The organism is Anaeromyxobacter sp. SG64 (genome assembly GCF_022690745.1).
GTDB lineage: Bacteria > Myxococcota > Myxococcia > Myxococcales > Anaeromyxobacteraceae > Anaeromyxobacter > Anaeromyxobacter soli.
Genome location: NZ_JALCZB010000015.1, coordinates 1 through 54043, shown reverse-complemented (window position 1 = coordinate 54043; position 54043 = coordinate 1). Strand labels below are relative to the sequence as shown.

Annotated in this window: 57 protein-coding genes (1 of these 57 cut by a window edge); 24 read left to right on the top strand and 33 right to left on the bottom strand. The window is 73.4% G+C overall.

Annotation, left to right across the window (positions count from 1 at the left end; all coding sequences use genetic code 11):
- On the top strand, positions 1–160 hold the 3' portion of the coding sequence (locus tag MNZ29_RS07055) for a M20 family metallopeptidase (protein WP_242354123.1). It extends 1103 nt beyond the left edge of the window; 160 of the gene's 1263 nt are visible here — the last part of the coding sequence; its start codon lies off the left edge, out of view; the stop codon is at positions 158–160.
- 49 nt (positions 161–209) lie between these two features.
- Here MNZ29_RS07055 and tesB read toward each other — a convergent pair whose 3' ends face one another.
- From tesB to MNZ29_RS07030, 5 genes are all read right to left on the bottom strand, one after another.
- Positions 210–1091, bottom strand: a complete 882-nt coding sequence (gene tesB / locus MNZ29_RS07050; RefSeq protein ID WP_242354109.1) for an acyl-CoA thioesterase II — start codon at positions 1089–1091, stop codon at positions 210–212.
- A 62-nt stretch (positions 1092–1153) separates the two neighbouring features.
- A complete protein-coding gene (locus tag MNZ29_RS07045; RefSeq protein WP_242354107.1) occupies positions 1154–1582 on the bottom strand; it encodes a GFA family protein in 429 nt (142 codons plus the stop codon).
- Positions 1583–1612: 30 nt separating this feature from the next.
- Complete coding sequence (locus tag MNZ29_RS07040; protein WP_242336702.1) at positions 1613–1807, bottom strand: hypothetical protein; 195 nt, start codon at positions 1805–1807, stop codon at positions 1613–1615.
- A gap of 151 nt (positions 1808–1958) precedes the next feature.
- On the bottom strand, positions 1959–3071 hold the full coding sequence (locus tag MNZ29_RS07035) for an acyl-CoA desaturase (protein WP_242336704.1): 1113 nt from the start codon (positions 3069–3071) through the stop codon (positions 1959–1961).
- 202 nt (positions 3072–3273) lie between these two features.
- The gene (locus MNZ29_RS07030) at positions 3274–3573 is read right to left on the bottom strand and encodes an AtpZ/AtpI family protein (RefSeq protein ID WP_242336707.1); all 300 of its coding nucleotides are present in this window, start codon (positions 3571–3573) and stop codon (positions 3274–3276) included.
- Between the two features lie 272 nt (positions 3574–3845).
- Here MNZ29_RS07030 and MNZ29_RS07025 point away from each other — a divergent pair, with 272 nt between their 5' ends.
- From MNZ29_RS07025 to MNZ29_RS07015, 3 genes are all read left to right on the top strand, one after another.
- A complete protein-coding gene (locus MNZ29_RS07025) occupies positions 3846–7580 on the top strand; it encodes a chemotaxis protein CheB (protein ID WP_242354084.1) in 3735 nt (1244 codons plus the stop codon).
- 102 nt (positions 7581–7682) lie between these two features.
- On the top strand, positions 7683–8399 hold the full coding sequence (locus MNZ29_RS07020; protein ID WP_242336713.1) for an RNA polymerase sigma factor: 717 nt from the start codon (positions 7683–7685) through the stop codon (positions 8397–8399).
- A 131-nt stretch (positions 8400–8530) separates the two neighbouring features.
- On the top strand, positions 8531–10093 hold the full coding sequence (locus MNZ29_RS07015; RefSeq protein ID WP_242336715.1) for a B12-binding domain-containing radical SAM protein: 1563 nt from the start codon (positions 8531–8533) through the stop codon (positions 10091–10093).
- 25 nt (positions 10094–10118) lie between these two features.
- Here MNZ29_RS07015 and MNZ29_RS07010 read toward each other — a convergent pair whose 3' ends face one another.
- Both MNZ29_RS07010 and MNZ29_RS07005 read right to left on the bottom strand, forming a co-directional pair.
- A complete protein-coding gene (locus MNZ29_RS07010; RefSeq protein ID WP_242336718.1) occupies positions 10119–11255 on the bottom strand; it encodes an acyl-CoA desaturase in 1137 nt (378 codons plus the stop codon).
- 119 nt (positions 11256–11374) lie between these two features.
- Complete coding sequence (locus MNZ29_RS07005; RefSeq protein WP_242336721.1) at positions 11375–11581, bottom strand: cold-shock protein; 207 nt, start codon at positions 11579–11581, stop codon at positions 11375–11377.
- 343 nt (positions 11582–11924) lie between these two features.
- On the opposite strand from MNZ29_RS07005, the gene MNZ29_RS07000 reads away from it, so the two are divergent.
- The 4 genes from MNZ29_RS07000 to MNZ29_RS06985 all read left to right on the top strand — a co-directional run bounded on the left by MNZ29_RS07000 (position 11925) and on the right by MNZ29_RS06985 (position 14496).
- Positions 11925–12875 (top strand): hypothetical protein, encoded by a 951-nt coding sequence (locus MNZ29_RS07000; protein ID WP_242336724.1) that lies wholly within the window; start codon positions 11925–11927, stop codon positions 12873–12875.
- A gap of 37 nt (positions 12876–12912) precedes the next feature.
- Positions 12913–13152: a hypothetical protein gene (locus MNZ29_RS06995; protein WP_242336727.1), complete on the top strand. Its 240-nt coding sequence runs from the start codon at positions 12913–12915 to the stop codon at positions 13150–13152.
- 56 nt (positions 13153–13208) lie between these two features.
- Complete coding sequence (locus MNZ29_RS06990; protein WP_242336729.1) at positions 13209–13445, top strand: TIGR04563 family protein; 237 nt, start codon at positions 13209–13211, stop codon at positions 13443–13445.
- 175 nt (positions 13446–13620) lie between these two features.
- Complete coding sequence (locus tag MNZ29_RS06985) at positions 13621–14496, top strand: lysophospholipid acyltransferase family protein (protein ID WP_242336732.1); 876 nt, start codon at positions 13621–13623, stop codon at positions 14494–14496.
- Positions 14497–14509: 13 nt separating this feature from the next.
- On the opposite strand, the gene MNZ29_RS06980 is transcribed toward MNZ29_RS06985, so the two are convergent.
- The 6 genes from MNZ29_RS06980 to MNZ29_RS06955 all read right to left on the bottom strand — a co-directional run bounded on the left by MNZ29_RS06980 (position 14510) and on the right by MNZ29_RS06955 (position 19703).
- Positions 14510–14812, bottom strand: coding sequence for a hypothetical protein (locus tag MNZ29_RS06980; protein WP_242336736.1), 303 nt, complete (start codon positions 14810–14812; stop codon positions 14510–14512).
- A 103-nt stretch (positions 14813–14915) separates the two neighbouring features.
- On the bottom strand, positions 14916–16376 hold the full coding sequence (locus MNZ29_RS06975; RefSeq protein ID WP_242336739.1) for a DegQ family serine endoprotease: 1461 nt from the start codon (positions 16374–16376) through the stop codon (positions 14916–14918).
- A gap of 73 nt (positions 16377–16449) precedes the next feature.
- Positions 16450–17796, bottom strand: coding sequence for an ATP-binding protein (locus MNZ29_RS06970; protein WP_242336742.1), 1347 nt, complete (start codon positions 17794–17796; stop codon positions 16450–16452).
- Positions 17797–17819: 23 nt separating this feature from the next.
- The gene (locus tag MNZ29_RS24875) at positions 17820–18482 is read right to left on the bottom strand and encodes a response regulator (RefSeq protein WP_242336745.1); all 663 of its coding nucleotides are present in this window, start codon (positions 18480–18482) and stop codon (positions 17820–17822) included.
- 45 nt (positions 18483–18527) lie between these two features.
- Positions 18528–19154 (bottom strand): class I SAM-dependent methyltransferase, encoded by a 627-nt coding sequence (locus MNZ29_RS06960; protein WP_242336748.1) that lies wholly within the window; start codon positions 19152–19154, stop codon positions 18528–18530.
- Positions 19155–19376: 222 nt separating this feature from the next.
- On the bottom strand, positions 19377–19703 hold the full coding sequence (locus tag MNZ29_RS06955; protein WP_242336752.1) for a DUF2917 domain-containing protein: 327 nt from the start codon (positions 19701–19703) through the stop codon (positions 19377–19379).
- Positions 19704–19864: 161 nt separating this feature from the next.
- Between MNZ29_RS06955 and MNZ29_RS06950 the strand changes: the two genes are divergently transcribed.
- Together MNZ29_RS06950 and MNZ29_RS06945 are read left to right on the top strand one after the other, a co-directional pair.
- Positions 19865–20341, top strand: a complete 477-nt coding sequence (locus tag MNZ29_RS06950; RefSeq protein ID WP_242336755.1) for an Lrp/AsnC family transcriptional regulator — start codon at positions 19865–19867, stop codon at positions 20339–20341.
- 145 nt (positions 20342–20486) lie between these two features.
- Entirely contained in the window at positions 20487–22160 is a 1674-nt protein-coding gene (locus MNZ29_RS06945) for an ATP-binding protein (RefSeq protein WP_242336758.1), read from the top strand.
- Here MNZ29_RS06945 and MNZ29_RS06940 read toward each other — a convergent pair.
- The 10 genes from MNZ29_RS06940 to MNZ29_RS06895 form a co-directional block, all read right to left on the bottom strand.
- Positions 22118–23386 (bottom strand): MFS transporter, encoded by a 1269-nt coding sequence (locus MNZ29_RS06940; RefSeq protein WP_242336761.1) that lies wholly within the window; start codon positions 23384–23386, stop codon positions 22118–22120. The two genes, MNZ29_RS06945 and MNZ29_RS06940, sit on opposite strands and share 43 nt — an antisense overlap.
- A gap of 135 nt (positions 23387–23521) precedes the next feature.
- Positions 23522–24325 carry a polyphosphate kinase 2 family protein gene (locus tag MNZ29_RS06935; RefSeq protein WP_242336764.1) on the bottom strand — a complete coding sequence of 268 codons (804 nt, stop codon included), beginning with the start codon at positions 24323–24325 and terminating at the stop codon, positions 23522–23524.
- 56 nt (positions 24326–24381) lie between these two features.
- On the bottom strand, positions 24382–25374 hold the full coding sequence (locus tag MNZ29_RS06930) for a HAMP domain-containing sensor histidine kinase (protein ID WP_242336767.1): 993 nt from the start codon (positions 25372–25374) through the stop codon (positions 24382–24384).
- Positions 25375–25492: 118 nt separating this feature from the next.
- On the bottom strand, positions 25493–28681 hold the full coding sequence (locus MNZ29_RS06925) for an efflux RND transporter permease subunit (protein WP_242354052.1): 3189 nt from the start codon (positions 28679–28681) through the stop codon (positions 25493–25495).
- A 15-nt stretch (positions 28682–28696) separates the two neighbouring features.
- A complete protein-coding gene (locus tag MNZ29_RS06920) occupies positions 28697–29830 on the bottom strand; it encodes an efflux RND transporter periplasmic adaptor subunit (protein WP_242336773.1) in 1134 nt (377 codons plus the stop codon).
- Between the two features lie 167 nt (positions 29831–29997).
- Positions 29998–31302, bottom strand: coding sequence for a TolC family protein (locus tag MNZ29_RS06915; RefSeq protein ID WP_242336776.1), 1305 nt, complete (start codon positions 31300–31302; stop codon positions 29998–30000).
- Positions 31303–31517: 215 nt separating this feature from the next.
- Positions 31518–32138: a hypothetical protein gene (locus tag MNZ29_RS06910; RefSeq protein WP_242336779.1), complete on the bottom strand. Its 621-nt coding sequence runs from the start codon at positions 32136–32138 to the stop codon at positions 31518–31520.
- A 378-nt stretch (positions 32139–32516) separates the two neighbouring features.
- A complete protein-coding gene (locus MNZ29_RS06905) occupies positions 32517–33083 on the bottom strand; it encodes a hypothetical protein (RefSeq protein ID WP_242336782.1) in 567 nt (188 codons plus the stop codon).
- A gap of 195 nt (positions 33084–33278) precedes the next feature.
- A complete protein-coding gene (locus MNZ29_RS06900; RefSeq protein ID WP_242336786.1) occupies positions 33279–34679 on the bottom strand; it encodes a sigma-54 dependent transcriptional regulator in 1401 nt (466 codons plus the stop codon).
- Positions 34654–35973, bottom strand: a complete 1320-nt coding sequence (locus tag MNZ29_RS06895) for a nitrogen regulation protein NR(II) (RefSeq protein WP_242336789.1) — start codon at positions 35971–35973, stop codon at positions 34654–34656. Before MNZ29_RS06895 ends, MNZ29_RS06900 begins: the two co-directional genes overlap by 26 nt.
- A gap of 261 nt (positions 35974–36234) precedes the next feature.
- On the opposite strand from MNZ29_RS06895, the gene MNZ29_RS06890 reads away from it, so the two are divergent.
- Both MNZ29_RS06890 and can read left to right on the top strand, forming a co-directional pair.
- Positions 36235–36585, top strand: coding sequence for an HPF/RaiA family ribosome-associated protein (locus tag MNZ29_RS06890; RefSeq protein ID WP_242354050.1), 351 nt, complete (start codon positions 36235–36237; stop codon positions 36583–36585).
- A gap of 65 nt (positions 36586–36650) precedes the next feature.
- Complete coding sequence (gene can, locus MNZ29_RS06885; protein WP_242336795.1) at positions 36651–37280, top strand: carbonate dehydratase; 630 nt, start codon at positions 36651–36653, stop codon at positions 37278–37280.
- Positions 37281–37317: 37 nt separating this feature from the next.
- On the opposite strand, the gene MNZ29_RS06880 is transcribed toward can, so the two are convergent.
- Both MNZ29_RS06880 and MNZ29_RS06875 read right to left on the bottom strand, forming a co-directional pair.
- Positions 37318–37812, bottom strand: coding sequence for a CcdC family protein (locus MNZ29_RS06880; RefSeq protein ID WP_242336798.1), 495 nt, complete (start codon positions 37810–37812; stop codon positions 37318–37320).
- Positions 37813–37924: 112 nt separating this feature from the next.
- Entirely contained in the window at positions 37925–38266 is a 342-nt protein-coding gene (locus MNZ29_RS06875) for a cupin domain-containing protein (protein ID WP_242336800.1), read from the bottom strand.
- Between the two features lie 417 nt (positions 38267–38683).
- Here MNZ29_RS06875 and MNZ29_RS06870 point away from each other — a divergent pair, with 417 nt between their 5' ends.
- The gene (locus MNZ29_RS06870; protein ID WP_242354048.1) at positions 38684–40084 is read left to right on the top strand and encodes a phosphoribosyltransferase family protein; all 1401 of its coding nucleotides are present in this window, start codon (positions 38684–38686) and stop codon (positions 40082–40084) included.
- A gap of 19 nt (positions 40085–40103) precedes the next feature.
- Positions 40104–40664, top strand: a complete 561-nt coding sequence (locus tag MNZ29_RS06865) for an HPP family protein (RefSeq protein WP_242336806.1) — start codon at positions 40104–40106, stop codon at positions 40662–40664.
- A 196-nt stretch (positions 40665–40860) separates the two neighbouring features.
- Here MNZ29_RS06865 and MNZ29_RS06860 read toward each other — a convergent pair whose 3' ends face one another.
- On the bottom strand, positions 40861–41619 hold the full coding sequence (locus tag MNZ29_RS06860) for an SIMPL domain-containing protein (protein ID WP_242336809.1): 759 nt from the start codon (positions 41617–41619) through the stop codon (positions 40861–40863).
- 133 nt (positions 41620–41752) lie between these two features.
- Between MNZ29_RS06860 and MNZ29_RS06855 the strand changes: the two genes are divergently transcribed.
- The 4 genes from MNZ29_RS06855 to MNZ29_RS06840 all read left to right on the top strand — a co-directional run bounded on the left by MNZ29_RS06855 (position 41753) and on the right by MNZ29_RS06840 (position 44877).
- Positions 41753–42121, top strand: coding sequence for a response regulator (locus tag MNZ29_RS06855; protein ID WP_242336812.1), 369 nt, complete (start codon positions 41753–41755; stop codon positions 42119–42121).
- Between the two features lie 95 nt (positions 42122–42216).
- On the top strand, positions 42217–42987 hold the full coding sequence (locus MNZ29_RS06850) for a TSUP family transporter (RefSeq protein WP_242354046.1): 771 nt from the start codon (positions 42217–42219) through the stop codon (positions 42985–42987).
- 82 nt (positions 42988–43069) lie between these two features.
- Positions 43070–44344 (top strand): acetyl-CoA hydrolase/transferase family protein, encoded by a 1275-nt coding sequence (locus tag MNZ29_RS06845; RefSeq protein ID WP_242336818.1) that lies wholly within the window; start codon positions 43070–43072, stop codon positions 44342–44344.
- A gap of 263 nt (positions 44345–44607) precedes the next feature.
- A complete protein-coding gene (locus MNZ29_RS06840; RefSeq protein WP_242336821.1) occupies positions 44608–44877 on the top strand; it encodes an STAS domain-containing protein in 270 nt (89 codons plus the stop codon).
- Between the two features lie 71 nt (positions 44878–44948).
- Here MNZ29_RS06840 and MNZ29_RS06835 read toward each other — a convergent pair whose 3' ends face one another.
- The gene (locus MNZ29_RS06835) at positions 44949–45155 is read right to left on the bottom strand and encodes a hypothetical protein (RefSeq protein ID WP_242336823.1); all 207 of its coding nucleotides are present in this window, start codon (positions 45153–45155) and stop codon (positions 44949–44951) included.
- A gap of 128 nt (positions 45156–45283) precedes the next feature.
- On the opposite strand from MNZ29_RS06835, the gene MNZ29_RS06830 reads away from it, so the two are divergent.
- The 4 genes from MNZ29_RS06830 (at position 45284) to MNZ29_RS06815 (ending at position 48312) form a co-directional block, all read left to right on the top strand.
- Positions 45284–46165 carry a Ku protein gene (locus tag MNZ29_RS06830; RefSeq protein WP_242354037.1) on the top strand — a complete coding sequence of 294 codons (882 nt, stop codon included), beginning with the start codon at positions 45284–45286 and terminating at the stop codon, positions 46163–46165.
- Complete coding sequence (ligD, locus tag MNZ29_RS06825; RefSeq protein WP_242341273.1) at positions 46162–47187, top strand: non-homologous end-joining DNA ligase; 1026 nt, start codon at positions 46162–46164, stop codon at positions 47185–47187. Before MNZ29_RS06830 ends, ligD begins: the two co-directional genes overlap by 4 nt.
- Positions 47188–47407: 220 nt before the next feature.
- Complete coding sequence (locus tag MNZ29_RS06820; RefSeq protein ID WP_242372769.1) at positions 47408–47854, top strand: phage holin family protein; 447 nt, start codon at positions 47408–47410, stop codon at positions 47852–47854.
- Positions 47851–48312 carry a hypothetical protein gene (locus tag MNZ29_RS06815; protein ID WP_242341274.1) on the top strand — a complete coding sequence of 154 codons (462 nt, stop codon included), beginning with the start codon at positions 47851–47853 and terminating at the stop codon, positions 48310–48312. Before MNZ29_RS06820 ends, MNZ29_RS06815 begins: the two co-directional genes overlap by 4 nt.
- 60 nt (positions 48313–48372) lie before the next feature.
- Here the strand turns inward: MNZ29_RS06815 and MNZ29_RS06810 are convergent, their stop codons facing one another.
- Positions 48373–48612 carry a hypothetical protein gene (locus MNZ29_RS06810; protein ID WP_242341275.1) on the bottom strand — a complete coding sequence of 80 codons (240 nt, stop codon included), beginning with the start codon at positions 48610–48612 and terminating at the stop codon, positions 48373–48375.
- 201 nt (positions 48613–48813) lie between these two features.
- On the opposite strand from MNZ29_RS06810, the gene MNZ29_RS06805 reads away from it, so the two are divergent.
- Positions 48814–49284 (top strand): SRPBCC family protein, encoded by a 471-nt coding sequence (locus tag MNZ29_RS06805; RefSeq protein WP_242354035.1) that lies wholly within the window; start codon positions 48814–48816, stop codon positions 49282–49284.
- Here the strand turns inward: MNZ29_RS06805 and MNZ29_RS06800 are convergent.
- Together MNZ29_RS06800 and lpxC are read right to left on the bottom strand one after the other, a co-directional pair.
- Positions 49281–49514, bottom strand: a complete 234-nt coding sequence (locus MNZ29_RS06800) for a hypothetical protein (RefSeq protein ID WP_242354033.1) — start codon at positions 49512–49514, stop codon at positions 49281–49283. The two genes, MNZ29_RS06805 and MNZ29_RS06800, sit on opposite strands and share 4 nt — an antisense overlap.
- Positions 49515–49520: 6 nt before the next feature.
- Positions 49521–50435, bottom strand: coding sequence for a UDP-3-O-acyl-N-acetylglucosamine deacetylase (gene lpxC / locus MNZ29_RS06795; RefSeq protein ID WP_243337325.1), 915 nt, complete (start codon positions 50433–50435; stop codon positions 49521–49523).
- A 291-nt stretch (positions 50436–50726) separates the two neighbouring features.
- Here lpxC and MNZ29_RS06790 point away from each other — a divergent pair, with 291 nt between their 5' ends.
- Complete coding sequence (locus MNZ29_RS06790) at positions 50727–51470, top strand: rhomboid family intramembrane serine protease (RefSeq protein WP_242341279.1); 744 nt, start codon at positions 50727–50729, stop codon at positions 51468–51470.
- 53 nt (positions 51471–51523) lie between these two features.
- Here MNZ29_RS06790 and ruvB read toward each other — a convergent pair whose 3' ends face one another.
- From ruvB to ruvC, 3 genes are all read right to left on the bottom strand, one after another.
- A complete protein-coding gene (gene ruvB, locus MNZ29_RS06785; protein ID WP_242354028.1) occupies positions 51524–52552 on the bottom strand; it encodes a Holliday junction branch migration DNA helicase RuvB in 1029 nt (342 codons plus the stop codon).
- Between the two features lie 88 nt (positions 52553–52640).
- Positions 52641–53234 carry a Holliday junction branch migration protein RuvA gene (ruvA, locus tag MNZ29_RS06780; RefSeq protein ID WP_242341281.1) on the bottom strand — a complete coding sequence of 198 codons (594 nt, stop codon included), beginning with the start codon at positions 53232–53234 and terminating at the stop codon, positions 52641–52643.
- Positions 53231–53854 (bottom strand): crossover junction endodeoxyribonuclease RuvC, encoded by a 624-nt coding sequence (ruvC, locus tag MNZ29_RS06775; RefSeq protein WP_242354013.1) that lies wholly within the window; start codon positions 53852–53854, stop codon positions 53231–53233. Before ruvC ends, ruvA begins: the two co-directional genes overlap by 4 nt.
- Positions 53855–54043 lie beyond the last annotated feature (189 nt).

Sequence of the window (54043 nt, the reverse complement as noted above, 5' to 3'; positions counted from 1 at the left end):
CGGCACCGATCCCGAGGCGTACCGGCGGGCCCGGGACGCGGGCCGAATGGGCGACCTTCCGACCAACCACAACCCGCGCTTCGCGCCGGTCCTGCACCCGACCCTGCGCACGGGCGTGGAGGCGGCAGTCGCCGCCGCGATGGCCTGGCTCTCGCCATGAACACCGCGCTCGCGGCAGGGTTCCGGCTCGGGCGTCGATCCCGGCGCCGTCAGGCGGACCGTGCCGGGCCCGTGTCGCGCATCAGGATCTCCTGCGCCACGCTCGCCACGAGCAGCCCGCTGCGGTCGAACACGAGCCCGCGCGCGAGCCCCCGCGCGGACTGCGCGGACGGAGAGTCCATTGTGTAGAGGAGCCACTCGTCGACGCGCGCCTGGCGATGAAACCAGAGCGCGTGGTCGAGCGAGGCGACGATCATCGACGGCTGCCACCAGCTCCTGCCATGCGGCCGCAGCGGCGCGCCCGCCAGCGTCGAGTCCGACGCGTACGCGAGGATGCACCGGTGCAGGTGGGGATCGTCTGGAAGGCGATCGACGGCGCGGAACCAGGCGGCCTGGCGCGGCTCACCGTGGACGCGGCGGAGCGGGTTCTGCGGCTCGACGGGCCGGAACTCGATCGCCCCGGGAGTGCGCATCGCCTCGGCGGTCTGCGGCGGCACGGAGCCCGCGTCGGCGAGCCAGCGCTCGACCAACTCGGGGTAGCTCGCGAGCGCCTCCGGCGGCGGCACCTCCGGCATGGACGCGGCGTGCTCGAGGCCGGGCTCCGGCTTCTGGAACGACGCGATCATGGAGAGGATGGGCCGCCCGTGCTGGATGGCCTGGACGCGTCGCGCGGAGAAGCTCCGCCCGTCGCGGATCCGATCCACCTGGTAGACGATGGGCGCGGTCACGTCGCCGGGCAGCAGGAAGTAGGCATGGAGCGAGTGCGGCAGGCGACCGTCCACGGTGCGCTCCGCCGCCACCAGCGCCTGGCTGATCACCTGTCCCCCGAAGACCCGGGGCGAGCCGAGGTGTCTCGACTCGCCCCGGAAGAGGTTCACCTCCAGCTGCTCCAGATCGAGCTGCCGGATGAGCGCGCTCAGCGACGGGTCCATTCGTCCTCTCCTTCCCCGGCGCCAAGCTTACTCGACACCGCGTGGATCGCGCCCGGAGAGGATCAGCGAGGCCTGCCTCGCACGACCGCGGGGGTCCACGCGCGCCGGCGGCGCCCGAGCCGCTCCTCCGCGGCCTCGCCGTCGTAGGCCACCGGCACGGGGCGCTGCGTGAACGCCTCCCGCGCGTCGAGCACGTTCGCGTTGAGGGTCGCGTAGGTGGCCCCCTCGATCGTGCTCACCGCCGCGACGTACACGCCGCACGTACGGCAGACGAGGAAGTCCGCGGTGCGCAGACCGAAGCGGTAGCGAGAGACCTCCCCGGCGTCGCGGATCCGCACCTCGAGCGAGCCCGCCGGGTCCGACACCGCGATCGAACCGTGCCGGCGGCAGAACGTACATCCGCACTCGCGCGGCGCGAGCGCCTCGGGCCGCTGCGACGTCTCGAACGTGACCTCGAGGTTGCCGCAGTGACATCGTCCTTCGAATCGCATGAGAAGCTCAGCGCGCGTGAAGCGCCCCCGTCACGCCGTCTTCTTCCGCGTCGACGTCCGCACCCTGCGCAGCGCCTCGTCCGTGAGCGCGGTCATCGCTCCCGCGGCGGCGGTCAACGTCGTGGTCGCCGCGTTGAGCAGCGCGCGCGCCAGCTCCAGGAGCGCACCCCTGACGGCCTTGAGCTCGTCGAGCGCCGTGGACTCTCGTTTCGTCCGGGTTGCCATGGATCGCCCTCCCCTCTGCCTGCATATAAGCGGACGCCGCACCGGCAGACCGAGGCGTTCAGGGCTGACACGAAGGTGCCTGCCTCCCGGGCGCACGCGCGCCAGCGCGCGCCTGGGGAGCTGGAGCCGGAGCTGCGCGCCCCCTCGCGCGTCACGCCGCGCTCGCGGCCGCCACGGCTCCGCCGCCACGCTCCTCGCGCGGCGGGACGGCGAACCGGACGAGCCGGCGCATCGCGCTCGCGAACTGCGAGGCCAGCGAGCCCGTCGTGTACGGGACCCCGTGGCGCTCGCAGATGGCGCGCACGCGAGGGGCCATCTCCGGATAGCGCCAGGCGGGGACGTTCGGGAAGAGGTGGTGCTCGATCTGGAACCCGAGGTGACCGCTGAGCACGTGGCCGAGCCGCCCGGTCTCGAAGTTGCTGCTGCCCGCGATCTGCCGGAAGTACCATCCGGCCCGATCCTCGCCCGCGAGCTCCTCCTCGCGGAAGGTCGCCGTCCGCTCCGTGAGGTGGCCGCAGTAGATGACGGCGTACGCCCAGCCGTTTCGGAGCGCGTTCGCGAGCACGTTCCCGGCGAGGACCTTCACCGCGAGCGGACCCGCGAGGGCGGGGTAGAAGACGTACTCGACGAACCCCTTCCGCGCGGCCTTTCGCGCGAAGGCCCAGAGATCGCGGGCCACCTCGCGACGAGGACGCCGCCGTCTGGCCGCTTCGCTCGACGGCGGGCCGAGCCCATCGAGGAGGCCGAGGTCGTAGGCGCCGATGGAGTACTCGAAGAAGAGCCCGCTGAGCGGGCTCACCAGCGGCTGGAGCAGGTGGATGGGCTTCCACGGCACCTCCGCGGAGAAGCGGAAGGCGTTGTAGCCGAAGTCGCGATCTCGACCGATGACGTTCGTGAAGACGTGGTGCCTGGCGTTGTGGGCCCGCTTCCAGCTCTTCGCCGTGCCGACCATGTCCCACTCGTAGGTCGCCGAGCTGAGCGATGGGTCGCGCATGAAGTCGTACTGACCGTGCAGCACGTTGTGGCCGATCTCCATGTTCTCGAGCACCTTGTAGGTGCCGAGCGCGCAGACGCCGGCTGCCCAGCTGATCGGCTCCAGGCTGAAGTGGATGAGGAGGCGCCCCGCCACGCGGGAGATCCGCGCGACCGCCCTGACGGTCCGGATGTAGTCGGCGTCGCGCGCGCCGATCTTCGCCACGTACTCCTGCCGGAGCGCATCGAGCTCCGCCCGCAGGGACTGCGACTGCTTTGCTGACAAGGTCACCCGTTCCCCCGTTCCCGCGGCGTTGCCGCGGAGCCTCGTGACGGTCCTACCTGTGCGCTCGTTGTCATGAGCGGGTCACGATGCTCCGGGCGAGGGCGGCGGCGAGCGCGGCGCGCGGGCGCCCGCGCCGTCATGCCCTCGTCGAGGAGGCGGCCGTTCCGGTCGATGACTTGGAGACAGTCGGGCTCTCGCCAGCGGACTCTCACGTCCGATGGTCGGCGCGCGTCGCTGCCGCGATCTTCGTGAAGAAGGCGGTGAACCCCACCCCGATGCCGATCACCGCCCCCACGACGAGCATCCACTGCACGGAGTGCCCCAGCCAGCGGTCGAGCCCATAGCCGAGGAGCGTGAAGACCGCGACGGAGGCGAGCAGCGTGCTCGACGCGGCCATGTACGGCTCGGCCTTCCGGTACCCTGCTGCGAGGCTCGAGAGCCCGCGCTCGGGGTCCGCCGCACCACCACCGCCCGGCCCGCCGGTCGGGGCTCGCGCTCGCTGTGCCATTCGGTCTCTCCTCGACCCTCTCGACGTGGAGGTCAGCGGAGCGGTCCAGAGGCGGGAGTCGGACGCGGCTCGGCGCGGGGGCCGGATCGCCGAGCAGGACGTCAACGCTCGGTCGAGGAGAACGTAACGCCAGCGCGATCCCCGCGCGCGCTCGTCGCGCCCCATCGCTCCCCGAGGCAGACGTCCGCACGGCCCATCTGACGCCCCTCGGGTCCATTACCGGGCTGGGGGCACCCGAACCTGCTACACAGCCGGTAGAGGACGGCGACCCCATGCCCGACCGCAGCTCCGTACCGCCCCATCCGAGCGACGAGCATGAAGCCGACTGGCGCGCCCGGGAAGGCGAGCGTCTCCTCATCGTGGGCGTCGGCGCCTCTGCGGGCGGCCTCGAGGCGTTCGAGCGTTTCCTCGGCCAGCTCCCGTCGGACAGCGGGCTGGCGTACGTCCTCGTCCAGCACCTCTCTCCCGAGCACGAGAGCAGCCTCGTCGAGATCCTGTCCCGCGCCACGAAGCTCCCGGTGGAGACCGTGCGCGAAGGGCAGCGCGTCGAGCGCGACCACGTGTACGTCATTCCACCGGGGACGGGCCTCGTCGTCGAGGGCGGCGCCCTGCGCCTCGTCCCGGCGGAGCCGAAGGGCTCTCGCCTGGTGGTGAATGCGTTCCTGACCTCGCTCGCGGAGGACCAGCGCGAGAACGCCGTCGGCGTCGTGCTCTCCGGGACCGGCTCCGACGGCGCGCTCGGCATCGCCGCCGTGAGGCGTCACGGGGGCAGGACGTTCGCGCAGCTCCCCGGCGACGCGCGGTACGAGAGCATGCCTGCCGCCGCGATCGCGACGGGGATGGTGGAGCAGGTCCTCCCCGCGAGCGAGATCCCTGCGGCGCTCGGCGAGCTCGCTGCCGAGCGCCGGCGCCACCCGCCCGAGAGCGCGCGGGGCGAGGCGGAGGGGCTCCACCGGGCGCTCGAGGTGATCGGGCGGACGACGGGCCACGACTTCAGCCGGTACAAGCGCAGCACCATCCTCCGCCGGTTCCACCGGCGCATGGGCGCGACCGGCACCGCCACCGTCCGTGACTACGCGACCCTGCTCGAGGGCGACGCCGACGAGGCCCGCCGCCTCGCCGAGGACCTGACCATCAACGTGACGAGCTTCTTCCGCGACGAGGCGCCGTTCCGGATCCTCGAGCAGATCGTCGTCCCCGACCTCCTGAAGCGGCGCGGCGCCGACGGGATCCGCGTCTGGGTGCCGGCCTGCTCCTCCGGAGAGGAGGCCTACTCGCTCGCGATGCTGCTCTGCGAGGGCGACGGCCTCCAGCGCCCGCCGCAGCTCCAGGTCTTCGCGACGGACATCGACGCGTCTGCCCTCGCGGAGGCGCGGCGAGGCCAGTACACGAGCGTCGTCGAGCGCCAGGTGAGCCCCGAGCGGCTGGAGCGGTTCTTCACGAGGCGCGGGGACACGTACACGGTCACGAAGCCCCTCCGCGACCTCTGCATCTTCACGGAGCACGATCTCGTCAAGGATCCGCCGTTCTCCCGGATGGACCTCGTGTCCTGCCGCAACCTGCTCATCTACCTGGAGCCCGACCTCCAGAAGCGAATCATCGGGCTCCTCCACTACGCGCTCCGGCCGGGCGGCTACCTCCTCCTCGGCAAGGCCGAGATGATCGACGCGCGCGAGCTGGAGCTGTTCGAGGTCGTGGACAAGACCGAGCGCGTGTTCCGGCGGCGCGAGGTGGATCGGCGTCCGGCGATCCTGCCTCCGGGGCGGCGGGCGCCTCCCCTCGAGCTGGCGCCGCCCAGCCGGCGAGGCGATCCCGAGGTGAAGAGCGCCGCCGATCGCTCGCGAAGGATCGTGCTCGAGGAGTACGCGCCGCCTTCGGTGGTGGTCGATGCGCGCGGGGAGATCCGGTACTACTGGGGGACGAAGCTGTCCGACTTCCTGCCGCCCCGCGCCGGCGCACCCGCCACCAACCTGATGCACCTCGCCCGGCGCGAGCTCCGCGTCGAGCTCTCCGCCGCCCTCCACAACGCGGCGCGCCAGGGGAAGCCGGTCACGTACAAGGACGTGGTGGTCGAGGCGGAGGGCGTCCAGCGTCGCCTGAACCTCGTCGTCCGGCCGCTCCCGCCCACGGAGCAGGATCCGGACGCGCTGTTCCTCGTCGTCTTCGAGGAGCTGCAGGCCTCTCCCATCGCGCACGGCACGCCGCTCGACGCCCCGACCCTGGAGCGCCACCGGCTGCTGCAGCGCGATCTCGAGAGCACCCAGGAGCGGCTCCAGGTCACCATCGAGGAGCTCGAGAACGCGAACGAGGCGCTCCGCACGTCCAACGAGCAGCTACAGTCCATGAACGAGGAGATGCACTCGTCCAACGAGGAGCTGCAGACCTCGCAGGAGGAGCTGCAGTCGGTGAACGAGGAGCTCAACACGCTCAACACCGAGCTCAGCAAGAAGGTGGACGAGCTCGAGCTGCTCTACGGCGACCTCCAGAACCTGTTCCAGAGCACGCAGATCGCGACCATCTTCCTCGATCGCGAGTCCCGGATCGCGCGCTTCACGCCGGCGGCGACGGCGATCTTCCGGCTCGCCGACGGCGACGTGGGGAGGCCGCTCTCGGACTTCGCCGCGCTGTTCGACGCGCAGGACGTGCCCCAGGAGGTGAAGCGAGTCCTCGCGACGCTCCAGCCCGTCGAGCGCACGGTGGGCCTCGCGCAGGGAGGGCGCTGGTTCCTCATGCGCATGAACCCGTACCGCACGCCGTCCAACGTCGTCGCGGGCGTCGTGGTCTCCTTCATCGACGTCACGAGGCTGAAGGAGGCGGAGGCGGCCCTGCGGCAGGCCGTGGGGGAGCGGGAGCGCGCCGAGGCGGCCCTGCGGGACGCGGACCGGCGGAAGGACGAGTTCCTCGCCGTCCTGTCCCACGAGCTGCGAAACCCGCTCGCGCCCATCCGGAGCAGCCTCCACGTCCTCGAGCGCGCGCCCGCGGACGCGGACGCGGCGGCGCGAGCGCACCAGATCATCGCCCGCCAGGTGGGGCACCTCGCTCGCCTCGTCGACGACCTGCTCGACGTGACGCGCATCGCGAACGGGAAGCTCCAGGTCGAGCGTCGGCCCGTGGACCTCCGGTCCCTCTCGCAGCGCACCGCCGACGACCACCGGAGCCTCTTCACGACGCGCGAGGTCGCGCTGGAGGTCGCGCTCCCGGACGAGCCCCTGTGGGTCGAAGGCGACGCGACGCGCCTCGCGCAGGTGATCGGGAACCTGCTCCAGAACTCGGCCAAGTTCACCTCCGGAGGCGACTCGGTCCGCCTGTCACTCGACGCGGTCGAGGGGTTCGCGGTGCTGCGCGTGCGGGACAACGGCATCGGCATCGAGCCTGCGATGGTCCCGCGCCTCTTCCACCCGTTCGCGCAGGCCGACGCGACCCTCAATCGCAGCCTCGGCGGGCTCGGGCTCGGTCTCGCGCTCGTGAAGGGCCTCGTCGAGACGCACGGCGGCACGGTCGAGGCGAGGAGCGGCGGCAAGGGCGCAGGCACCGAGTTCATCGTGCGGTTGCCGCTCTCGGTGGCGCCCGCGGGGATCGAGGTCGCGCCGGCGTCACCTCCGCGCCCCCGCCGTGTGCTCGTCATCGAGGACAACCTCGACGCCGCCGAGAGCCTGCAGCTCGCGCTCGAGATGGAGGGCCACGAGGTCTTCCTGGCGCACGACGGTCCGAAGGGGATCGAGCGAGCCCGGGAGCTCATGCCAGAGGTGGTGGTCTGCGACGTCGGGCTCCCGCGCATGGACGGCTACGCGGTGGCGAAGGCGATGCGGAGCGAACCCGGCCTGCGGGACACGTTCCTCATCGCGCTCACGGGATACGCCCGTCCGGAGGATCAGCGGCGCGCCGCGGAGGCGGGGTTCGACGCGCACCTGACCAAGCCGGCGACGGTCGAGGAGCTCCAGGAGGCGATGGACCGTGCGCCGCGCCGGACGCCGCCGCGCGGCGGCGGTCCAGTCGCGGCCCGGTGACAACCGGGGGGTGCTCTGACGGGGCGTGCTTCCAACCCGGGCGGCTACCCGTGTAACCCGCGCGCCGCCGGCGCATCGTATGGAGAGCAAGGAGGCAGGTCCATGGCTCTCAGCGCTGACGCACGACCGAAGGCCTTCGAGGCGAGCGGCGCCTCGGATGCGGACGTGGTCCACCGTGTCCTCGCCGGTGACACCGCGTCGTTCGAGCTCCTGATGCGCCGTCACAACCAGCGCGTGTACCGCACGATCCGCGCGGTGCTGCGCCGCGACTCGGCCGAGGTCGAGGACGCGATGCAGCTCACCTACCTGCAGGCGTTCCGTGCGCTCGCCACGTTCGAGGGCGCCTCGTCGTTCGGCACGTGGCTCACCCGGATCGCGCTGAACGTCGCGTACGGCCTCGCGAGACGGCAGCGCATCGCTGCCGTCGAGCTCTCGGCGGAGGTGGACGAGATGACCCGGGGCGCGCGCGACGAGGGGCCGGAGGACGGAGCCACGCGGAGGGAGAGCGCCGAGCTGCTGGAGCGAGCCGTCGCCCGGCTGGGAGACGATCACCGCGTCGTGTTCATGCTGCGGGAGGTCGAGCAGCTCTCCACCGCGGAGACCGCCGAGGCGCTCGACCTGTCGGAGGAGAACGTGAAGGTGCGGCTGCATCGCGCCCGGCTCGCCCTGCGCGAGATGCTCGCCGAGGAGGTCGGTCAGTCGGCCCCGCAGGCGTTCACGTTCCTCGCCCCGCGCTGTGACCGCGTGGTGAACGCGGTGCTCTCCGCCATCGGCGACTCTTTCGGGACGGGTCCGTCCGGAAGCCCGGGCCGCGAGTGAGCCGAGGCTGCTGCTTTCGGGCTCCGGCGCGCGGCTGACAGCCGAGCACCGCGCGCGACCCCATCGAGGCACCCTGCCGCGCCCCACGCGCGATGACGACGCCGTGACCGGGAGCGGCGCAGGATCGCGGCATGCGCGCACTCCTCGTGCAGGCCCGCTCGCCGCGCAGCTACTGGAGCTTCGAGCGAAGCCTCCCCTTCATCCGCAAGGCGGCGACGATGCCGCCGCTCGGGCTCGCCACGCTCGCGGCGCACCTGCCGCAGCACTGGGAGCTCCGGCTGCGCGACCTCGAGGTCGCCCCGCTCGACGACGCCGACCTGCGCTGGGCGGACGCCGTCCTCGTGTCCGGGATGCTCGTGCAGGCGGAGTCGATGCGCGCGGTGCTCCGCCGGGCTCGCGCCCTCGGCCGGCGCACGGTCGCCGGCGGCGCGGGGCCGAGCCTCGTGCCCGAGCGCTTCCCGGAGGCCGATCACGTCTTTCGCGGCGAGGCCGAGGGGCGCCTGGAGCTCCTCGTGCGCGTCCTCGAAGGACGGGAGACAAAGGCGCCCCGACTCCTCTCGCCCGAGGGCGACGACCGGCCCGACCTCGCGCTCGCGCGCGTGCCCCGCTTCGACCTCCTCGACCTCCCACGCTACGCCAATCACGCCCTGCAGTACTCGCGCGGCTGTCCGTTCCGCTGCGAGTTCTGCGACATCATCGAGCTGTTCGGGCGCGTGCCGCGGGTGAAGTCGCCGGAGCAGGTCGTGGCGGAGCTCGACGCGCTGCACGCGCGCGGGGCGCGCGGGGCGCTCTTCTTCGTGGACGACAACTTCGTCGGCAACCGGCGCGAGGTGGCCCGCCTGCTCCCGGTGCTCCGCGCCTGGCAGGAGCGGCACGGGTTCCCGTTCCAGCTCTGCACGGAGGCGAGCCTCGACCTCGCGAGCGCGCCGGAGCTCGTGGCCGAGATGGTCGCGGCGGGCTTCCAGGAGGTGTTCCTCGGGATCGAGACGCCCTCCGCCGCGGCGCTCGCGGAGACCGGCAAGAGCCAGAACCTCCGCATGCCCCCGGGCCGCGCCGTCGAGACGCTCACGCGCGCAGGGCTCGAGGTGTTCTCCGGCTTCATCGTGGGCTTCGACAGCGAGGGGCCGGACATCTTCGATCGACAGCTCGAGCTCATCTCCGGGCTCCCGGTCCCCCGGGCGATGGTCGGGCTGCTCGTCGCGATGCCGGGCACGCGCCTCTGGCGGCGCCTCGAGCAGGAGGGCCGGCTGCGCGGCGACGGGAGCGGCGACGCCTTCGAGCGGCCGAACTTCGTGCCTGCCCAGGACGAGCGGGTCCTGCTCGCGGGATACCGCCGCCTCGTGGCGGCGCTCTACGCGCCCGAGCGCTACTACGCGCGGTGCACCCTCGCCATCGACCAGCTGCCGCTCCGCCCCCGCGCCGCCTCGGACGCCGGCGCCGCCGAGGGCTCGCTCGCTGCGGTCGCACGGATCGCGTGGGGCATCGGCGTCGTGAGCCCGCGGCGCCTCCACTTCTGGCGCCTCGTCGGACATGCGCTGCGCCGGGGCGCCGGCGCCCTCCCGCGGGCGCTGGCGCTCGCGGTGATCGGCGAGAGCCTCATCCCGTACACCCACGACGTGGTCCTGCCGCGCCTCGACCGGTCGCTCGCCGAGCTCGCGGCGAGCGACGCGCAGCGCCCCTCCGCATCTGCTTAGGGACTCCGGTCGCCCTCTCCTCGCCTCACGACGAGGAGGGCGCGGCGAGGACGGCCACGCGCGGACCCGAGGCCGCCTCGGCGCCGCGCCGGCCGAGCGCGCGCAGGTACCGGTAGTGAGCCGCGATCGCGGCGCGGAGCGTCGGGTGCGTGTGGTGCGGCACGCCGTGCGCGCGGCACGCCGCCTCCACGCTCGCGGCGAGCGCCGGGTAGTGCACGTGGCACACGTCCGGGAGGAGGTGATGCTCGATCTGGAAGTTGAGCCCGCCGACGTACCAGCCCAGGAGCCGGTTCGAGGGCGCGAAGTCCACCGTGGCGCGCACCTGGTGCTCCGCCCAGCCGGTCGGCATCCGCTGATCTCCGGCCCGGGCGGCGTGGAACTCCGCCTCCGGCACCGCGTGCGCGAGCTGGAACACCGTCGCCAGCACCACGCCCAGCGTGAGCGCGCCGAGCAGGAAGAGGGGCGCGACCCAGCCGCTGCGGAACACGAGCACCGGGACGACCACCGCCCAGGCGAGGAACACCGCCTTGCCGGCGAGGAACGCGGCGAGCTCGCCGCCCCGCGGGCGCGGGAACGGGAGCTGCCCGATGCGGCCACGCGCGAGGTCGCGCACGTCGTCCACGAACCACCACTTCACGGCCAGCACGCCGTAGAGCAGCCAGCCATAGACGTGCTGGTAGCGGTGGAACGGGCGGAGCCGCTGCGACGGCGCGAGCCGGAGGAACGGCTCGGCGTCGATGTCCGCGTCCATCCCGTCCACGTTCGCGTAGGTGTGGTGGTGCACGTTGTGCTTGAAGCGCCAGAGGTACGAGCTCGCCCCGACGAAATCGAGCGCCAGGCCCCACGCACGGTTCACGCGCGCGGAGCGCGCGTAGGCGCCGTGGTTGGCGTCGTGCATGACCGAGAAGCCGATCCCCGCCGTCGCGAGCGCCAGAGACAAAGTCAGCGCCACCGCCAGCACGGGAGAGGTGCCGCCGAGGAGGAGGAGCAGCGCGTAGGAGGCCGCGAACCAGCCCAGGATTGCGCCCGTCTTCGCGTGCATCGCGCCGCCGCCCCAGCGTGCCCGGCCGGTGCCCTCGAGGTACGCGCCGGCGCGGCGCTTCACCTCGGCGTGAAAGCCGTCGTCGCGTGGGAACCGGACCCGGGGAGGCGTGGAGCTCATGCCCGGGATCTAGGCACCCCGAATCACGAAGATGTCACCGCGGCGCCCGCCTCCGGAACGAGAAAAGCCCGGCCTCGAAAGGCCGGGCTCTCATTGCCTGAAGGGTCGCGATGACGCGACTAGGCGACCGGGCGGACGTTCGCCGCCTGCAGGCCCTTGGGGCCCTTCGTCACTTCGAACTCCACCTTCTGGCCCTCGGCGAGGGAGCGGAACCCATCCGTCTGGATCGCGGTGTGGTGGCAGAAGACATCCTCGCCCCCGTCCGCCTGGGTGATGAAGCCGAAGCCCTTCGCGTCATTGAACCACTTCACGGTACCGGCTGCCATTTGCTGTAGGTGCTCTTTTCTCTCTGTGAACGCGCGGCAGTGAGTGCCGCGCGAACCTTCTTCCCTCCCGGAGCGGGAGAGAAGGGACGTTGGTAGTCGAATCGCGCGAAGAAGTCGAGCCCGGGGCCCAGAATGCCGCGGCAGCGTGACGAGCGCCCGGGGGCGCGCGGTGATATACGACATCCACCCGGCGAACGCGGCCGGCCCTCCACGCCGCCGTGAGCGACACGGCGGGATCTCACCCGCGCCACCCTTTCGTCCCCCGACGTGCCCCCCTGCGCGCCCCTCGTGCGCGTGTCGAGAGGCGTGCGCGAGCGCGTGGACCGACCGGAAAGAGCCGAACATGAGCAGCCTCGAGAACGGAATGCTGGTGCAGCACACCTCGCTGGGGATCGGCAAGATCGTCGCGCTCGACCAGAAGGCCGTGCACGTCTTCTTCGCCACGAGCGACGCGCGCTTCGCGACGAAGCTGCGGCTGCCGATGGCACTGCCGCTCCTCTCCCCCGCCACGAGCCCGAACGCCTGGCTCTCCGCGCTGACCGGCTTCGCGCTCGACGCGAAGACCGGCCGCTACGGCCGCGCCGGCGCGTGGCTCTCGCACGCCGACGCCGTGGCGCGCTTCGTCGAGTCCTTCCCGCAGGGGTTCACGGACCCGAAGTACGTCGGGGAAGGCAAGGAGCGGGGCGAGCAGCGTGCGAGCAAGTGGCGCCGTGCCCACGAGATGTTCGTCGAGACGCTCGGGAACGGCGAGGGTGAGCGGCTCCTCGAGGCGGGCGACGTCGGCGGCCTCGTCGAGCGGACGCTCCGGATCGAGCGGCACGTGCGCACGCTGCACCGGGACGCGGAGCGGACCTCGCTCGAGGACGGCCTGAAGGATCCGGCCGCGGCGAAGGCGTTCTTCGCGGCGCTGTTCGAGCTCCTGGCGACGGCCACGCCCGAGCAGCCCCGGTTCGAGGCGCTCGCCGCCGCGGTCGCGACGCTCTTCCCGAGCGCGGCGCGGGAGTCCCTCTGGCCGATCGTGACGCTCCTGCCGTTCGTCGCGAGGCCGGAGCTCCACATGCTGCTCCGCCCCCGCTTCGCCTGCGACGTGGCGCAGCGGCTCGGGCTCGAGCTCGCCTACGACGCCGAGCCCAACTGGTCCACCTACTCCGCCCTCCTCGGCTCGGCCGACCAGCTCCTCGAGAAGCTCCGGCCGCTCGGCGCGCGCGACCACGTCGACGTCGAGGCGTTCATGCACGTGAGCACGGCGAAGCGGCCGCGCCCGCGCCCCCAGCAGCCGGAGCTCGTGACGTGAGCGGCCGAACGGACCCGCGACGAAGGGAGTCGAGACCATGACGGTGACGGCGTTTCTCGCGGCGATGCAGAGACAGCTCGTCGATGCCCTCCGGACGGGCGGGCCCTGGTCGCGATCGGCGTGGTGCCGCACTCAGCGGCGCCACCTGAGCGTCCCCGGCGGCGCGGTGGTGTGGGTCCGCGGCGAGGCGCTGCCGTGGGCGCAGTGGGGAGCCCGCCGCGGCTACTTCGAGGTCCAGTACATGGACGGGCTGCCCTACCTCCGCGCGCGGGCGTGAGCGCGCGATCGTTCCGCGACCCTTCCCCTGCCCGCTCTCGCGGCGTACAAGGGGCGATGTCCGACGCGCGGAAGCAGTCGCTGTACTTTCCCGAGGAGATGCTCCAGCAGATGCAGGAGGAGGCGATCCGGCAGGACCGGTCGCTCTCCTGGATCGTCCAGCACGCCTGGCGGCTCGCGCGCGAGCGGATCTCGAGGCTGCCCAGCAGCGGCGTGGCCCTCGCACCTGCTTCACGCACGGTAGGCCCCGCGAACGAGCTCGCGACCGCCTCCGCCGACGAGGCGAAGGGCTAGGCCGCGTGGCGGTCACGGGCTGGAAGCGCGCGCGGCGGGGCGCCCGCGCGACCGTGGTCCACGCGGTCGTCCGGACCCCGGCGGGGCTGGCGCGCGCGCCGGGGGCCGGGGCGCGGGCGCGCGGGGGGGCGGCCCCCGCCCCCGCCCGCGCCCCCCCCCCCCCCCCCCCGCGACGGTGATCCTCGCGTTCGTCCGGACCCTGGCGGTGCTGCCGCTCGGCTTCGGCCTCGCGCTCGGCGGCGCGCTCGGCCGGCTCGCCTGGCACCTCTCCTCGCGGATGCGCCGCGAGATGCGGGCGAGCCTCGCCGCGGCCTTCCCGGCGCTGGACGTCGCCGAGCGCGACGCGATCGCGCGCGCCAGCCTCGTGCACCTGGGCTGGCTCGGCGGCGAGGTGATCACGCTGCGGAGCTGGGCGCCGCGCATGGACGAGTACGTCGAGGCCACCGCCGAGGCGGTGTCGGCCCTGAAGCGTGCGCAGGCGCGGGGCACGGGGGTGATCCTCGTGCTCGGGCACATCGGGAACTGGGAGCTCACCTGCCGGCTGTCCCGCTACGTGCAGCCGAACGCGGTCATCGCCAAGCGGAGCTGGCACGCGAGCATCGACGCGACGGTCGCGCGCGCCCGGGCCGAGAACCACGTGGAGACGTTCTGGCGGGACGACCCGGCGACGGGGCGCGCCATGCTGAGGCTGCTCAAGCAGTCCGGCACGCTCGGCATCCTCATCGATCAGGACATCCGCGGCGTGCAGAGCGTCCACGTGCCCTTCTTCGGGCGCCCCGCCGCGACCCCGCGCGCCGCCGCCGACTTCGCGCTGCGCTTCGGCGCTGCCGTCCTGGTCGTGACCTGCCACCGGCGGGGACCGCGCCCCGGCGACGGTCACCGCCTCGAGGTGACCGAGGTCCCGTACGACCGCGAGCCGCTGGACCGCGAGGCGGAGGTGATCCGGCTCACGGCCGCGTGCGTCGCGCTGCAGGAGCAGGCGATCCGCCGGCATCCCGCCGAGTGGGTGTGGATGCACCAGCGGTGGAAGTCGGCGCCGCCGGCGGCGTAGCCCGTCACGCCCGTCACGCCCTCTCGCCCGCCCCGCTCCCCGCTCCTCCGCGGGGATCGGTTGCGTGGGCGTGGCGCTGATGGCGCATCAGCGCGTCCGCCAGGGAGAGGGGCCCGGAGGCGATCTCGTCCTCGTCGAGGACGATGACGTCGGGCGACGCGGGCGGGGGCAGGTTGGCCGCCGCGACGACGAGCAGCGCGGCCGGCACGAGCTGCCTGAGCCAGCTCAGGATCGGGCGCGTCCGCCCGCCAGGGTGGAGCACGATCACGAGCTGCGAGGATCCCGATCCCGTCGAGTGCTCTCGGAGTGCGTTCATGCGGGGACTGCCTCCTGCTCGCGGCCTTCGCGTCATCGGCACTCGCGCGTCCCGCGCACCTCTCGCGCCGCTTCGGCGTGCGGTGCGCGGGACGCGTACCGGCTCAACCCAGGTCGATCGGGACGAAGATGCGCGCCTCCCCCCGCTCGACGAGCAGCGCCACGTGCTTGTCGGCCTTCGCGGCGAGCCCCCGGAGCTGCTCCACGCTCGTCACCGGGGTGCCGTTCAGCGCCAGCACCACGTCGCCGGGCTGGATGCCGGCGCTGGCGGCGGGGCCCTGGACGTCCTCCACGAGCGCCCCGCCCGCCACCCCGACCTGCTGCTGCTCCTCGGGCGTCAGCGGGCGGACCGTGAGCCCGAGCCGCCCGTGGTCGTCGCGCTCGGGCGCGGCGGCCGCGGTGGCGTCCTTCGCCTCGCCCACCTGGATCTCGAGCTCGCGCTTGCGGCGGTCACGCCAGACCTCCAGCTTCGCGCTCGTCCCGGGGCGGAGATCGGCGACGCGCGGAGGCAGGTCGGACGAGCTGGAGACCTCCTTCCCGTCGAGCGCGAGGATGACGTCGCCGGGCAGGAGGCCCGCCTTCGCCGCCGGGCTCCCCTTCTCCACGGCGCTCACCAGGGCACCGCCGGTCTTCGGCAGCCCGAAGGACTCGCCCAGCGACTGGTTCACGTCCTGGACCGTCACGCCGAGCCGGCCGCGGACGACCTTGCCGTGGGCGAGGAGCTGCTGCTCGACCTTCATCGCGACGTCGATCGGGATCGCGAAGGACAGGCCCATGTAGCCGCCCGACTGTGAGTAGATCTGGGAGTTGATCCCGATGACCTCGCCCGCGGTGTCGAACAGCGGACCGCCGGAGTTGCCGGGATTCACCGCCACGTCGGTCTGGAGGAACTGCACGTACCCCTCGCCCGGGAGCGAACGGGACCGCCCCGACACGATGCCGGCGGTCGCGCTGTTCTCGAACCCGAAGGGCGAGCCGATGGCGAGGACCCACTGGCCGACCCGGGTCGGCGCGGGATCGCCGGTCTTCACGACGGGCAGATCCTTCGCCTCGATCTTCAGCACCGCGACGTCCGTGCTCTTGTCGACGCCGATGACCTTGGCCGGAAACTCGCGCTTGTCGGTGAGCTTCACCTTCACCTCGCTGGCCCCGGCGACGACGTGGGCGTTGGTGAGGATGACGCCGTCGTCCCTGACGATGAACCCGGAGCCGAGGCCGCGCGTGAGCTGGTGGTCGTTGCCTTCCGGCACCCGGAAGCGCCTGAAGAACGGGTAGAGGGGATCGTTCGGATCCAGCTGCCCGAACGGCGAGCCGGCCTGGGCCGTCTTCACCATGCCGGTCGTGCTGACGTTCACGACCGCCGGCCCGTACCGCTGCACGATGCCGCTGAAGTCCGGCAGCGCCGCGGCTGCGGTGGGCGCGGCGACGGGGACTGCCGGTGCGGGCTGCTCCACGCCGGCCGTGGGGGCCGAGGCCATCGCGCGGCCCCGGTAGAGGTAGCCGCCGGCGAGCGCCGCGACGAGCGCGGCGGTCACGGCGGAGCCCTGGATGAATCTGCGTGGCATGTCTGCTCCTTCCATTCGTGCCCTTCTGTCGAGGGCTCGGAACGAACGGTAAGGGGCGAGGCTTAAGGGGTGCTTAAGGCCGGCCGTCCTCGCCGGGTACCCGCGCCGGCGGCGTGGCCCCGGCGTCGGATGGCGCCTGCGCCGCGAAGCGGGCCGGGAAGTCGACGCGGGCGGTGAGTCCACCTCCGGGCGTGTCGCGAAGCACGACGCGCGCTGCGTGTCGCTCCGCGATGGCCTTCACGATCGCGAGCCCGAGGCCGCTGCCCGTGTCGGAGCCGGCGCGGCGGTAGAACCGGTCGAAGACCCGCTCGCGCTCCGCCTCGGGGATGCCGGTCCCGTGGTCCGACACCTCGAGGTAGGGACGATCGGCCTCGATCCCGGCGTCGACGTCCACGCGCGCGCCGGGGGGCGAGTGCCGGATCGCGTTGTCCACGAGGTTCGCGAGCAGCGTCCGCAGCGTCGCCGGATCTCCCGCCACGACGGCGTCCTCGGCGGCCTGCCCCGCGCCGAGGTCGATCCGCCTCGCCTCCGCCAGGAGCGCGTGGTCCGCGACGGCCTGCGCCACGAGCTCGGACAGGCTCACCGGCTCTCCCGCCAGGGCCGCGCCGGCGTCGGGCCCCGCGCGCGCCAGCGTCAGGAGCTGCTGCACGACGTGGGTCATCCGGCCGAGCCCCGCGCGCAGATCGGCGAGCGCCGCGGCGTGCCCCGCCGTGTCGGGGGCGCGCTCCACGAGCTGCACCTGCAGGTCCAGGGCGGCGAGCGGCGTGCGCAGCTCGTGCGCGGCGTCGGCGACGAAGGCGCGCTGGGCGGACAGCGCCGCGCCCAGGCGCGCGAGGAGATCGTTGAGCGCGCGCACGAGCGGGATGGCCTCCTCCGGAGCGCCGGCCTCGCCGATGGGCTCGAGCGCCGCGGGAGTCCGCGAGGCGACCTCCCCCGCCAGCCGGTTCAGCGGCGCCAGCGCCCGGGCGACGATGTTCCAGATCAGCAGGGCGAGCAGGGGCAGCATGAGGAGGACCGGGGCGAGGGTCCGCGTCGCCGCGGCGACCGCGAGCGCCTGCCGCACGCGCACGGGCTGGGCGACCTGGATGACGAGGTCCCCGAGCTCGACGGAGTAGACGCGCCAGTCGCCGCTCCGGGCGCGCACCGTCGCGAACCCCAGCTCGGCGCTCTCGGGCAGGCCTGCGACGAGCCTGGAGCGGTACAGCCGCCTCCCCTCGCGGTCCCAGATCTGGATGACGAAGTCGAGCTCGGCGTCCTCGCCACCCACCACCGCGCCGCCCCGCGGCGCGCGGTCACGCAGCGTGAGCGCGATCTGGCGGAGGTGGTAGTCGGAGACGGCGTCGATCTCCTCGCGCGCCATCCGGTAGACCACCAGGGCGGCGGCGAGCGTGACCGCCGCGGCCGACGCGAGGAGCGCCACGAGCAATCTCCGGCGGAGCGATCTCACATGCGCCTCGGGACCATGTAGCCCACCCCGCGGAGCGTCTTGATCCACTCGGCGCCCAGCTTGCGGCGGAGCGCGTGCACGTGGACCTCGACTGCGTTGCTCGCGACCTGCTCCGACCACCCGTAGAGCCGCTCCTCGAGCCGCGCCCGGGAGATGGGCCGGCCGGGGTGCTCGAGCAGCGCGTGGAGCAGGGCGAACTCCCGGGCGGACAGGGTGACCGGGGTGCCGGAGAGGAAGACCTCGTGGGTGGCCGGGTCGAGCGTGAGGGGTCCGTGCTCGACGAGGGGATCCGCGCGTCCGCTGGCGCGGCGCTGGACCGCCCGGATGCGGGCGGCCAGCTCGTCGAGGTCGAAGGGCTTCACGAGGTAGTCGTCCGCCCCCGCGTCGAGCCCCGCGACGCGCTGCGAGATCGCGTCCTGGGCGGTGATGATGAGCACCGGCACGCTGCGGCCGCGGCGGCGCAGCTCGCGGAGCACCTCCAGGCCTCCCTTGCCCGGCAGGCCCAGGTCGAGGAGGACGACGTCGTACGGCTCCCCTGCCAGCGCGAGGTCCGCCTCGCCCCCGTCCCGGACCCAGTCCACGGCGTGCCCGAGCTGCCGGAGCCCGCGCCGCACTCCCTCGCCCAGCATCGAATCGTCTTCGACCACGAGGACGCGCACCGGCTCATCATAGCGAGCGGCGGCGGAGCGTACCGCCGCGGTGGGTCACGCCCGCTCTGCGATCGCGAGGAAGACCGGGAAGGCGCGCGCGCCGTCGGCGGTCTCCCTGACCACCTCGTGCACGGTCGAGAACCGCACGTTCCGGAAGCCGCTGCGCTCCATCCGCGCCCCGAGGTCCGCGCGCTCGAACCCCTTGTGACCCGAGAAGCCCGGGCCGTGAAACGAGCCGTCCTCCGCGTCGAGGTCGGCGATGCAGAGGACCCCGTCCCGCTCCAGCAAGCGGTGAAAGGCGCCCAGCACCCCGTCCGTGTCGGGGATGTGGTGGAGGGTCATGAGCGAGCAGACGAGGTCGAAGCGCAGGTCGGGCGGCGGGCCCGCCGCGAGGTCGAGGTACAGCGTCCTCGCGTTGCGGACGCCGCCCGAGGCGATCTTCTCGCCTGCGACCGCCAGCATCTCGCGGGAGCTGTCGGCGAGCGTCACCTCGCGGACGAGCGGCTGGAGCGCGAGGCCGAGGAGCCCCGTCCCCGCGCCGTACTCGAGCACCGCCTTGCCCGAGAGCGACGGGACGACGGACGCGATCGCCGCGGCGACGCGCTGCGCCCGCTCCACCTTGGAGGCGTCCTCGTCCCAGGTCCTCGCCCGGGCGTCGAAGTCGCTCGGAGGGCGGGTCAACGCGCGCTCCAGCGGTCGGGCACGTCCACGACGAGGAGCCGCTCCGCCTCGCCGAGCTGCTCCGCGCGCGGAGCAGCGTGATCGGTGCTCGACGTCGTCATCCCGCTCTTCATGCCTGCTTCGAGCCGCGCCTCGCGACGGAGATTCCGGACCCGTCCCGAGAGAGACGAGGCGTTCGTGGACCGGCGTACTCCCGGCCGGCCGTGCAGGGGCCGGCGGGCGCTACCGCCGGGCGACGCGCGCGCGGCTCGGGCGAAGCGCCGAGACGACATGGTGCCCGCGCCGGCGCGTGACGTACGTCTCGCCGCGAACGACGACGTGGTCCTCGAGATCGCCCTCGCAGGTGACGAGCAGCTCACCCTCGAGGCAGGTGATCGCCACGGGGGCCGATCCGACGCGCACGCTCCTCGCGTCGGTGAGCTCGAGCCTCAGCTCGAGCGGCGCGCGGGTGCTGCGCGCGGAGTCCTGCTGCTCCCACGCTCGCCCCCACGTCCAGTCCCAGAGCCGCGGGTTCAGTCGCGCCATCGCCGTCGCCCGTGCAGCCTTCATCGCTCGTCTCCTCCGCAAGAGCCGAGGCGATGATGCGACCGGTCATGAAGGGAATGCCATTCGGTTGTGAGGGGTCGAAACCTTCCGGAATGAGCCTGCGACAACGCGTCCACGGAAGCTGGTTAGGCATAGACGCCTCGGCCCGGCTAGAATGGAAAGCGATGGCCCGAACCCCCTGGAATCTCGACGAGATCGACCTGAAGATCCTGAAGTTTCTCCAGGTGAACAACCGAATTTCCAATCAGGAGCTGGCGGGGAAGATCGGACTGTCGCCGCCCGCCTGCCTCGCGCGCTGCCGGCGGCTCCGCGAGCAGGGCGTCATCAAAGGGGACGTCTCCCTGGTCGATCCCGCCGCGCTCGGGTACAGCGTCTTCGTCCTGATGCGCATCGCGCTCGAGCGTCCCCGCGAGGACCTGCTCGCCGCTTTCGAGAAGAAGGTCCGGGACTTGCCGGAGGTGCTGCAGTGCTGGACGGTCACGGGTGACGTGGACTTCGTCCTGCTCGTCTGCGCCACCTCGATCGAGGACTACCAGCGCTTCGCCCGCACGGTCGTCGCCGCCGAGCACAACATCAAGAGCTACGCGAGCGACGTGATCCTCTCCACGACGAAATCCAGTTTCGCCCTGCCGATCCCCTGAGGAGCCGGCGCCCCGCGAGACTTCTGGGGCTCGCGGGCGCGCCCGCCCGGGCCTTCTTCTCGAGTCGACTGGAGACGAGGCGCGCGCGCCGCTATCTCAGCGCCGCGCCGTGGTGCCGGCGCACCACCGATCGGGGAGCAGAGCGTTGGAGGTTGGCGACCAGAGCTGCAAGTTCGTCGCACGGCTGTCCCTCCTCTCGAAGGTGGGCGCGCTCGCCGCGACCCTCGACTACGAGGAGGTGCTCTCCGCGGTCGCGCGGCTGTCGATCCCGGAGCTCGCCGACTGGTGCATCGTCGACTTCGTCGAGGACGGCGAGGTCCGCCGGATGGAGGTCGCTCACCGCGATCCCAGCCGCGCGCCGCTCGCCGCCGCGCTGCGCGGCTTCCCGCTCGATCACTCCGCCCGGCGGAGGCTCCCGGCCTCGCGGGCGCTGCAGTCGGGACGCCCCGTGCTCGTCCCGGACTACGGCGACGACACGCTCCGCGCGGAGACCGAGGGCGAGTACCTCGCGCTCGCCCTGCAGCTCGGGGTTCGCTCGGTGCTCGTGGTGCCGGTCACGCTCTCGAGCTCGCTCGCGACCATGACCTTCCTCACGACCTCCGAGTCGGGGCGGCGGTACGGACAGGAGGACGTCGCGCTCGCCGAGGAGCTGGTGCGGCGCGCCGCGCAGGTCGTCGAGAACGCGCGGGTGCACCAGCGGCTCAGGCAGACCGAGGAGCGGATCCGCGTCGCGCTCGCCCACTCCGACATCACCCTCTTCGAGCGGGACCTCGGGCTGCGCTACCGCTGGCTGTACAACCCGCCCTTCGGCTACCCCGCCGCGGAGATGCTGGGGCGCACCAACGCCGAGCTGATCGCGCCGGACGAGGCGGCGCGGATGGACGCCCTCGACCACCTCGTGCTCAGGACCGGAGCGCGGATCCAGGAGGAGCTGCAGGTCTCGGACCGTCGAGGGCAGGTCCATCACATGCTGGTGTCGGAGGAGCCGCTGCGCGACGGCTCCGGCGCGATCGTCGGCATCACCGGCGCGGCGAAGGACATCACCGAGCAGCAGCGCGCGCAGGAGCAATTGGCGCGGGCGCTCGTCTTCCGCGAGCAGATGATCGGCATCCTCGGCCACGACCTGCGGAGCCCGCTCGGCGCGGTGCGGGCGCTCGCCTCGCTCCTCCTCCGCCGCGAGGACCTCGCCGAGAACGTGCGCGAGAGCATCGGCGAGATCGATCGCGCGGGCGCGCGGATGCTCGAGCTCATCGGGACGTTGCTCGACTTCACCCACAGCCGCTTCAAGGACGGGCTGCCGATCGCCCCCGAGCCGACGGACCTGCACGCGCTGTGTCGCGCGGTCGTGGGCGAGCTCCGGGCCGCCCAGCCGGAGCGGGCGATCGAGCTCGCGCTGGAAGGAGACGGGCGCGGCACCTGGGATCCGGGGCGGATGGCGCAGGTCGTGTCGAACCTCGTGGCGAACGCGCTCGAGCATGGCGCGAGGCACGGCTCGGTGCGCCTCTCGGTCGGCGGCGGCGACGAGGAGGTGGTCCTCGAGGTGCTGAACCAGGGACCGGTCATCCCGCCGGAGCTCATGGCCGTGCTGTTCGAGCCCTTCTGCCGCGGCTCGCCCCGGCGCGCCTCCCAGACGCGGGGGCTGGGCCTCGGGCTCTACATCGTGAGCCAGATCGTGACCGCGCACGGCGGCGCGGTCCAGGTGGAGTCCACGCCCGAGCGCGGGACGCGGTTCACGGTCCGTCTCCCGCGGGCGAGCGGAGCCGCCGCTGCGGGGCGTCACCGGGAAGCCTGGGACGAGGGCGCAGCCGCGGGCGCGTGAGGGGCGAGCGTCGCGGGCACCGGGGTCCTTCGCTCGCGGGGACGGACCCGCCGCTCGAGGCGCCACAGGAGTGCTGGGGCCGCGGCGGCCAGCGCCACGGCGAACCACGCCGCGCGATCCATCCCCGCGAGCCTGCCGCCGGGCAGCTGCTCGAGCACGCCCGCCGCGAGGAGCGCGCCCGTGGCCGACCCCAGGTGCTGGACGACCGACTGCGCCGACATGAAGCGGGCGCGCTCCTGGGGCGCGGGCACCTGGCTCGCGAGGGCCTGCATCGGCACCATCCGGAAGCTGCTCGCGGCCATGAAGGCCACGAACAGGGCGAGCGCCGGCGGCGCCCGGGACGGGAAGACGAAGGCGGCGAGCACCACCGCGACGAAGACGGCTGTCCCTCCTGCCGCGGTGACCGCCGCGCCGAAGCGGTCGGCGAGGCGGCCGGAGAGCCGCATCACCGCGAAGCTCACCGCGCCCCCCGCGACGAAGAGCAGGCCCAGGTGCTCCCGCGGGTAGCCGAGGTTGTACTGCCAGTAGGCCGCGATGTTCGGGACGAGCGCGAACTGCGCCGTCATGACCGCGGCCGTCGCGCCGAGCGCGAGCGCGACCGCGGGACGGCGCAGGAGCGCGCCCGTGCTCGAGCCGGGCTCCGGGCGCAGGCCGAGGTGCCGCCGGAGAGGTGGCAGGAGGGTGACCGCAGTCGCGGCGAGCACCGCCCCGAGCGCCGCCACGGCGAAGAACGGCATCCTCCATCCGCCCAGCCGCGCGAGCTCGAGGCCCGCCGGGACGCCCAGCACGGAGGCCAGCGCGAAGGCCCCCATGACCGCCCCCATGGCGCGTCCGCGACGCTCGGCCGGCACCACGTCCGAGATGATCGCCAGCGACAGCGACGTCGCCGGCCCGCCGAAGGCGCCCGCGAGGATCCTCGCCCCCAGCATCGACGAGAGGCTCGTGGCGAACGCGCCGGCCGCCGTGCCCACCACGAGCCCGCCGAGCACGACGCCGAGCGCCTTGCGCCGGTCGAAGCGATCGAGGATCAGGGCGCCCAGCACCCCGCTGAGCGCGGCCGCGGCCGTGTAGCTCGCGCCGACCAGGCCGAGCCGCGCGTTCGGGATGCCGAGGGCCCGCGCGAAGTCGGGGCCGAGCGGCATCACCATCATGAAGTCGAGGACGTTGACGAACTGAACCGCGCCGATCAGGAGGAGGAGCCGGCGCTCGGTGATCCGTTTCCGCATGGGGATCACCGTTGCAGCCCTCGCGCCAGGGAGCGCACGTCGCGCCTCGGGGCCGGACCCGCCGTGGGCGCGGGCTTCGCGCTCGCCCCTCCCCTTCGAGCCGTGGGCGCTGCGCCGAGACGCCGAGCGATCCGCTCAGGCCTTGAGCTTCTTCAGCTCCTTCTCGAGGCGGCGCGCCTGGGCCTTCTCGTGGACGCGCGCCTCCATCCACTCCGCGTGCCGGGCGAGCCGCTCGGTGACGATGCGCAGCACCCGCTCGCGCGCGTACCACTTGCGGTCCGCCGGGACGAGGTGCCAACGCGCCCTGGCCGTGTCCGTGCGCTCGAACATGTCGTCCACCGCGTCCACGTACGAATCCCAGCGCTTGCGGGCGCGCACGTCGGCGTCCGCGAGCTTCCACTGCTTGTAGGGATCCTTCAGCCGCTCCTCGAACCGGCGGAGCTGCTCGGCCTTGCTGATGCCGAGGAAGATCTTGACCACGTCGATCCCGTCGTCGACGAGCGTGCGCTCGAACTCGTTGATCTCGCGGTAGGCGCGCTTCCACTCGGACTTCTTCGCGAGCCCGTCCACGCGCTCGACCAGCACCCGGCCGTACCAGGTGCGGTCGAACACGGTGAGCGTCCCCGGGAGCGGCAGGTCGCGCCAGAAGCGGTACAGCCAGTGCCTGCCCTGCTCGTCCGCAGCCGGCGGACCGATGGGCACGACGCGGACGCCGCGCGGATCGACCGCCTCGGTGAGCCGCCGGATCGCGCCGCCCTTCCCGGCCGCGTCGAAGCCCTCGACCGCGATGATGGCGCGCCGGCCGGTGTGGAACATGCCCTGCTGGACGAGGAGCATGCGGCGCTGCAGCTCCTCCACCTGGCGCTCGTAGGCGTCCTTGGACGAGACCTTGGGGAACGCGTCCTTCGCGAGGAGGCGGGACAGGGACGGGTGGGCCATCGGAACCCTCGGAGAGCTCCGACGAGCCTAGCACGCGCGATCCGCCTTGCCCGCGCTCACGCGGACCGCGAGAGCTCCGCCGCGCTCGCGCCCGAGGCGACCCGACCGGGCAGGATGGCCCTGACCGTGGTCCCCTTCCCCGGCACGCTCTCGTACTGCAGCGACCCGCCGTGATCCGCGATGACCGCGCGCGCCAGCACCACGCCGAGCCCGGTGCCGTCCTCGCGGGTGGTGAAGAACGGCGTGCCGAGGCGCGCCAGGGTCTCGGAGGACATCCCGCGGCCCGTGTCGCTCACCAGGAGCTGCGCCCCGTCGCCGCTCTCGCGCACCTCGACCGTCACCGCTCCGCCCGGCGGGGTCGCCTCGATCGCGTTCGCGACGAGGTTGAGGAGCGCCTCCCTGAGCCGGCGCGGATCGCCCTCGACCGTGGCGTCCCCGCGCGCGACCAGCCGGACCCGCGCCTCGCCCGCGATCGCCGAGAGCGCGAGCAGCGCGTCGGCGACGAGCGGCGCGAGCGCGAGCCGCGGCGCCCTCCCGCCCTCGCGGAGCCGCGTCGACGAGAGGTAGCGCCGCAGGATCTCCTGCATCCGCGCGACCTCGCGCTCGATGAGCACGAGGCGCTCGTGCGCGGGGGCCTCGGCCGGGTTGCGCAGCCCGAGCTGCACGAGCGCCTTCACGCCGGCGAGCGGGTTCTTGAGCTCGTGCGCCACCTCGACGCCGAGCGCGTCCACGCTCGCGCCCGGGGCCTCCGCCTCGGAGGCCGGCTCGGCGCCCCCGCGCGCGAGGATCCGGAGCCCGTCGCGCACGGAGAGGGTCGCGTCGGTGAACGCCCACGCGACCGCGAGCCCGCCGCGCGGCAGGACCAGCTCGTCGCCGGCCTCGAGCACGTGATCCTCGCGATCGCCGTTGCGCGTGACGAGCACCGTCCCGCGCTCGGCGCGCACGACCGACGCGACGCGGCGGCGCGGCAGCCTCAGGGTCGCGTTCTCCGCGAGGTCCCAGCTCTCGCGGGGGGAGGGCTTCCGGGTCGAACGCTCCGTCCTGGCCATGGTGTGCTTCCTTTCGCCTCTGACCGCTCTCCTGCGGCGGGACGGATCATTCGCCGCGCACCGGTGGCCCGCACCGCGCGGTCTTGCGCGCGGGGCGGGCACCGATGCGCGGCCCCGTCTAGAACCCGGGCTCCGGTCTCTCCGGACCGCCCTCCGCCCCCTGGTACGCGGCGCGGAGCGGACCGCCCCCCGTCGTCGCGGGCACCGGCTCCGGCTCGAGCACGCTCGGGGCGGTGGCCCGCCCCTCGGCGCGGTGGTCCCGGGCGATGAGGAGGTAGATGGCGGGCACGAAGAAGAGCGTGAACGCCGTGCCGATGGTCATCCCCGCGACGAGCACCAGGCCGATGCTGTTGCGCGCCTCGGCGCCCGGCCCGCTCACGAGCGTGAGGGGGAAGTGGCCGAAGACCGTCGCCACGCTCGTCATGAGGATGGGCCGCAGCCGCGTGACGGCGGCGCTCTGGACGGCCTCCAGCTTCGAGAGCCCCTGCTCCTGCAGCTTGTTCGCGAACTCCACGATGAGGATGCCGTTCTTCGCGACGAGCCCGACGAGCGTCACGAGGCCGACCTGCGAGTAGACGTTGAGCGTCGTCGTCCACCCGTCGGTGAAGAACCGGAGGGTCGGGTTCGGCATCTTGAGGAACATCATGACGAGCGCGCCGAACATGCCGAGCGGCACGGAGCCCGCCAGGATGACGAACGGGTCCCGGAAGCTGTTGAACTGCGCGGCGAGCACGAGGAAGATCAGCACCACCGCGAGGAGGAACGCGGGCAGGAACTTGTTGCCCTCCGTCCGCAGCTGGCGAGACTCGCCCGTGTAGTCGAGCTTGTAGTTCGCCGGGAGGATCTTCGCGGCCTCCCCCTCGAGGTACGCGAGCGCCTGGTCGAGGGGGCGGATCGCGACGCCGCTGATCTTCACGGCGTTGAGCTGCTGGAAGCGGTTGAGCGACCGCGGCGTGACCGAGTCCCGCAGGGTGGCGATGGAGGCGAGCGAGACGAGCTGCCCGCCCGGCCCGGTGACGTACACGTCCTTCAGCTGCTCCGGGTTCAGCCGCTCGGAGCGCAGGATCTGGGGTATCACCTTGTAGCTGCGGCCGTCGATGCTGAAGCGGTTCACGTAGTTCCCGCCGACCGCGGAGGCGAGATCGCGCCCGACCGTCTGGAGATCGAGCCCCAGCTCCGCCACCTTGTTCCGATCGAGCTCGATCTCGGTCGAGGGCTGGTCGATCTTCACGTCGATGAGCGGCGGGAACGCGAACATCCCGCTCGCCGTCGCCTTCTCCTGGAGCTTCTTCGCGAAGTCCAGGATCTCGGAGCTCTCCGCGGTCGAGGCGATGATGAACTCGACCGGGAACTGGCCGCCGCCGGGGAGCGCGGGCGGCAGGATCGGGAACGCCTGGATGCCGGGGATCGCGGCGACCTTCGCCTGGATCTGCGGGAGGAGCTCGAAGGCCGACCGCCCCCGCTCCTCCCACGGCTTGAAGACCGCGCCCCAGAACCCGTTGTTCGGGAACGTGACCTGGAACGTGAACTGCGACTCCGGGAACGCCATCACGCTCTCGTTCACCTTGTGCACCGAGGGCACGAGCTGGTCGAGCGTCGAGTTCGCGGGCGTGTTGACGACGCCGAAGATGTAGCCCTGGTCCTCCGTCGGGGCGAGCTCCTTGGGCGCCTGCGTGAACATCGCGAGCGCGAGCAGGCTCACCACGATCCACGCGGTGTAGATGGAGCCGCGCGACCGCAGCGCCAGCGCGAGGTGACGGGCGTAGATCGCCTTCAGGCGATCGAAGCCCCGGTTGATGCGCCCCGCGAGCCCGCGCTCCTCACCGCCGCCGCGGAGCAGGTACGCGGACATCACCGGCGAGAGCGTCAGCGCCACGACGCCCGAGATGGCCACCGCGCCCGCGAGCGTGAGCGCGAACTCCCGGAACAGGGCGCCCGTGAGCCCGCCCTGGAAGGCGATCGGCGTGTACACCGCGGCGAGGGTGATGGTCATCGCGATGATGGGCCCGACGAGCTCCCGCGCGCCGCGGAGCGCCGCGTCGACGGGACTCATCCCGTCGCGCAGGTGTCGCTCGACGTTCTCGACGACCACGATGGCGTCGTCCACCACGAGCCCCACCGAGAGGACGATGGCGAGCAGCGTGAGGAGGTTCAGGGTGAACCCGAAGACCTGCATCAGGAACACCGCCCCGATGAGCGACACGGGGATCGCGACGACGGGCACGAGGACCGAGCGCAGCGAGCCGAGGAACAGGAAGATGACGATGACGACGATGAGCAGGGTCTCGGCGAGCGTCCGCTCCACCTCGCTGATGGCGTCCCGGACGTAGGTGGTGGCGTCGAAGGCGACGCGGGCCTGGATCTGGTCCGGGATCTCCTTCTGCAGCGAGTCGAGCTCCACGCGGACCCGCTTGATCACGTCGAGCGAGTTCGCGTTCGGCAGGGCCCAGACGCCGATGAAGACGGCCGTCTGCCCGCTGAAGTTGGTGAGCGCGTCGTAGTCCTCCGCGCCGAGCACCACGTCGGCGACGTCACCGAGCCGGACGACGGCGCCGCCCTGCTGCTCGCGGATGGGGAGCTGCTGGAACTCGCGGGGCGAGCGGAGGTCCGTGTTGGCGGTGAGGTTGACCTGGACGAGCGAGCCCTTCGTCTGGCCCACCGCGGCCTGGTAGTTGTTCCGGGAGAGCGCCTCCCGGATCTGGGCCGGGCTGACGTTCAGGGCCGCCATGCGGTCGGGCTTGAGCCAGATGCGCATCGCGAAGGTGCGGGCGCCCAGGATGTCGGCGCGCTGCACGCCCTCGATCGCCGAGAGCCGCGGCTGGACGACGCGGACGAGGTAGTCGGTGATCTCGTTCTGCTTGAGCGCCTTCGAGGAGAAGGAGAGGTACGCCGAGGCGAGCGCGCTGTCGGCGGACTCGATGGTGATGATGGGGACCTCCGCCTCGGGCGGGAGATCGCCGCGCACCTGGTCCACCTTCGCGCCGATCTCGGCGAGCGCCTTGGTCGCGTCGTAGTTGAGGCGCAGGCGCGCCCGGATGATGGAGACGTTCTGCTTGCTCTCGGACTCGATGTAGTCGATGCCGTCCGCCGCCGCGATGACGCGCTCGAGCGGCGTGGTGATGAACCCGCGCACGAGCGAGGCGCTCGCCCCGACGTAGTTCGTCGTGACGATGATCTGCGCGTTCTCGCTGCGCGGGTACTGGCGGGCGTTGATCGTCCGGATGGCCTGGACCCCCGCGATGACGATGACGAGGCTGACGACGATCGCGATGACGGGGCGGCGGATGAAGAGATCCGTGAACTTCATGTGGTGGCCTCCGGCTCACTCTTCGGTCGGCTTGGGTGAGAGCTGCGCGTCGGGCGCGAGGGCGTTGTTCACGGCGACCGAGGCGCCGTTGCGCAGCTTGAACGCGCCGCTGCTCACGACGGCCTCGCCAGCCTTCAGCCCCTCCGCGACGGCGACGACGTCTCCGCGCCGCTCCCCGGTACGGACGAACTTCTGGCGGGCGACGGTGGTCGTCCTCCCCGCGGCGTCCTTCTTCTCCTCGATGGCGTAGACCGAGTCGCCGTAGGGCGCGAAGATGACCGCCGTCGCGGGGACGACGAGCACGCTGCGCTTCTCCGAGGAGAGCACCTGCACGTTCGCGAACATCCCGGGGCGCAGCCGCCCGTCCGCGTTCTCGAACGTCGCCCGCACCCGGACGTTGCGCGTGGCCGGGTCGACCTCGGGGTTGATGGTGGTGATCTCCCCGTCCCACGTAGCGTTGCGGAACGCGTCGACGACGAGGCGCGCCCGCTCGCCGGCCTTCAGCTCGGCGAGCGCCTGCTGGGGCAGCCAGAAGTCCGCGTAGATCGGGCTCACGGACTGGAGCGACGCGATGGGGGTCCCGGGCGCGACGACCTGGCCCAGCTCGACCTGGCGGATGGCGACGCGCCCGTCGAACGGGGCGCGGATGGTCTTCTTGGCGATCGTCGCGCGCAGGTTCGCGACCGTCGCGTCGGCCTGCTTCGCGCGCGCCTCTGCGGTGTCGAGATCGGCCTGGGCGTTGGCCTCGCCCTGACGCAGCCGCTTCGCCCGCTCGAGGTTGACCTTCGCGAGCGACGCCTCCGCCACCGCCGAGGCGAGTTGCGCCTCCTCCGCGGAGGTGTCGAGCTTCACGAGCACGGCGCCGCGCTTCACCGAGGAGCCGGACTCGAACGTGATGTCCCGGACCGCGCCCGGCAGCTCCGCGGAGAGCATCACGCCGCGGACCGCCACGAGCGATCCGATCGCCGCCCGCGTCGCCTCCCACTGCGTCGCCTCGACCTTGGCCGAGGTGACGGCCTCCGGCGGCGGCACGAAGGACTCGCCCGCCCGCACCATGGTGACGATCTGGCCGGCCTTCACCCCGACGAGGATGCCGACGACCGCCAGCAGACCGACGATGACCACGACCCACTGCTTCTTGCTCTTCATGGACGCCCCCGACGGGATTCGGAAACCACGGGAAACTGCAGACGCTGGGCCAGACGACGGATGCGCTCTGTCAGCAAAACGGCGCGGCTCGAGGCGTGGCGGGGCAGGGGGGTGCTGAGCGGATCGCTCAAGCCGTGAGCACCCCCTGCCGCGACGGGGGCTGCCGATCATGGCGCTCCCCCCCCCGGCGGCTCGAGGAGGCTCTCGCCCGCCGCGAGCCGCAGCTGCGCGCGCGCGTTCACGAGGTCGGCGTCCGCCTGGATGCGCGCCGCGTCGGCGCCGAAGGCGTCGCGCTGCGCCTGGAGGAGATCGATCTGGGTCGCGGCGCCGGCCCGGTACCGCTCCAGCGCGAGCTCGGAGGCGCGCGCGCTGACCTCCGACTGGACACGGGCGGAGCGGCTCCGGGCGATCTGGCTCCGCACGGTGCTCCAGGCGCGGTGGATGTCGTCGTGCGCCGCGAGCCTCGCCCGCTGCTCGCGCGCTCGCGCGACGTCCGCCGCCGCGTCCTGCGCGCGGATGCCGGCGAAGGTGGTGAGATCGAGCGACCAGCTCAGGCCGACCACGGCCTGCCAGGAGGCGTCCCGGCCCGCGAGGCCCTCCGCGCTGGTCACGCGCTCCGTCAGGCTCGCGCCCAGGCTGGGGGCGAGCGTGAGCCGCTGCGCCCTCGCCTGCTGCTCCGCGGCCTCGCGGCCCTCCATGGCCGCGGCGAGCGCGGGGAGCTTCTCGTCCGGCGGCTGGAAGCGCTCGAGCGGCGGCTCCTCGTGCAGGTCGTCGGTGAGCGGACGATCGCCGTCGAGCTCCGGCGCGATCCCGGTCAGCGACTGGAGGGCGCGCGCCGAGAGCGCGACCTGGAGCTCCGCGCTCGCGAGCTGCTGCACGTTGCGCTCGACCTCGCCCCGCGCCCGATCCACGTCGAGGAGCCCGGTGGAGCCGGCCTGGTGGCGCTCGTCGGCGATGGAGAGGCTCGCCCTCGCCACCTCGAGCGCCTTGCGCGACGCGCCGACGAGCGCGCGGTTCGCCAGGAGCTGGAAGTACTCCTGTGACACGAGGGCCTGGACGCGGAGCTCCGTCGCGGCCGCCTGCGTCCCCGAGGCGCGGGCGCCCGTGCGGGCCGCGCCGATGCGGGCGAACCGCGCGAGGTCGACGAGCGGAACGTCCAGCGTGGCGGCGCCGTCGAGCTGATCCTTCGGCGTGATCGTGACGCGCGCCGGGGGCCCGCCCGCCGCCCCCGGGAGCTCCAGGGTCGTCTCGAACTGGTTGCGGGTGTACTGCCCCTGCAGCGACAGGCGCGGCAGGGCACGGCCGAGCTCGGCGTCGGCGTCGGCGTCGAGCTGCCTGCGCGCCGCGCGGGCCTCCGCGTTGTCGGGGCTCGCGCTCCGCGCACCGCGCAGGAACTCCTCGAGCGGCTGCAGCGCGCTCGCGCGCCCGGCCACTCCCAGCCAGAGCGCCGCGAGCAAGACCTTCGCCTGCATGACGACTCCTCCCTCGCGACCTTCCGCGTCGCAGCGTTCCCCGCGCGCCGTCGCGCTCTCGCGACGCTCGCCGGCGGAAGCTGCGGCACCACCGTGTCGCGCGCGCTTCCGTGAGTTGAAGTTCCATGAAGACGAGGAGGGCCCCGGCGATCGGGCCGGAGGCCCTCCTCGGTCCGCGGGGCGCGCGTCGCGCGCGGTCCGCGGCGCCGCTCGCGTCAGAACTCGTACCCGACCGACGCGCCGACCGACCACCGCTCCATGCTCGCCGGCGCCTGGCCCGTCGCGAGCGGGAGATCCTCGTTGAAGCTCGTGCGGTAGGTGAACCGCGCGTCGAGGAGGAAGCGGTCGTAGCCCACGGTGACCCCTCCGCCGAACGGGACGACGCCGATCTCGTCCGAGTCCTTCACGCCGGGCGCGGCGTCCCGGAGCGAGAGGTGGCTCCAGCCGATGCCACCGAAGGCGAAGGGCTCGACGAGCCAGGCGCCCGTGGCATACGGGTACTGGAGCCGCAGCACGGCCTCGGCGCCGTTCGTCAGGAGATCGGAGCCCGATCCCTTGGCGTTGAGGGCGGAGCCGACGTAGGCCAGCTCGGCGCCGACGAAGGAGCGGCTGCCGATCCCGAGCCGGGCGTCCCACGTCCCGCCGACGTCGAAGCGATCCTTCACCGCGCTCTCCTTGAAGTCGGTCACCCCGCCTCCGAAGAGCACGTACTCGCCCAGCGGCGTCAGGAGCCCGTCGGCCCCCGCGGCGCGCCAGCCCTGGGCGCTCCCGATACCCGGCGCGGCGACCACGAAGAGCGCCGCGACGAACGCGAACCTCGATCTCTCAGCACGCATCTCTCATCTTCCTTCTCCGGCGAGCGCCGGTGCGGTCCTGCGTTGAGGCGTCGGCGTTGCCGACGCCGAGACGCGGTTGCAGTTCGCGGGCCACGCCATACACCCGCGGGAAATGCGAGGTTTCCCGCTCCGCGCCGTTCGCGATCCCCACAGGCCGCGCGGCTCGGCGCGCAGATCGCTCAAGCCCTGAGCACGCACGCTCGCGCGGTCCCGGCGCCGCCGCACGGCGCGCGAGGCGCGGCGCAGGGTCGATGCGTCGGATCCGAGCGCACGCGCGCGAACGCCGCCCGTGAGTCGCGGGCGGCGTTCGCGCGGTGGAGCGCCTGCAGTGGAGCGCGCTCGGGTGGGCGCGTCCGGCGAGCGGCGCGCTCGGCGGCGCTATCCCGCGCCGCTGCCCGCGAGGCGCGCGCTGCGCCCGGGGTGCACGAGGCTGGCGGCGAGCCCGGCCACCACCGACGCCGTCAGGACGAGCGCCGAGCCGGCGGCCTCCGGCTTGAGCGTCATGAGCGCCAGGATCCCCAGCCCGATCGCGATCCTCACCCGGAGTGACCCCGTCAGCGCGGCGCTCCCCTGGCCCGCCCGGAACGCGGGCGAGAGCACCGCGCCGTCCTCCGTCGCGAGCGCCGCCCGGAGCCGCCGCATCGCGCGCCCGCTCACGCCGCCGCCCGCGATCCCCATCCCGACCATGCCGATGAAGGCGGCGAGGATCCACGGCCGGTGGCCCCAGGTCGTCGCCATCATCCAGGCTCCGGAGGCGAGCGCCACGAGCATCGCGCCGGGGAGGAGGCGCCCGGGCAGCGCGTGCAGCCGGAGCCAGACGCCGGCCTCACCCGGAGTCTCCGCCCGCCGGAGCCCGCCGAGCGCGACGGTCTCGATGCCGAGCGCGACGTAGACGCCGACTCCGGCGAGGACGTGGAGGAACATCAGGATCGCATACGTGTTCATGGGTCACCGCCTCTCCCGCGTCCGGCATTGCAGGTGGCGGGCCACGCCCTGCGGCGCGTCGGCGCTGCGAGCTTCGCGCCGGCGGCGCCGGCGCGAGCGGCGGCGGATGCGCAGATCGCTCCTTTCCTGAGCACCCGCCCCGGCGACGCCGTCGCGCCGCTCGCGACGGGCTCGGCTCGAGCGAGCGGTGCGGCGTCAGGCCGCGCCGCCGGCGCCGAAGTCCGCGGCGATCTCGTAGCGGCGGAGGCGCTCGGTGAGCGTGTTGCGGCTGATGCCCAGCCGGCGAGCAGCCTCCGACTGGTTGCCGCGGACGGCGGTCATCGTCCGGGCGATCACGTTGCGCTCCAGCGCGTCGAGCTGCTCCCGCAGGGTCCGGGCGCCCTCGGGATCGCCGTCGTCGCCGTCGCCCGCGGGGACGCCGCCGTCCCGAGGCGTGACGGGCTCCGCCGAGACGGTCGCGGTGAACGCGCTCGGCTCGAGCTCGCCGCCGCCGCTCAGGGCCACCATGCGCGCGACCACGTTCTCGAGCTGGCGCACGTTCCCCGGCCAGTCGGCGGCCCGCAGGCGCTCCACGAGCGCGGGGGCGAGGCGGACCTCCTCGGCCCCGAAGCGCTCCGCGTAGCGGTGCGCGAACTCGTGCGCGAGCGCCGGGATGTCCTCCCGGCGATCGCGCAGCGGGGGGACCACGAGCTCGACGACGGCAAGCCGATAGTAGAGGTCCTCGCGGAAGTGGCCGGCGCGGACCTCGGCGGCGAGGTCGCGGTTCGTGCACGCGACGATGCGCACGTCCACCTTCTCGACCCGCCCGGAGCCGACCGGCTGGATCTCGCCGTCCTGCAGGGCGCGCAGGAGCTTCGCCTGGATCGCGAGGGGGAGCTCGCCCACCTCGTCGAGGACGAGCGTGCCGCCGTTCGCCTCGGCGAAGAACCCGGGGCGGGCCTGGTTGGCGCCGGTGAACGCGCCGCGCGTGTGGCCGAAGAGCTCCGCCTCAGCCAGCTCCGCCGGGATCGCGCTGCAGTTGAAGCGGACCAGAGGGCCGTCCGCGCGCCGGCTCTGGGCGTGCAGCAGCGATCCGATGAGCTCCTTGCCCGTGCCGGTCTCGCCACGCACGAGGACGGTGATCTCCTTCGCCGCCACCCGCGACGTCGCGTCGAGGAGGTGCCGCATCTCCGCCGACTCGCAGACGACGCGCCGCCCGATGGCGTGCTCCGCGGTGAGCTGGCGGTTGCGCTGGCGCAGCCCGCGGGCCTCGACGGCGCGCTCCAGCGCGACGAGCATCTCGTCCACGTCGAACGGCTTCGTGACGTACTCGTACGCGCCCGCCTTGATGGCGCGCACCGCGAGCCGCTCCGAGCCGTGCGCCGTGAGCAGGATCACGGGGAGGCTCTCGTCGCGCTCGCGGACGGCGCGCAGGAGGTCCATCCCGTCCATCTCGGGCATGGAGAAGTCGGTCACCACCGCGTCGGCGCGATCGACGAGCTCGAGCGCCTCGGCGCCGGAGCGGGCGACGAGCGGCTCCCACCCGCGTCCCTGGACGAGCTCCCTCAGCGCGACGCGCACCGACGGCTCGTCATCGACGAGTAGGACACGCGGCATCGCACGCCCCCGTGGACACGCGCGGGAGGGTGACCTTGACGCGGGTTCCCTTGCCCGGCTCGCTCTCGTACCGCATCGACCCTCCGTGCTGCGCGATCACCGAGCGGGCGAGCACGACGCCGAGGCCGGTGCCGTCCTCGCGCGTGGTGAAGAACGGCGTCCCGATGTGCTTCAGCGTTTCGGGCGGCATCCCCCGGCCGTTGTCGCGGATCACGATCTCTGCCTCGTCTCCCGCCGGCCGGACCTCCACCACCACCTCGCCGCCCGGCGGCGTGGCCTCGATCGCGTTCGCCACGAGGTTGAGGAGCGCCTCCTTGATCCGGCGCGGGTCGGCCTCGAGCGTCGCGTCGCCCTGCGCGTACAGCCGCACGCGCGCCTCGTCGGCGCGCGCCGAGAGCACGACCAGCGCGTCCGAGACGAGCGGACCGAGCTCCACCCGCCGCGGCGTGACCGCCTGGAGCGGGCGCGTGAACGACAGGTAGTTGTGGAGGATCTCCTGCATCCGCGTGACCTCGCGCTCCACCACCTCCAGCCGCTCGTGCGACGGCGCCTCGGCCGGGTTCCGCAGCCCGAGCTGGACGAGCGCCTTCACGCCGGTGAGCGGGTTCTTGAGCTCGTGCGCCACCTTCGAGCCGATCTGCTCGAGGCTCTGGGCGCGGGCGAGCGCGTCGGCCGCCATCTCCTTGCGCGCCCGCGCGAACGCGTCGCGTCGCTTGCGGGCCCGCGCGTGGACCGGCGCGAGCAGGAGGCCGACGCCCAGGACGCTCACCAGCGTGAGGAAGGTGTGGGCCGGACCCGCGACCTCCGGCCCGGTGATGGAGCGCGGAAGGAGCGCGATGACGCCCACCTCGAGGGCGGTCGCGCCGAGCAACAGGCGCGTCTGGCGGCGGTCGCCGACCGCCGCCACGGCCGCGACGTACGCCCCCATGATCGTGAGGAGCAGCGGGCTGCGGATCCCGCCGGTGACGGTCACCGCCACGCCCATGGTGAGGAAGAAGCAGGCCTGGGCGGCGACGACGATCCAGGCGAGCTGGTCGATGTCGGCGTTCACGCAGAGCTTGATGTCGCGCTTGCGCCAGGTGAGGTAGTGAGCCTTCTGGACCGCCGCGGCGAGGGCCAGGATCACGATCCTGCCGGCGGGGTAGCCGGTCGCCGCCAGCGCCGCCACGGCGATCAGGTGGAAGACGACGGGGAGCAGGTCCTCGCTCGGCCAGCGCACGCCGCTGTGCACGGACGGCACCGCTCCGGCCGACCGGGGCACCAGGGGGGGCTGCAGGCGGGCGAACCCGATCATCGTGCTCGATCCTTCCGCAAGTTCCGGGCCGGACGTCAGGGTTCGCTCCATGCCCACGCTTTAACGGGGGAACACGCCCGCGACCCGCCTCCTGCCCAACGGGGATCTCTTCAGGTCGCGCAGATCGCTCAAGAACTGAGCAGCCAGGCGACACATTCAAGGACCCGAGGCGACGCGGCGAGATAACGTCATTTTCGCGGGGACGCGACGGCGCTAGACCGGAGCTCGGAGGGGAACGGAGGTGACGACGTGCACATCGACGTGAGGACGCGTGGTTTCTCCATCACCCCCGGCCTGCGCGACGCGATCGAGCGGCGGCTCTCGTTCGCGCTCGACCGGTACGAGCAGCGCATCGCCGGGGTGCGGGTCGTGGTCGGGGATCTGAACGGGCCGAGGGGCGGCGAGGACAAGTCCTGCCGGGTGGAAGTCCGGCTGCGCGGGGCGCGCACGGTGCGCGCGACCGCCCTCGACTCGGACGCGTACACCGCGATCGGCGCCGCAGCACATCGCGCCGGACGCGCGGTCGGGCGTACCCTGCAGCGGGAGCGGGCCACGATGCTCGAGCTGCTGTGGCTCGCGCGATCGCTCTCGCGGAGCCCATCCGCGGCGTGAACCCAGCGGCGACCTCTCCCCCGCGTCGCGCGTGGGAGGGGTCGCCCTCCGGAGGAGGAGAACGGGTGAAGACCTTGCAGTCGTGCTTCGAGGCGAACCGCGCCTGGGCGGCGAGGATGCGGGAGCGCGAGCCGGGCTTCTTCGAGCGGCTCGTCCACGCGCAGAAGCCGGAGCTCCTGTGGATCGGCTGCTCCGACAGCCGCCTACCCCCCGATCAGGTGGTGGGACGCCTGCCGGGCGAGATCTTCGTGCACCGCAACGTGGCGAACGTGGTGGTGCACACCGACGTGAACTGCCTCTCGGTCCTGCAGTACGGGATCGAGGTCCTCGGCGTGAGGCACGTCATCGTGTGCGGCCACTACGGCTGCGGCGGCGTGAGGGCCGCCATGGAGGCCACCCCGCTCGGCCTCATCGACAACTGGCTGCGGCACATCCGCGACGTCTACCTCGTGAACCGCGCGGAGCTCGACGCCATCGCCGACGCGGACGCGCGCGAGGATCGCCTGTGCGAGCTCAACGTCGCCGCGCAGGTCGCGAACGTCTGCCACACCACCATCGTGCAGGGCGCCTGGACGCGCGGCCAGGAGCTCACCGTGCACGGCTGGATCTACGATCTCGCGGACGGCCTCCTGCGCGACCTCGATCTCACGGTGGATCGGGCCGAGCAGATCCCGCCGATGTTCCGGGTCCGCTGAGGCAGGGCCGAGCCCGGGCGGGCAGGCGCCCTGAGGCCTACGCGGCGTCCGCCGTCGCCGGCTCGGCGCGCAGGCGCCGGTACGCGAGGAGCATCGCGACGCGCCAGCGCACGATCATGCCGAACGCGAGCAGGAAGAAGAGCGCGCCCGTCTGCACCTGCGTCACGACCTGCTCGATGTAGACGCGGAGCACGAACCGCACCGCGACGAGCCCGAGCAGGATCCAGAGGAACGCGCTCGAGCGCTGCATCACGACGGCGTCGCCGCTGCGGACGAGCCGGGAGGTGCGGGAGAGCGGGTACGAGAACACGAGCGCCCCCGCAGCGAACGCGGCGCTCGCGTAGCTCCACGGCACCCGCGCGGCGGGCGCGAGGAACATGAGGAACCCGGTGCTCATCCCGAGCGGAGGGATGACGATCTTCCGGGTGGAGATCGGGCTCCTCGTCTCGCGCATCCGCCAGCCGATCATCACCGCGGCGCCGGCGAGCGAGACGAGGACGACGACGGCGGTGGGGACGTGGCCGAGAGGCATCGAGGTTCCATTGCGCCGGACGGGGCGCGTCGCTTGGCGAGAGAGGATACAGCGGGTCGCCGGCCGGACGCGACCGGCCGGGCGGCCGCGGGCCCGCCGCGAGACGGGAGGCTCACCCGCGCTCGCGCACCATCGACAGGAGCATCTTGAACCGCTCCGTCGCCTTCACCGCGTGCGGCACGCCCGCGGGCATGAGCACCGTCTCGCCCGCCCTCGCCGGCACGCGCTCGCCGCCGATGGTCAGCTCGACCGCCCCGTCGAGCACCTGCACGAACGCGTCGAAGGGCGCCGTGTGCTCCGACAGCTCCTGCCCGGCGTCGAACGCGAACAGCGTGAGCGAGCCGCCCGGCGCCTTCGCGAGCGTGCGGCTCACCACGGAGCCAGCCACGTACTCCACCTGCTGCTCCAGCCTGACCGCCTTCGCGCGCGGCAGCTCATTCTTGAGGACGTTCATGCCCCCTCTCCAATGCGAAGGCCCTGCCAGCACGAAACCTCCGTGAAATCAGGCCAGTGGTCGGCTACGAGCCCGCGTCACCGCGCTTTCGGTACCGACATCGCGGTGCGGCGTCGCGGTGCGGCGCCGAGGGTCCCGGCGAGCGAGCGACCCGGCGCGTCCCCGGTGGCGGCCTCGTGCCTTCGACGATCGCCGAGGGCCCGGAGCGGGTGGGCGCTTCTCCGCGCGCCGCGCCCGCGGCTCACCGGGCGCGATCATGGGCGTACGTACGCACGCGCGGTGCGGCCCCACCCGAACAGCGCGCCCCGCCCGACCCGTCCGCGCGCTGGACGCCGGCGGTAGCGTTCCCTCGAGAGCGCCGGCGGCGGCGCCGCGCGTGGATCGCGCGTGAGCGCGCGTCAGGCGAAGGAGGCGCGCATGGTCTTCCGGGACAGGGAGCAGGCAGGACGGCTGCTCGCGGAGGAGCTCGGGAGACTCCGCGCGGAGCGGCCCGTGGTGCTCGGGCTCACGCGGGGCGGCGTGCCCGTCGCCTTCGAGGTGGCGCGCGCCCTCGACGCGCCGCTCGACGTCGTGGTGGTCCGCAAGATCGGCGCGCCGGGATCTCCGGAGTACGCCATCGGCGCCATCGCCGAGGGCGGCGCGGTGTTCGTGCGCCGCGACGCGCTTCGCGAGGTGGGCCTCACCGAGGCGGACGCCGCCGAGCTCGCCGAGCGCGAGGTCGTCGAGCTCGCGCGGCGCGTCCGGCGCTACCGAGGCGATCGCCCGCCGGCGGAGGTCGCGGGGCGCACGGTCATCGTGGTGGACGACGGCGTCGCGACCGGGGCCACCGCCCGCGCCGCGGCCCGCGGCGCGAGGCAGCGGGGCGCCGCGCGCGTGGTGCTCGCTGCGCCGGTCGTCGCGGCGGCCTCGGTGGCGGAGCTCCGCGCGGACTTCGACGAGGTGATCGCCCTCGAGCTCCCCGAGCCGTTCTACGCGGTGGGCGCCTGGTACGAGCGGTTCGACCAGGTGTCCGACGAGCAGGTGGTGAAGAGCCTGCGGCGCGCCCGGGGCGAGCCGGCGGAGGGCGAGGTCGGCGAGCTCTGGAATGGAGAGTGGACCGCGCCCTTGGGCGCCGATCCGCCGGGCTCCGAGGCCGAGATCCTGTCGATCCCCTTCGACGGCCCGGCCGGCGGTCCGGGGGTCCTGGAGGGGGAGCTCGCCGTCCCCGATCGCGCCCTGGGGCTCGTCCTGTTCGTCCACGGGAGCGGCTCGACGCGCCGGAGCCCCCGCAACCAGCTCGTCGCGCGCGCGCTGCGGCGCGCCGGCCTCGCCACCCTCCTCTTCGATCTGCTCACGCCGCCCGAGGCGGCCGAGGACGAGGTCACGGCGGAGCTCCGGTTCGACATCGAGCTGCTCACCGGCCGCGTCGTCTCCGCGACGCGCTGGATCGCGGCCCTGCCCCGCGTGCGCGGGCTGCGCCTCGGCTACTTCGGCGCGAGCACGGGCGCCGCCGCCGCCCTCGCTGCGGCCGCGGAGCTCCCCGAGCTCGTCGGGGCGGTCGTGTCGCGCGGAGGCCGTCCCGATCTCGTGCCCGCGGCGGTGCTGGAGCGGGTGCGGGCGCCGGTGCTCCTCGTGGTCGGCGGCCGGGACTCCACCGTGCTGCGGCTCAACCGCTCCGTGCTCCCGCACCTCCGCTCAGCCGAGCTGACGATGGTGCCGGGCGCGAGCCACCTGTTCGAGGAGCCGGGCGCGCTCGAGTCGGTGGCCCGGCTCGCGGCGCGCTGGTTCGAGCGGACCTTCTCGGCGCCGGCGGCGCTCACTCCGCCGCCTTTCGCCTGAACGTGGGAGGAGGCTCGTCATGCGCAAGGCAGTCCCGTTCCTCGACGTCCCCATCCGCCGGGTCATGACCCCGCAGCCGGCGACGGTCGGCCCCGAGGACTCGCTGGGGGACGCAGCGGGCGCGATGGTGCAGGGCGGGTTCAGGCACCTGCCGGTGGTCGACGCGGACGGGTCGGTGGTCGGGATGCTCTCCGAGCGCGACCTTCGCGCGCGGCTCGGGACCGAGCTCGAGCGCTTCGCGGACGCCGCGCTCGACCTCCTCTCCGAGGAGGTCGAGGGCACGCTGCGCCCCGATCCGGTCACGATCCCGAGCACGGCGACGGTGCGGGACGCGCTCGAGATCCTCGCGGACGAGCGCGTCGGCGCGCTACCGGTCATGGACGGAGAGCGGCTCGTCGGGATCGTCTCTTACCTCGACCTGCTCGTGTACCTGCGCAGGGAGGCGCCTCCGGCGCCCACCCGGGGGGTGGAGCGAGCGGAGCCGCCCCGGCGCCGGGCACCGTCCCGGAAGCCGCCCGCGCGCAAGCCGCCGTCGCGGCAGACCGGCGCGCGCGGGGGTCGCCGCCGCGCGACCCGCTGACGGCGCGCTGGACACCCCCTGCGACACGATGCCTCGACCGCGTTGCCCCTCGATCGAGGGCTTTCGCAAGGGCTCCCGCCGCGGTTGGATCATCGACGGGGGCTGCTCATGACCACGGTCGCGGTCGTCTCGTTCGTCGTGCTCGTCGCGGTCGCGACGGTCCACGCCGTGCTGCCGGCGCGGACCCGGGCGCCGGTCAGCGGATCGCGTACGTCACGGACACGCTCGCGTCGATCTCGAGCTCGCCCGGCGTGACCGGCGCGCCGTCCGTCGCCACCATCGCCTGCGTCCGGTACTTCGCGAGCGGGATCGGCCGTTCGGCGGCGCCCTCCTCGATCGCCACCACCGCGCCCAGCGAGACCCCGGCCGCCTTCGCCATCGCCTCCGCCTTCGCCCGGGCGACCGCGACCGCGTTCGCGAGCGCCTCCTGGCGCTGCGGGGCCGGATCGTCGCGCTCGAAGGTGAGACCCCGCAGCGAGTTCGAGCCTGCGGCGACCACGCGCTCCAGGATCTGGCCGAGCTTCGCGAGATCGCGCACGGTCACGCGAACCTCGTCCACCACCGTGTAGCCGGTGATGTCCCGAGGCTTCCCGTCCACCCACGGACGCTCCACCTGCACGTCGTGGCGCGTCGTCTGGACGTCCTTCTCGGCGACGCCGGCCTTCGCGAGCGCGTCGATCATCCGCCGCATCTTCGCCGCGGCGTCCGCGACGGTCGGCGCGAGGGTCTTGCCGGTCGCCTCGATCCCCGCGAGCACCACCGCGACGTCGGGCCGGACCCTCACCCTGCCCTCTCCCGTCACGCGGAGCGTCCGGTCGAGGCTCCGCACCTCGACGGCGGGCGAGGCGGCGAGCACCGACTGCGCGGCGGGCGCGGGGACCTGAGCGGCGGCGGCGCGGGTCGCGCAGCCGAGCGGAACGAGCAGCAGGAGGGCGAGAGGGCGGGTCGTGGACATGGCTGCGTTACATACCTCGGCTCCGCCCCGCGAGGACGCGCCGCCGTGTCGCCGTGCGGGGCAGGTCGGCGCGCGCACTCCCCGCATGGGCGCGCGATGACGGGGTCGCTCTCGCCTAGGATGCGCCCCTTCGATGACCGACGGCTGCCCGATCCTCGTCGTCGACGACGACACCGACCTGCGGGAGACGCTCGGGGAGCTGCTCGAGGAGGAGGGCTACGACGCGCACCTCTGCGAGAACGGCCGCGTCGCGCTCGACCGCCTGCGCAAGGGGGAGCGCCCCGCGCTCATCCTCCTCGATCTCATGATGCCGGAGATGAACGGCTGGCAGTTCCGCGAGGAGCAGCTGCGCGACGCGCAGCTCGCGGAGATCCCTGTCGTCGTCATGACGGCGAGCCGCGGCTTCGAGGGACACCCCATCACCGCCTCCGAGATCCTGTACAAGCCCGTCGGCCTCGGCGATCTCATCGAGGCGGTCGAGCGGAACGTCCGGCCCCACTAGACGGGCCGCCCACGCCGCCCGCGCGGCGAAGCGAGGCGCAGCCGCCGTGCGCCAGCCCGTCGACTCCGGCCTGGCGTGCTATGACGCTGCCCCGCATGGCAGAGCCGGGCCTCCTCCAGATCGCGCTCCTCACGCTCGTCGCGCTCGTCGCCGGCGTCATCGACGCGATCGCCGGCGGCGGCGGCCTGCTCACCGTCCCCGCCATCCTCTGGGCCGGCCTCCCGCCGCACCTCGCCCTCGGCACGAACAAGGGCCAGTCGGTGTTCGGCTCGTTCGCGGCGCTCGCCCGCTTCACGCGCGGAGGGCTCGTGGACGGCCGCCGGGCGCGCATCACCTTCCCCCTGGGGCTCGCCGGCTCGCTCGGCGGAGCGGCGCTCGTCCTCGTAACGCCCCCCTCCGCGCTCCGGCCGATCGTCGTCGCGCTGCTCGCCTTCGCCGCGGTGTTCGTCGGCCTGCGCAGGGGGCCGCCGCCCCGGCTCGAGGACGCCGCCCCGCCCCGCAGCGCGGCGGCCATCGCGGGCGCCATCGCCCTCGCCGTCGGCGCCTACGACGGCTTCTTCGGGCCCGGCACGGGGACGTTCCTCATCGTCGCCTTCGTGGCGCTGCTCGGGGACGGGCTCTCCCGAGCGTCGGCGAGCGCCAAGGTCGTGAACTTCGCCTCCAATCTCGCGGCGGTCGCCCTCTTCGCGTCCCGCGGCGTCGTCCTCTGGCGGATCGCCCTCCCCATGGCGGCGGCGCAGCTCGGGGGCGGCTGGGTGGGCGCCCACCTCGCCATCCGGCGCGGCGACGCCCTCATCCGGCGGGTGGTGGTCGCGGTGGCGCTCGTCCTGGCCGCCAAGCTCGCCTGGGACATGCGCAACCCATGACGTGACGCGGCAAGCCTCCCCCGCGCGAGGCGCGCTTGCTACACTGCCGCGGCGAAACGCCCCTCCAGGAGGAAGCCGCGCGATGAGCCGAACCGTCTCGGCCGAGGAAGCCGTCTCCGTCGTCAAGTCGGGCGATCGCGTCTTCATCCACAGCGTCGCCGCCGCGCCGCAGCGGCTCGTGGACGCCCTCACGGCGCGCGCGAGCGAGCTGCGCGTCGTCGAGATCGTGTCGCTGCACACGGAGGGGCGCGCGCCCTACGCCGCCCCCGAGCACGCGAAGAGCTTCCGCGTGAACGCGCTGTTCGTCGGCGCCAACTACCGCGCGGCGGTCGAGGAGGGGCGGGCCGACTACCTGCCGGTGTTCCTCTCCGAGGTGCCGAAGCTGTTCCGCTCCGGCGTCCTCCCGCTCGACGTCGCGCTCGTCCACGTGTCGCCGCCCGACCGCCACGGCTTCTGCTCCCTGGGCGTGTCGGTGGACGTCACGCGGGCGGCGGTGCAGACCGCCCGCACCGTCATCGCGCAGGTGAACCCGCGCATGCCGCGGACGCACGGCGACGGCCTCATCCACGTCGACGCGATCGACTACCTCGTGGAGGTGGACGAGCCGATCCACGAGCTGCCGGAGCGCGAGCTCACGGAGGCGGAGCGCGCGATCGGGCGCCACTGCGCGGAGCTCGTGGAGGACGGCGCGACGCTCCAGCTCGGGATCGGCGCCATCCCGCAGGCGACCTTCGCGTACCTCGGCGATCACCAGCGGCTCGGCATCCACACCGAGATGCTCTCCGACGGCATCGTCGACCTCGTCGACAAGGGCGTCATCACCGGCGAGGCGAAGCGCGTCCACCCGGGCAAGATCGTGGGCGGGTTCGCCGTCGGCACCCGCAAGCTCTACGACTTCCTCCACGACAACCCGCTCGTGGCGATGCTCGACATCGCGTACGTGAACGACACGGCAGTCATCCGCCGGAACCCCCGGGTCACCGCGATCAACAGCGCCATCGAGGTGGATCTCACCGGCCAGGTGTGCGCCGACTCCATCGGCGACCGGCAGTACTCGGGCGTGGGCGGGCAGATGGACTTCATCCGCGGCGCGGCGCTGTCCGACGGTGGCAAGCCCATCATCGCCCTGCGCTCGACCACCGCGGCGGGCGAGCCGCGCATCGTCTCGTACCTGAAGCCGGGCGCCGGCGTCGTGACCACCCGCGCCCACGTGCACTTCGTCGTGACGGAGCACGGGATCGCCGATCTCTTCGGCAAGAACCTGCGCCAGCGCGCGGCGGCGCTCATCGCGATCGCCCACCCCGCGCACCGCGACGCGCTCGCCGCCGAGGCCCGCCGCCGCTTCGGCAGCTGGTGATCCGGCGGGCCGAGCGCCCGCCTTCCGGGAGTTCACCGATCCGGCGCCTGCGCGCCGCGGCCGCGTCACGCCGTGCGCGCACGATCCCCGCTCCGTCGAGCCGCGGCCCCGGACGCGGCGGCGGGTTGCGGTAGCCCGGGGGAGTACAAATTCTCTTAACCGACCACGTCACGCACGCGAGAGACGACGAAACGCGCGTCCGGAGGGCCGAGGCGATGCCAGGCGCTTGCAAATTCGTCCGGGAGTCAGAGGCCGGTCGGACGGTGATCCGCCTGTCCGGCGTCTTCGACCGGACGTCCGCCGCCGAGCTGGCGGAGCGGCTCGAGGCGGAGCGCGGAGGCGAGGTGGTGCTCGACTTCAGCCTGATCCGCGAGTTCGCCGACCTGGGCGTCGCCGCGCTCGCGCACGAGCTCGCCGGCGGCGACCGGCGCCTGCTGCTGCGCGGCCTGCGCCAGCACCAGCTCCGCATCTTCCGCTACTTCGGCGTGGACGTGGAGGCCTTCCAGCACCCGCAGGCGCCCGCGCTGCACTGAAACGGCAGGCGGCGTGCCTCGGGGGGGCCGGCGCGCTCCCACCCCGCCCGTGGGAGCGCGCGCCCCGTCGCTCACACGATCTCCCGGTCTCCTCCCGCGGCGTCCTCGCTCGCCCCGCGGCGCGGCTCGTCGCCGCTCTCCTCCTCGCGGACGGCGCCCTCCTCCTCCTCCGTGCCGAAGTACCCCTCGTAGTACGGCTCCCGCCGCGGCGGCAGATCCGTCCGTGGGGTCTCGTCGCGGCCTTCCTTCCGGCGCTCTTCCTCGGGCTTTCGCGGCATACGCCCTCCTCACGTCCCCGAAAACCTGCGCTCCCGTGCCGCCGCCGTGAAGCGGCACCCCGCGTCGGGCCCCACCCGGCGTTGCCGCGGGCCGACGGGCGCACGATCGTACTCAGGGGGGACGATCCATGGCTCGAGCGATCTGGAGCGGAGCGCTGACGTTCGGCCTCGTGAACATCCCGGTGAAGCTCGTCACCGCGGTGACGCAGAAAGAGGTCCGCTTCAACATGCTCCACGACAAGGACGGCGGGCGGATCCACCTGAAGCGCTTCTGCGCCAAGGAGGACGTCGAGGTCCCCTACGAGCACATCGTGAAGGGCTACGAGATCTCGAAGGGGAAGTACGTCGCCCTCGATCCCGACGAGCTCGAGAAGTTCGACCCCAAGGCGACGCACACGGTGGACATCCACGACTTCGTGGAGCTCGCCGAGATCGACCCCATCTACTACGACCGCACCTACTACCTCGTGCCGGAGGCGAGCGCCGCGAAGCCGTACGCCCTCCTGCTCGACGCGATGCGCCGCTCGGGCAAGGTGGCGATCGCGACGTTCGTGCTGCGCACGCGCGAGTCGCTCTGCTGCGTTCGCCCCATCGAGGACGCGCTCGCGCTCTCGACCATGAACCGCGCCGACGAGGTGATCCCGGTGTCCTCGCTCGACCTCCCCCGGCACGCGAAGCCCGCCGAGCGCGAGCTCGCGATGGCCGAGCAGCTCGTCGGCTCCCTCACGACCGCGTTCGAGCCCGAGCGCTACCCCGATACGTACCGCGAGCGCGTCCTGGAGCTCGTCGAGAAGAAGGCGGAGGGCGAGACGATCGAGGCCCCCGAGGCGGAGCGCGCGCCCGCCGAGGTGGTGAGCCTCGCGGATGCGCTGTCCGCCAGCCTCGCCGCAGCGCGCCGGCGGGGGGGCGAGCCCGCCGCGCACCCGGCGCGAGGCGAGCGGCGACACCGGCCCGCCGTGGCGGCGCGCGCCGCCGGCAAGAAGAAGGCGGCGAGGAAGAAGCGGCCGTGACCGCCCGCCCCAAGCGGCCGGCGGCGAGGCGCGCTCCCGCGAGCGAGCCCGGGCCCAAGCGGCCCGCCGCGCGGCGGGCCTCCGCGAGCAAGGCCGGCGTCGAGGTCGAGGTCGGGGGGCGCCGCCTCGTCCTCAAGAACCTGGACAAGGTCTTCTACCCGGAGGCCGGGTTCACGAAGGGCGACGTCGTCGACTACTACGCGCGGATCGCGCCGGCGCTGCTGCCGCACCTGGCTGGCCGGCCCCTCACCATGAAGCGCTACCCGGAGGGCGTCGAGGGCATGTTCTTCTACGAGAAGCGCTGCCCCCCTCACCGGCCGGAGTGGGTGCACACGGCGAAGGTGTGGAGCGAGCGGAACGACGAGTTCATCGACTACTGCGTCGTGAACGACCTCCCGTCGCTCATCTGGGCGGCGAGCATCGCCGACCTCGAGCTGCACACGTCGCTGTCGCTCGCGCACGCGATCGACACGCCGACGACGATCGTGTTCGACCTCGACCCCGGCCCGCCCGCGGACGTCGTGACCTGCTGCGACGTGGCGCTCCTCGTCCGCAAGCTCCTGCACCGCCTGGAGCTCGAGGTCTACCCAAAGACCTCCGGCTCGAAGGGTCTCCAGCTCTACGTCCCGCTCGGCGGCAGGGCGACCTACGACGAGACGAAGCCCTTCGCCCACGCCGTGGCGCAGGTGCTCGAGCGGGGGCACCCGAAGCTCGTGGTGGAGCGGATGAAGAAGGACCTCCGCGTGGGGAAGGTGCTCGTCGACTGGAGCCAGAACGATCCGCACAAGACCACGGTCTCCGTGTACTCGCTGCGGGCCCGGGCGCGCCCGACGGTGTCCGCCCCGGTGACCTGGGCAGAGGTCGAGAAGGCGGCGCGCACCCGCCGCGGCGACGGCCTCGTGCTCGAGGCGAAGGACGTCCTTCGCCGGGTCGAGCGGATGGGCGACCTGTTCGAGCCGGTGCTCACCCGCCGGCAGCGGCTCCCCGGTCCCGACGGCGTCGAGCGGGTGCGTCTCTCCTGAGGGGCCGCTGGAGGATCGCGAGGAGGCGAGCGACGCGAGCCTCCCGCCCGGAGCCGCGCGCTGCGCCGGAAGCCCGACCGGGCCGCTCCCTCGGCCGCACCCCGAGACGTGACGACCTGAGGGCCCCGTCGGATCGCCCGCCGGCCCGCTGCGCCGGCCGCGCGCCGGCCGCAACTTCTCACTCGGACACGGGCGGCGCCGAGGCGCGGAGGAGAACGGGATGGATCAGCATGAGCGCTTGATCGAGGCAGGGGCGCGGGAGCCCTCGGCCCCCCGGCCGGACCCGCTGCGGGCGGCGAAGACCCGGGACCTCGTGACGCAGCTCGCCCAGAAGGCGAGCCTGCTCGCCCGGAAGGAGGTCGAGCTCGCGAAGGCGGAGCTCAAGGAGGACCTCCGCTCGGAGATCAAGATGGCGAGCGGGCTCGGCGTCGCGGGCGTCTGCGCGCTCATGGTGCTCCAGCTGCTCCTCACGGCGATCGTGTTCGCGCTGTTCGAGGCCCAGGTGATGCCAGGCTGGGCGGCGTCGCTCCTCGTGGCGGCGGTGGTGCTCGCGGTGGGGACCGCGGTCGGGCTGTGGGGCTGGGCGAAGCGCGTGAGGAAGCCGCTCGACACGACCCGTCGCTCCCTCCAGGACAACGTTCGCTTCGCGAAGGAGCGGATCGCATGAAGGACGGATCCCCGCAGAACGTCAGCCGCGTCTCGGGCGAGATCGAGGCGCTCCGCAACGACCTCGGCGCGCTCATCGGAGAGCTGGACCGCCGGCGGCACGAGCTGTTCGACCTGCGGCTGCAGGCGAAGCGCCACCCCGTGGCCGTCATCGGCGCCGGGGTCGTGGCCGCGCTGGTGGTCGGCGGCCTCGTCGCGTTCGCGGTCCGCTCGCGCCGCGAGGCGCAGCGTCCGAGCCGCAGGGCGCGCGAGACGGCCCGCGCCCTCTCGCGCCTCATGGAGCACCCGGACCGGGTGGCCGCGGAGCAGTCGATGCGGGACAAGATCCTCGCCGCGGCCGGCATCGCCGCCGGCACCGCGATCGCGAAGCGGCTCGTCGACCGGCTCGTCGCCCCCACGCCCGCTCCGCGCCGCGCGCGCGGCAACGGCGCCGCCGGCGAGGTCCGGACGCACGCCTGAGCGGCTAGCCCCGGTGCGGCGCGGCGGCCGGCGCGACGACCGCCCGCGCTGGCCGCGCCGTCACTGCGCCCGGTCCTGGAGCGCGTGCACGCCCGTCGCGTGCGCGCAGTGGGCGCAGCAGAACTGCTTGCCGCCCGCCTCCACGCCGTGGCCGATCACCCGGCACCCGCAGTGCGCGCAGCGCGGCGCGAGCGCCTGGATGGCGCACTCGAAGCTGTCGAACACGTGCCGCTTGCCGCCCGCCGTCACCTCGAAGGCCTTGTCGTACTCGTTCCCGCACACCTCGCAGCTTCCGGTCATCGCTCCCCTCCCTCGCTCTGCCGTCCGCCGGCGAGCCGTCGCGCCGTGCCGCGTGTCGGACGCCGCCGTGGATCATGGCCACTCGCGCGCGCGCCAGCACCGCCGCTGACAATGCCCACCTGCGTGCCAAGGCTTTCACGGGTGATGGACGGAGGGACCCGCCGCGGAGCTGGGCGGGCGTTCGACCGAGGGAGGAGACACATGGCACGCGTGGAGAAGAGCATCGAGATCGAGCGGCCGGTCCGGATGGTCTACGACCAGTGGACGCAGTTCGAGGAGTTCCCGCGCTTCATGGAGGGCGTCGAGGAGGTCCACCAGATCGACGACACGACGCTCCACTGGATCGCGAAGGTCGGCGGGAAGCGCGAGGAGTGGGAGGCGGAGATCGTGCAGCAGGTCCCGGATCAGAGCATCGCCTGGCGGCACACCGCCGGCGCGGTGAACTCGGGCGTCGTGCTGTTCACGCCGCTCGACGGGCAGCGCTGCCGCGTGACGCTCGCGCTGGAGTACGATCCCAAGGGCTTCGTCGAGAAGGTCGGCGACGTGCTGGGCGTCGTGTCCCGGCGCGTCGAGGGCGACCTCCAGCGCTTCAAGCGCTTCATCGAGGAGCGCGCGAGCGAGACCGGCGCGTGGCGCGGGGAGGTGCACCCCGGCGACCATCACGCGCATTAAGGCAGCGCCTCGAGCGCCGCCCGCACGGCGGCGAGCCCCACGTGGAGCCGCGCGCCGTCCCACAGCGCGGGCGTGGCGCTCCCGCCGTGCGCCGCGAGCGCGTCGCGGTGCGCGTCGAAGGCGACGTTGCGGAAGTCGATCACGCCCTCGAGCCCGAGCGCGACGACGCGCTTTCGCGCCGCGGCGGAGTCCGGCTCGGAGATCCGGTGGAACAGCTCCGGCGCGGCCATGCCGCGCTAGGCGATCTCGGGGAGGCCCAGCGTCACCGGGCGGCGCTCCGGCACGCCCGACTCCGCCGTGACGCGCACCACGCGGTGGCAGGCGGGATCGGCGAGCACCTTGCGCACCAGGGCCTGGTTCAGCGCGTGGCCGCTCTTCACGGCGGTGAGCGCGCCGACCACCGGCATGCCCAGCAGGGCGAGATCGCCGATGGCGTCGAGCACCTTGTGCCGGGCGAACTCGTCGGGGAAGCGCAGGCCCTCCGGGTTCAGTATCGAGAACTCGTCGATCACGATCGCGTTGTCGAGGCTGCCGCCCTTGGCGAGGCCGGCCGCCTGCATCCGCTCGATGTCGCGCCTGAAGCAGAACGTCCGCGCCCGCGCCACCTCGCGCTCGAAGGCGCGATCCGACAGCGACACCCGGAACGACTGGTTGGTGACGAGCGGGTGGTCGAAGTCGGCGGTGAAGTCGACGACGAAGCCGTCGGCCGGCTCGAGGCGCGCGAGCTTGTCGCCGTCGCGGATCTCGACGGCCTGGTCGACCACGAGGTAGCGGCGGCCGGCGCGCAGCTGCTGCACGCCCGCCTCCTGGATGAGGCAGACAAACGGCGCCGCGGAGCCGTCCACGATGGGGACTTCCGGCCCGTCCACCTCGACGCGGCAGTTGTCGATCCCCATCCCGGAGAGCGCCGCGAGCACGTGCTCGACGGTGGACACGCGCGCGCTGCCGAGGGCGACGCTCGTGGAGAGCATCGTGTCGACGACGAGGTCGTTCTTGGCGGGGATCTCGACGCCGAGATCCATGCGCACGAAGGTGATGCCAGAGTCGGCCGAGGCCGGCGCGAGCGTGAGGGTCGCGGGCTTGCCGGAGTGGAGTCCCACCCCCGTGCAGCTCACGCGCTTCGCCACCGTTCGCTGGTTCCAGTAGGTCATCATGATGAAGGTCCGGTGGGCTCGTCGGCCCGTGCGGCACCCTTCCGAGCAATCGATGTGCCAATCACCTCGGATTTCGGCCGCTTTTCGTCCCCGGCTTGGGCCTGCGCCAACCCCTCGTAGCTCCCCGGGAATCCGGCCGCCGGCGGCGGGCGCTCGCCCGCTCTCTCGCTCGCGGGGGCTCGCGCCCTCTTTCCCTGTGACGGGACCGCGACATCCGTGTCAGGCCGGCACGGGCGAACGACTATTTTCGTGCGGCGGCTTATAGCACGTGCGACCCGAGGCGAACGCTTGATCCCACTGAAAGACGACACCCCGCTCGAGCGCACACCCGTCATCACCATCGCCCTCATCGCCCTCAACGTCGCCGTCTACCTCTGGCAGATCGACGCGCTCGCGCTGCCGGCGCTCGTGGCCTCCGGCGGCGACGTCGTCGCCTTCATGAGCGCGCGGCTGAACGAGACGGCGCTCCGGGGCGGGGCGATCCCCTACGAGATCCTCACGCTCACCGACCCCTGGCCGCGCGCGTACGTGCCCGTCCCGCTCACGATCTTCACGAGCATGTTCCTGCACGGCGGCCTCATGCACCTCGGGTCGAACATGCTGTTCCTCTGGATCTTCGGGAACAACGTCGAGGACGCCCTCGGCCGCGGCCGGTTCGTGCTCTTCTACCTCGCCTCCGGCGTCGCGGCCGCGCTCGCGCAGACGGTCGCGTCCGCGGCGAGCGGCGACGTCTACGTGCCGATGGTCGGCGCGAGCGGCGCGATCGCGGGCGTGCTCGCTGCGTACATGACGCTCTTCCCGCGCGCGCGCGTGCTCTCCGCGATCATCATCTTCATCTTCATCCGGCTCGTGGCGGTCCCCGCGTCCTTCTTCATCGGGCTCTGGTTCGCGCTGCAGATCCTGTCGGTGGTCTTCGGCGGATCGCCGGGCGTGGCGGTGATCGCCCACGTGTTCGGGTTCGTGGCGGGGTGGCTCCTCGTCCGCGTGATGGGGCGGCGCGGCACCTGGCGCGCGCGACGCATGTCGTGGTGAGGCGCGGCGTCTCGCGTCCCCCGCGAGCACCGAGGAGTCCCTGCGCCGCAGCTTCAGATCAGGCTGCCCTGCTTGCCGTGCGGCCTCTCGCGCCCCAGGTGCGCGTAGGCCGGCGGCAGCGCCACGCGGCCGCGCGGCGTGCGCGCGAGGAAGCCCTCGCGCACGAGGAACGGCTCGTAGACGTCCTCGAGCGTGTCGCGCTCCTCGCCGACCGCCGCCGCGACGGCGTCGATGCCGACCGGGCCCCCGCCGAACGTATCGAGGACCACGGTGAGGATCCGGCGGTCCATCGCGTCGAGCCCGCGCGCGTCCACCTCCAGCCGCGCGAGCGTCGTCTCGACGATCTCGCGCGTGAGGCGGCCGTCCCCCTGGACCTCCGCGAAGTCGCGGGCACGCTGCAGGAGCCGGATGGCGATGCGCGGCGTGCCGCGGGCGCGCCGCGCGAGCTCCTCCGCGCCGGCGGGCTCCACCGGCAGCGCGAGCTTCCGCGCCGCGCGCACCGCTATCTCGCGGAGCTCCGCCGGCTCGTAGTAGCCGAGCCGCTCCTGGATGGGGAAGCGGTCGCGGAGCGGGCTCGCGAGGAGCCCGGTGCGCGTGGTCGCGCCGACGAGGGTGAAGCGCTCGAGCTTCATCTCCATGGTCTGCGCGCCGAGCCCGGCGCCCAGGACGACGTCGAAGCGGAAGTCCTCCATCGCCGGGTAGAGCGCCTCCTCCACCGCGGGCGAGAGCCGGTGGATCTCGTCGATGAAGAGGATGTCGCGTGGCGCGAGCGCGGTGAGGAGCCCGGCGAGGTCGCCCTTCTTCACGAGCGCGGGGCCGCTCGTGACGTGGAGCGCGACGCCCAGCTCGCGGGCGAGGATGTGCGCGAGCGAGGTCTTGCCGAGGCCCGGCGGTCCGGAGAGGAGGACGTGATCGAGCGCCTCGCCGCGCGCCTTCGCGGCCTTCGCGTACACGCGGAAGTTCTCGACGAGCTTCTCCTGCCCGACGTACTCCTCGAACGTGGCCGGCCGGAGCGACTGCTCGAGCCGCTCCTCGCCGTCGGTCGCCCTGGGCGACACCTCGCGCACGGGTATGCCGGTCATCGATCGGCGGAGGCTAGCACGCTGCCCCGACAGCAGCGCTCCTGCGTCTCACTGCGGCCGGGGCGGACCGTCGCGACCCTCGCGCGGGTCAGCCGCGCAGCCGCTTCAGCGCCTCGCGGAGCAGCGCGTCGAGCTTCTTCCCCTCCGCCTCGTCGCGCAGCGCGTCGGCGGCGGCGTCGGCCTGGGGCGGCTTGTAGCCGAGGTTCACGAGCGCCTGGCGGAGCTGCTCGAGCACGCCCGCGCCGGGCTTCGCCCGCCCCGGGCCGGCGGCGCGCGCGAGGAGCGCGAGCTTCTCCTTCAGCTCCACGACGAGCCGCTCGGCGGTCTTCTTCCCGACGCCGGGCACCTTCGTGAGCCGCGCCACGTCGGCGCCCGCGACCGCCTGGGCGAGCTCGCGCGCGTCGATGCCGGAGAGGATGTTCTGCGCCGCGCGCGGGCCAACGCCCTTCACGTCGATGAGCGCGCGGAACACCGCCTCCTCGTCCTCCGTCGCGAAGCCGTAGAGCTCGATGGCGTCCTGGCGCACGTTCGTGAACGTGCGGAGCGCGGCGTCGCCGCCCTGCGGCGGCAGGGTCGCGAGGGACACGGCGGAGAGGTGGACGAGATAGCCGACCCCGCCCACGTCGAGCACGACGTGGTCCGCGCCCTTCTCGGCGACCTTCCCGGAGAGCCGCGCGATCACGCGAGCCCCCGGTGATCGCGGCGCGAGGGCCGCAGGCGCGCGGCGGCGCGGGCGGCGCGATCGCGGGCGGGGACCGGCGCGACGGCGTCCTCGCGCGCCCGGCCGGCGGACGGCACGGCGACCGCGACGTTCCGGACGGACGGGAGCGCGAGCCGCCCCGCGCGGCGCGCGAGGTGGCAGACGGCGACCGCGAGCGCGTCGGCCTCGTCGGAGAGGTCGGGCGCGGCGCCGAGGAGCATGCGGGCGGTGCGGAGCATCTGGTCCTTCGACGCGCGGCCGGAGCCGGTGAAGGCGAGCTTCACCTCCGAGGGCGCGTACTCGAACACGGGGAGGCCGGCCTGCGCGGCGGCGGCGAGCGCGACCCCGCGGGCCTGGCCGAGCACGAGGGCGGAGCGCGCGGAGACGCCGCAGAAGACCTGCTCGACCGAGACCTCCGCCGGGCCCGAGCGGCGGATCACCTCGGCGAGGCCCTCGAGGATGCGCGCCAGCCGCTCGGCCATGGGGCGGTCCGCGCCGGGGACGAGCACCCCCGACGCGAGGACGACGAGCCGCGTCCCCTCGCGCGCCACGACGCCGTAGCCGCAGCGGCGCGAGCCGGGGTCGATCCCGAGGGCGATCACGAGGGCAATGTAGCAGAGGGCGGGCGACCGTAAAGCGAACGCCCGGCGCGGCCTCATGCGGTGCGCGGCGGCGACCCTCGCGGCGCTGGGGCCGGGGCGGCGCCGCGGGCGAGCGACGCCGCCGCGGCGAGCACGGCCACCGCAGCGCCGGCGCGGAGCGCGAGCGCGTAGCCGCCGAGGAACGCCTCG

Excerpts from the sequence above, each read along its gene's own strand:
- tesB (WP_242354109.1), bottom strand. The coding sequence starts at position 1,091 with ATGGACCCGTCGCTGAGCGCGCTCATCCGGCAGCTCGATCTGGAGCAG.
- MNZ29_RS07045 (WP_242354107.1), bottom strand. The coding sequence starts at position 1,582 with ATGCGATTCGAAGGACGATGTCACTGCGGCAACCTCGAGGTCACGTTC.
- MNZ29_RS07040 (WP_242336702.1), bottom strand. The coding sequence starts at position 1,807 with ATGGCAACCCGGACGAAACGAGAGTCCACGGCGCTCGACGAGCTCAAG.
- MNZ29_RS07030 (WP_242336707.1), bottom strand. The coding sequence starts at position 3,573 with ATGGCACAGCGAGCGCGAGCCCCGACCGGCGGGCCGGGCGGTGGTGGT.
- MNZ29_RS07025 (WP_242354084.1), top strand. The coding sequence starts at position 3,846 with ATGCCCGACCGCAGCTCCGTACCGCCCCATCCGAGCGACGAGCATGAA.
- MNZ29_RS07020 (WP_242336713.1), top strand. The coding sequence starts at position 7,683 with ATGGCTCTCAGCGCTGACGCACGACCGAAGGCCTTCGAGGCGAGCGGC.
- MNZ29_RS07015 (WP_242336715.1), top strand. The coding sequence starts at position 8,531 with ATGCGCGCACTCCTCGTGCAGGCCCGCTCGCCGCGCAGCTACTGGAGC.
- MNZ29_RS07010 (WP_242336718.1), bottom strand. The coding sequence starts at position 11,255 with ATGAGCTCCACGCCTCCCCGGGTCCGGTTCCCACGCGACGACGGCTTT.
- MNZ29_RS07005 (WP_242336721.1), bottom strand. The coding sequence starts at position 11,581 with ATGGCAGCCGGTACCGTGAAGTGGTTCAATGACGCGAAGGGCTTCGGC.
- MNZ29_RS07000 (WP_242336724.1), top strand. The coding sequence starts at position 11,925 with ATGAGCAGCCTCGAGAACGGAATGCTGGTGCAGCACACCTCGCTGGGG.
- MNZ29_RS06995 (WP_242336727.1), top strand. The coding sequence starts at position 12,913 with ATGACGGTGACGGCGTTTCTCGCGGCGATGCAGAGACAGCTCGTCGAT.
- MNZ29_RS06990 (WP_242336729.1), top strand. The coding sequence starts at position 13,209 with ATGTCCGACGCGCGGAAGCAGTCGCTGTACTTTCCCGAGGAGATGCTC.
- MNZ29_RS06980 (WP_242336736.1), bottom strand. The coding sequence starts at position 14,812 with ATGAACGCACTCCGAGAGCACTCGACGGGATCGGGATCCTCGCAGCTC.
- MNZ29_RS06975 (WP_242336739.1), bottom strand. The coding sequence starts at position 16,376 with ATGCCACGCAGATTCATCCAGGGCTCCGCCGTGACCGCCGCGCTCGTC.
- MNZ29_RS06955 (WP_242336752.1), bottom strand. The coding sequence starts at position 19,703 with ATGAAGGCTGCACGGGCGACGGCGATGGCGCGACTGAACCCGCGGCTC.
- MNZ29_RS06950 (WP_242336755.1), top strand. The coding sequence starts at position 19,865 with ATGGCCCGAACCCCCTGGAATCTCGACGAGATCGACCTGAAGATCCTG.
- MNZ29_RS06940 (WP_242336761.1), bottom strand. The coding sequence starts at position 23,386 with ATGCGGAAACGGATCACCGAGCGCCGGCTCCTCCTCCTGATCGGCGCG.
- MNZ29_RS06935 (WP_242336764.1), bottom strand. The coding sequence starts at position 24,325 with ATGGCCCACCCGTCCCTGTCCCGCCTCCTCGCGAAGGACGCGTTCCCC.
- MNZ29_RS06930 (WP_242336767.1), bottom strand. The coding sequence starts at position 25,374 with ATGGCCAGGACGGAGCGTTCGACCCGGAAGCCCTCCCCCCGCGAGAGC.
- MNZ29_RS06925 (WP_242354052.1), bottom strand. The coding sequence starts at position 28,681 with ATGAAGTTCACGGATCTCTTCATCCGCCGCCCCGTCATCGCGATCGTC.
- MNZ29_RS06920 (WP_242336773.1), bottom strand. The coding sequence starts at position 29,830 with ATGAAGAGCAAGAAGCAGTGGGTCGTGGTCATCGTCGGTCTGCTGGCG.
- MNZ29_RS06915 (WP_242336776.1), bottom strand. The coding sequence starts at position 31,302 with ATGCAGGCGAAGGTCTTGCTCGCGGCGCTCTGGCTGGGAGTGGCCGGG.
- MNZ29_RS06910 (WP_242336779.1), bottom strand. The coding sequence starts at position 32,138 with ATGCGTGCTGAGAGATCGAGGTTCGCGTTCGTCGCGGCGCTCTTCGTG.
- MNZ29_RS06905 (WP_242336782.1), bottom strand. The coding sequence starts at position 33,083 with ATGAACACGTATGCGATCCTGATGTTCCTCCACGTCCTCGCCGGAGTC.
- MNZ29_RS06900 (WP_242336786.1), bottom strand. The coding sequence starts at position 34,679 with ATGCCGCGTGTCCTACTCGTCGATGACGAGCCGTCGGTGCGCGTCGCG.
- MNZ29_RS06895 (WP_242336789.1), bottom strand. The coding sequence starts at position 35,973 with ATGATCGGGTTCGCCCGCCTGCAGCCCCCCCTGGTGCCCCGGTCGGCC.
- MNZ29_RS06880 (WP_242336798.1), bottom strand. The coding sequence starts at position 37,812 with ATGCCTCTCGGCCACGTCCCCACCGCCGTCGTCGTCCTCGTCTCGCTC.
- MNZ29_RS06875 (WP_242336800.1), bottom strand. The coding sequence starts at position 38,266 with ATGAACGTCCTCAAGAATGAGCTGCCGCGCGCGAAGGCGGTCAGGCTG.
- MNZ29_RS06870 (WP_242354048.1), top strand. The coding sequence starts at position 38,684 with ATGGTCTTCCGGGACAGGGAGCAGGCAGGACGGCTGCTCGCGGAGGAG.
- MNZ29_RS06865 (WP_242336806.1), top strand. The coding sequence starts at position 40,104 with ATGCGCAAGGCAGTCCCGTTCCTCGACGTCCCCATCCGCCGGGTCATG.
- MNZ29_RS06860 (WP_242336809.1), bottom strand. The coding sequence starts at position 41,619 with ATGTCCACGACCCGCCCTCTCGCCCTCCTGCTGCTCGTTCCGCTCGGC.
- MNZ29_RS06855 (WP_242336812.1), top strand. The coding sequence starts at position 41,753 with ATGACCGACGGCTGCCCGATCCTCGTCGTCGACGACGACACCGACCTG.
- MNZ29_RS06850 (WP_242354046.1), top strand. The coding sequence starts at position 42,217 with ATGGCAGAGCCGGGCCTCCTCCAGATCGCGCTCCTCACGCTCGTCGCG.
- MNZ29_RS06845 (WP_242336818.1), top strand. The coding sequence starts at position 43,070 with ATGAGCCGAACCGTCTCGGCCGAGGAAGCCGTCTCCGTCGTCAAGTCG.
- MNZ29_RS06835 (WP_242336823.1), bottom strand. The coding sequence starts at position 45,155 with ATGCCGCGAAAGCCCGAGGAAGAGCGCCGGAAGGAAGGCCGCGACGAG.
- MNZ29_RS06830 (WP_242354037.1), top strand. The coding sequence starts at position 45,284 with ATGGCTCGAGCGATCTGGAGCGGAGCGCTGACGTTCGGCCTCGTGAAC.
- MNZ29_RS06820 (WP_242372769.1), top strand. The coding sequence starts at position 47,408 with ATGGATCAGCATGAGCGCTTGATCGAGGCAGGGGCGCGGGAGCCCTCG.
- MNZ29_RS06815 (WP_242341274.1), top strand. The coding sequence starts at position 47,851 with ATGAAGGACGGATCCCCGCAGAACGTCAGCCGCGTCTCGGGCGAGATC.
- MNZ29_RS06810 (WP_242341275.1), bottom strand. The coding sequence starts at position 48,612 with ATGACCGGAAGCTGCGAGGTGTGCGGGAACGAGTACGACAAGGCCTTC.
- MNZ29_RS06805 (WP_242354035.1), top strand. The coding sequence starts at position 48,814 with ATGGCACGCGTGGAGAAGAGCATCGAGATCGAGCGGCCGGTCCGGATG.
- MNZ29_RS06800 (WP_242354033.1), bottom strand. The coding sequence starts at position 49,514 with ATGGCCGCGCCGGAGCTGTTCCACCGGATCTCCGAGCCGGACTCCGCC.
- lpxC (WP_243337325.1), bottom strand. The coding sequence starts at position 50,435 with ATGACCTACTGGAACCAGCGAACGGTGGCGAAGCGCGTGAGCTGCACG.
- ruvB (WP_242354028.1), bottom strand. The coding sequence starts at position 52,552 with ATGACCGGCATACCCGTGCGCGAGGTGTCGCCCAGGGCGACCGACGGC.